We start from the raw sequence: 52,176 nt of genomic DNA, 5'->3' as shown, positions 1-52,176 counted from the left end.
TTGAAAAAGAAAACGAGTTGAATGCGCTACGCGTCGCCGCGTTCGGTATAACATCCGCCGCACCCGACCATCGCGAAGAAGGGATATCAGATGAGTTCGTCAAAGGTTCGGATCATGCCGGATAGCAACCCGCACCACCTCATTGCGTTCAATCATACCGTGTTGGATGGCGTTGGGATCAATTTGTCAGTTGGCTCGAAGGCTGATCCTAACCCTCTCCCTTAGCCAGTCCGTAACCCGCGGTCCGATGGTGCGCCCAACGCAATCGAGACCATTTTCATGAACACCTCTCTCATGCTGCTCGCGCAGTACGGCCAGCTCATCATCCCTGTGGACACGGTGGCGACCGACTTCTTCAGAATCACTAGGGAGAAGTTTTTGAGGAAGTGTCTCTACGGCGAAATCGCGCTGCCAATCGTGAGGATGGAGCGGTCACAGAAGGGCGCAAAAGGCGTGCATGTGAGCGACCTTGCCGATTTTATCGAGGCTCGAAGAGCCGCCGCAAAGCGCGAACTCGAGCCTTTTCTCCGATAAAGCAACAACATCACTTACAACATTACAGAGCGCTATATCCGTAAGTCACTGAAGATGCGCAGGTATCTCAGCTAAATCGTCCATTCCATCATCGGCGCCACGGAAAATTTATTCATCATATCAATTGCTTATTTCGACAAGAGGCCTCGCCGGACAGGTGCCGGCGGAGCATTTGGCGGGACCATATCAATGATCGCGCCGATGCCCAACTTTCCTCACGGCCGCCATTCACCGGAACCGCGATGGCCCGCCGCCGCGTAAGGCGCAAACAATGTCTGCTGCTCATCGATCACCAACGGCCGCCCTAGCGGCGGAAAAGCCCGCTGCGGGCAACTGCGGCGCTCGCAGACCTTGCAACCCATGCCGATCGGCGTGGCTGCCGCAGCGTCGATCACATTCATCCCTTGCGAATAGACGAGTTCCGACGCATGCCGAACATCGCAGCCGAGGGCCACGGCAAATGTCTTGGTCAAAGCGCCATAGCCGCCGCGCCGCTTGGTGACGCAGCGCGCGATCCACAGATAGGTGCGCTCATCGGGCATGCGCGCCAACTGGGTCAGGATCCGCTCCGGCTGCACGAAGGCTTCATAGACATTCCACAGCGGACAGGTGCCGCCGATGCGCGAGAAGTGAAAATCCGTCGCCGATTGCCGCTTGGAAATATTGCCGGCGCGATCAACACGAATGAAGAAGAACGGCACGCCACGCGATGACGGCCGCTGCAGCGTGCTGAGCCGATGGCAGATTGTCTCGAAACCGACACCGAATGCATCGCTCAGCAGATCGATATCGTAGCGCTTGCGCTTGGCGTCGGCGAGGAACCGCTCATAGGGCAGAATGAGCGCACCGGCAAAATAATTGGCGAGCCCGATCCGCGCCAGCGCCGATGACTCGCTGCTTGTAAGCTGCGCGCGGCCGACGATCCCGCCGATCGATGTGCCCTCCTCCAGCATGGCAATCTGCGTCGCCATCTGGAAGGCGCGCTGCCCAGGCTCCAGATTGCGCGAGATGTGTAGTGCCCCGCTCTGTGCATCGAAGCGGCGATGAGTCTCATTGGGCATATCCTCGATCGATACCGAGACCCGGTGTCGCTCGCGCAGGTAATCGACCAGCCGCTCCGATGTAACAGCGCCGCTCGGTGCGAGCCTCTGCGCCAGCGCCTCGGCGGCCTCATCGAGTTCGGCGATGTAGTTGTGCCGCGCATAGAAAAAGTCGCGCACTTCCTCATAGGGCGTCGATGGCAGCAGCGCCGTGTCGGCCTGCCGGTCTTCGCCGAGTTGGGCAGCGAGTGCTGCGGTCTGCTCGACGGCCTGGCGATGCTTGCGGTTGAGAGTGACCAGCGCACGGCCAACAGCCGGCATGTTGAGCGCGAGTTCGCGCAGCTCCGCCGTCGAGATCGTCTCGCCGATATGCGGATCGGACAGCGCCTCGCGCAGATCGGAGATCAGCCGCGCTTCGTCATCCTCGGAGAACAGTTGCACATCGACGCCGAAGGCCGCGTTGAGCTTGAGCAACACAGCCACCGTCAGCGGGCGCTGGTTGTTTTCGATCTGGTTGAGATAGCTCAGCGAAATGCCGATCGCGGATGCGACCGCCTGCTGTGTCAGCCGGCGCTCCTCGCGCAGACGCCGCAGCCGCACGCCCATGAAGGCCTTCTTCATCGTCGCCTCCGACTTTGCAAACTTTGCAAATTCACCAGATCTTCTTCACTTTACTACGCTTTTTCAGCCCTGTTCGCGCTAACGCTTTTGCAGATATTGCGAACTTGTCCGTCACATGCAAGCGCGAACACTCGCCCGACAGCCCGGTGCGGTTCGTGCCCTAATAGGCAGGTTCTCGTGAAATCCCACAGCGTCCGTAGCTACAAATCGTCCGAACAGCTCGCCCGCAACGACCAGCTCGCCTGGAAGATTGCCGAAGTCGCGTCTGATCCGGTCGCCGTCGAGCCTGCTGTGATCGAGATGATCGGCAACCGCATCATCGACAATGCCGCCGTCGCCGCCGCATCCATCGCGCGCCGCCCGGTAGCGAGTGCGCGTGCGCAGGCCGTGGCGCATCCATTGGCGCCCGGCGCCACCATTTTCGGCCTGCCGCATCGCCAGCGTGTCTCGCCGGAATGGGCTGCATGGGCCAACGGCGTCGCCGTGCGCGAACTGGATTTTCACGACACATTTCTCGCCGCTGATTACTCGCATCCCGGCGACAACATCCCGCCGATCCTTGCCGTCGCACAACATTGCGGCCTCGACGGCGCCGCGCTGCTGCGCGGCCTCGCCACCGGCTATGAAGTGCAAGTCGATCTCGTCAAAGGCATCTGCCTGCACGAGCACAAGATCGACCACATCGCCCATCTCGGCCCATCGGCTGCGGCAGGCATCGGCACCGCGCTCGGCCTGCCGACCGAGACGATCTATCAGGCCGTGCAGCAGGCGCTGCATGTGACGACGACGACGCGGCAATCGCGCAAGGGCGAGATATCGAGCTGGAAAGCCTATGCCCCCGCTTTCGCCGGCAAGATGGCGATCGAGGCCGTGGACCGCGTGATGCGCGGCGAAGGCGCGCCCTCGCCGGCATGGGAAGGCGAAGACGGTTTTATCGCCTATCTCCTGTCCGGTCCGAACGCGGAATACACCGTGCCGCTGCCAGAGCGCGGCGAGCCCAAGCGCGCCATTCTCGATACCTATACCAAGGAACACTCCGCCGAATATCAGAGCCAGGCCTTGATCGATCTCGCCCGCCGCATGGGGCCCAAGATCGGCGATCTCTCGAAGATCGAGAGCATCGTGATTCACACCAGCCATCACACCCATTATGTGATCGGCACCGGCGCCAATGATCCGCAGAAGATGGATCCGACCGCGAGCCGCGAAACCCTCGATCACTCGATCATGTACATCTTCGCCGTCGCCCTCGAAGACGGCGGCTGGCATCACCAGCACTCCTATGCGCCAGACCGCGCCCGTCGCACCGATACCATCGCCCTGTGGCACAAGATCTCCACGGTCGAAGATCCCGCCTGGACCGCGCGCTACCACACCCATGACCCCAGGCAGAAAGCCTTCGGCGGCCGCGTCGTCGTCACGCTGAAAGGTGGCTCGACCATCAGCGACGAACTCGCACTGGCCGATGCACATCCGCTCGGCGCCCGACCCTTCGTCCGCGCGAACTATGTCCGCAAATTCGAGCAGCTCGCTGAGGGCGTCGTCCATGCCGCGGAGCAGAAGCGCTTCCTCGACCTCGTGGAGCGCCTGCCCGAATTGTCCGCGCAGGATATCGCCAACCTCAATTTCTTCGTCGATCCCGACAGGCTCAACGACAACACGGCACGCGGCATCTTCGACTGGTCGGCGAAATGATCCGCTCAGAAAACACGCAAGGAGGATTCCATGGTTGACGAGGTTTTGCAGGCCCGCCCGGCCCCGAAGAAATCCGTGGCCCTCTCCGGCATCGTCGCCGGCAACACCGCGCTGTGCACGGTGGGCCGCACCGGCAATGATCTGCATTATCGCGGCTATGACATCCTCGATGTCGCCGAGAGCTGCGAATTCGAGGAGATCGCCTATCTTCTCGTCCACGGCACGCTGCCAACGCCGGCCGAGCTCGCCGCCTACAAGACAAAACTGAAAAGCCTGCGCGGCCTGCCAAGCGCCGTGCGCATCGCACTGGAAACCCTGCCTGCCGCTGCCCATCCGATGGATGTCATGCGATCGGGCGTCTCCACACTCGGCTGCGTGCTGCCGGAAGCGTCCGACCACAACCATCCCGGCGCGCGCGACATCGCCGACCGGCTGATGGCCTCGCTCGGCTCGATGCTCTTGTACTGGCATCACTTCTCGCAGAACGGCCGCCGCATCGAGTTGGAAACCGATGACGACACCATCGGCGGCCACTTCCTGCATCTCTTGCATGGCAAGGCGCCGAAACCGGCGGAGGTGCGCGCGATGCACACCTCGCTCATTCTCTATGCCGAGCATGAGTTCAATGCCTCGACCTTCACCGCGCGCTCCATCGCCGGCACCGGCGCCGATATCTATTCGGCCGTCACCGGCGCGATTGGCGCGCTGCGCGGGCCCAAGCATGGCGGCGCCAACGAAGTCGCATTCGAAATCCAGAAGCGCTACGTCAATGCCGATGAGGCCGAGGCCGACATCCGCCGTCGTGTCGCCAACAAGGAAGTCGTGATCGGCTTTGGACATCCCGTCTATACGATCGCCGATCCCCGCAACAAGGTGATCAAGGACGTCGCGCACCGTCTCTCGCAGGACGCTGGATCGCTCAAAATGTTCGAGATCGCCGACCGCATCGAAGCGGTCATGGCGGATTCCAAGAAGATGTTCGCCAATCTCGATTGGTTCAGCGCCGTGTCCTATCACATGCTCGGCGTGCCCACGGCGATGTTCACGCCGCTTTTTGTGATCGCCCGCACCTCCGGCTGGACTGCCCACATCATCGAGCAACGCATTGACAACAAGATCATCCGGCCTTCTGCGAATTATATCGGCCCGGAGAACCTGGCCTTCGTGCCGATCGATCAACGCGGCATCACGCCCGCGCCACGCGCAGCTTGAGGACAATGGAATGCCCTATCTCGTCGCCTCGGATCTGCCCACTGAAACCGCCGGCCGTCGCTTTCGCCAATTGCTGAAAGCACCCGGCATTCTCCAACTCCCGGGCGCGCACAACGGCATGGCAGCCCTGCAGGCCAAATCCATTGGCTTTCAAGGTCTTTATCTGTCCGGCGCAGCGATGACGGCCTCCATGGGCCTGCCAGATCTCGGGATCATCACCGTCGATGAGGTGTCTTTCTTCATCCGCCAGATCGTCCGCGCGGCACAACTGCCGCTGCTGGTCGATGCCGATACCGGTTATGGCGAAGCGCTGAATGTGATGCATGCTGTTCGCACCTTCGAGGAGGCCGGTGCTGGCGCGCTGCATCTCGAAGACCAGATCCTGCCGAAGAAATGCGGTCATCTCAACGACAAGAAGATCGCCGATGCCCGCGACATGGCCGCGAAGGTCGCGGCCGCCGCCAAAGCGCGTCGCGATCTCGTGATCATCGCGCGCACCGATGCCGCAGCCAGCGAAGGCCTCGACGGCGCGGTGGCACGCGCAAAGCTCTATATGGACGCGGGCGCCGATGCGATCTTCCCGGAAGCGCTCAACACCGCCGAGATGTTTCGTGCCTTCGCGGAGCGGATGCCCGGCGTGCCCCTGCTCGCCAATATGACCGAGTTTGGCAAGACGCCGTTTTTCTCCGCATCGGAATTCGAAGCGATGGGCTATGCGATGGTGATCTGGCCGGTCTCATCATTGCGTGTCGCCAACAAGGCGCAGGCCGATCTCTATGCCGCCATCGCGCGCGACGGCGGCACCCACAACATGGTCGATCGCATGCAGACTCGCGCCGAGCTTTACGACACCATCGGCCTGCATGATTACGAAGCCTTGGATTCGTCGATCATCCAGACCATCGTTCCGGAAGCCATGCCGCAATGACGACGGGCCTCTGCCCACTGTCGGGATCGCCACATGCAATGCGCGGCCTGCCCACACGGCAGCCCACGGATTGACGAACCGATCCCGGCCTACTTAAGTCTCTGCGTCGAGGTCTCCGGGTCATGTTCGATCCGGAGCTAAGAGGGAAGCCGGTGCGCGACGAACGTCATGAGTTCGTCGCAAGGCCGGCGCTGCCCCCGCAACTGTAAGCGGTGAGCGAGCGTCCATCAGTGTCACTGAAGCCAGAAGCTTCGGGAAGGCCGGACGTCAGCCACGACCCGCGAGCCAGGAGACCTGCCTCGACAAACTGTACGTCCACGGGCGGGGTGTCCCGGTGGTGCGCTAAGCAGCCTGCCGCATGTGCGGCAGATCATGCCTGCGTCCGCCTTCCCTTTGCCCCCAATCATGGGGTTAAAGCTATGTCGATCTCTTCACTTCCTGTTGCAACGCTCGGTACGCCGCGGATCGGTCCGCGGCGCGAATTGAAATTCGCTCTCGAAAGTTTCTGGGCCGGAAAATCCACCGAACAAGAGCTGCTGAAGACCGCAGCCGATCTGCGCGCCGCCAATTGGGCGCAACAGAAATCACTCGGCGTGACGATCATCCCGTCCAACGACTTTTCACTCTATGATCAGGTGCTCGACACCAGTGTGATGGTCGGTGCCATTCCCAGGGCCTATGGCTGGACATCTGGCAGCGTATCGCTCGCCACCTATTTCGCCATGGCGCGCGGCGCCCAGGGCGATGCACATGATGTAAGCTGTGGTCATGCCCATCACGGCCACGGCGTTGTCGCACAGGAAATGACGAAGTGGTTCGACACCAACTATCACTACATGGTGCCGGAATTCTCCAGCGATCAGACATTCGCCTTGTCCTCGCGCAAGCCGATCGAGGAGTTCGAGGAAGCCAAGGCGCTCGGCCATCACACGCGCCCCGTGCTGGTTGGCCCTGTCACCTTCCTGAAGCTCGGCAAGAGCCACGATGCAGGCTTCAATCCGCTCTCGCTGCTCGACAGGCTCCTGCCCGTCTATGTCGAGCTGCTGCGTGAGCTGGCGAAACGCGGTGCCGACTGGGTGCAGATCGACGAGCCATGTCTCGTGCTCGATCTCGACAGTCCCACCCGCGATGCGCTGAAGCACGCTTATGCAGGCATCTGCGCCAATGTGCCGGGCTTGAAGATCATGCTCGCCACCTATTTCGGCGAGATCGGCGACAATCTCGACACCGCACTAGCCCTCCCCGTGGCCGGCCTGCATATCGACCTCAAGCGCGGCACCGATCAGCTCGTACAGGTGGCATCGCGCATACGGCCGGATCAGGTGCTGTCGCTCGGCGTCGTCGATGGACGCAATGTCTGGCGCACGGATCTCTCCGGCACGCTCGATCGCATCACGCCTACGGTGAAGCAGCTCGGCGCGGAGCGTGTACAGATCGCGACATCCTGCTCGCTGTTGCATGTGCCCATCGATCTCGCGCTCGAAACCGATCTCGATCCCGATGTGAAAAGCTGGCTCGCTTTCTCGCTGCAGAAGATGGGCGAACTCTCGACCCTCGGCAGAGCACTGGCGCAGGGACGCGCCAGCGTCGGCGATGCGCTCGCCGCCTCCGACAGTGCCGTGATCGCACGCGATTCATCGCCGAAGATTCACAATGACGCCGTCGCCAGGCGCATGGCGGGCCTGGACGGCCAGAGCCACAGCCGCAAATCGCCTTTCGCAAACCGGGCGGATATCCAGCGCAAGGCCTTCGACCTGCCCCGCTTCCCGACCACCACCATCGGCTCGTTCCCGCAAACGGCCGTCGTGCGCAATGCCCGCGCGTCCTTCACCCGTGGCGACATCACGCGCGACAAGTATGAGCAGTTCCTCCGCGAAGAGACGGCCGAGGCCGTGCGCTGGCAGGAGGAGATCGGTCTCGACGTGCTCGTGCACGGCGAATTCGAGCGCAACGACATGGTGCAGTATTTTGGCGAGCAGCTCACCGGCTTCACCTTTACCAAATTCGGTTGGGTGCAGTCCTATGGCTCGCGCTATGTGCGCCCGCCGATCCTGTTCGGCGACGTCTCGCGTCCGAAGGAAATGACCGTGGGCTGGTGGCGCTATTCGCAGTCACTGACCAAAAAGCCGATGAAGGCGATGCTCACCGGGCCCGTCACGATCCTGAACTGGTCGTTCGTCCGTGACGATATCCCGCGCAGCGTCGCCTGCCAGCAGATCGCCTTCGCCATCCGCGACGAGGTCATCGATCTCGAAGAGGCCGGCGCCAGGATGATCCAGATCGACGAGGCCGCCTTGCGCGAAGGCCTGCCGCTACGCAAGTCGCAGTGGACAACCTATCTCGATTGGGCTGTGGGCAGCTTCCGCATCACCGCATCAGGCGTGGACGACAAGACCCAGATCCACACCCATATGTGCTATTCCGAGTTCAACGATATCATCGACGCCATCGGCGCCATGGATGCCGACGTCATCTCCATCGAGACGTCGCGCTCCAAGATGGAGTTGCTCGACGCCTTCAAGAGCTACAAATATCCCAACGAGATCGGACCCGGCGTCTACGACATCCACTCGCCGCGCGTGCCGGATATCGCCGAGATGACCGAGCTTCTGGCGCTCGCACGCCAGCGGCTCACCGATGCGCAGCTCTGGATCAATCCGGATTGCGGCTTGAAGACGCGCAAATGGGATGAGGTGAAGCCCGCGCTCGTCAACATGGTCGCCGCCGCCCGCGAGCTGCGAACGGCCTCCTGACCGAATCCGATGACAGCGCATCCCTTGATGCGCTGTCATCCCTCTGGTTGCGCCCCGCCGCAATTAACCGCGCGATAACCATAAATCGGCATGATGGGTGCATCGAATGGAGCGCCATATGGCTAGACAATTCGAATTCATCTGCGCCGTGATCTACGGAGCCGTGCTTATTGTCGGCGTGACAGCCGAAGCAATGCCCTGGTTTGCCGGCTAGGCGTCACATTCCCAAAAGCTAACGCATCGCTCGTCACGTCGAGCGGGCCTCATCGTCACCGGCCTGCCGATGCGCCTGCACCGCGGTGGCGCTCACTCAATCCTTGTATTCGTAGAGCAATCGCGCGCGGATCGTGCCGTCAAGCCCCCGGATGTCTTCCAGCACGCGCTGGCTGTCGGCGGCCGATGCATCCGCATCGAGCACGACATAACCGACATCGTTGTTGGTCTCGTAATATTGCGCGGCAATGTTCACGGAGTGGCGGGCCAGCACTTCGTTGAGGCGGCCGAGCATACCCGGCACGTTGCGCTGGACCTGGATGAAGCGCGTGCCTTGTGGGCGCGGCGGGAGCTGGACCTGCGGGAAGTTGACAGCGCCCACGGTCGAACCGGTGTCGCTGTAGTCGATCAGCTTTCGCGCGACTTCGGCGCCAATGCGCTCCTGTGCTTCTTCCGTGGAGCCGCCCACATGCGGGGTCAGCAACACATTGGGAAGGCCCTGCAGCGGGGTGACGAATTTCTCCTGGTTGGAGCTCGGCTCCACCGGGAAGACGTCCACCGCGGCGCCGCGTAGCTTGCCGCTGCGGAGCGCTTCGGCCAGCGCGTCGAGATCGACCACCGTGCCGCGGCTGTTATTGATGAAAAACGCGCCGTCCTTCATCCAGGAGAATTCGGTCTTGCCGATCATGCCCTGAGTGGCCGGGGTTTCCGGTACATGCATGCTGACCACGTCGCTTTGCGCCATCAGCTCCTGCAGCGTCGCCACCGGCTCGGTATTGCCGTGACGGAGACGATCGGTGTGATCGTAATAGATCACCTTCATGCCAAACGCTTCGGCAAGGTTGGAGAGCTGCGAGCCGATATTGCCGTAGCCGACGATGCCCAGCGTCTTGCCGCGGACTTCGTGGCTGTTGGTGGCCGACTTGTCCCATTTGCCGTCATGGGCTGCGACCGAGCGATCGACGATGCGGCGGAACAGCATCACGATCTCACCGACCACGAGTTCGGCCACCGAGCGGGTGTTGGAGAACGGCGCGTTGAAGACGGGCACGCCGCTGCGGCGGGCCGCATCGATATCGACCTGATTGGTGCCGACGCTGAAGCAGCCGATGGCGATCAGGCGATCGGCGGCGTCCAGCACATCCTGGGTGATCTGGGTGCGCGAGCGGATGCCTAGCAGATGCACGCCCTTGAGGGCTTCCTTCAGCTCGCTGCCGCCCAGCGCCTTGGTCAGGCGCGTCACATTGGTGTAGCCGGCCACATCGATCAGCTCGACGGCGCTGTCATTGACGCCCTCGAGCAGAAGGATCTTGATCTTGTCCTTCGGAAGCGAAAGCTGCGGGGCGGGCATGGCGGTCTTCGACACGGGCGGTGTCCTTTGCAGGGCAGTTGAAAACGACGAAGCAACGGTGGCCCTTTGGGGGCTCCGGCGGGGTCGGACGCCAGACGCTGGTTCGATTTGGCCGCATCTTTAATCCGGCCATCGCCGCCATGCCAAGAGGGCATGCAACAAATTGAAAAATAAGAATTTTTGACTGCCGTCCAGTGGCATGCCGGAGGCCTTGTGGTCGCCCGGAGAGTCGCAGGCCCGTCGCGGAACCGGAACACGCTCCCCGGCATTGTCAGCCGCTCTCTCTGACCATCACACCCCAACCCGCGGTGCCATCATTTCCGACCTCGATCCCGATACCACCGACCAGGACGACCTGCATGGCGGACGCTCGCCCTGGTTCGCCAAACTCCCCCGCCCCGCCCGGCATCCTCTCACCGAAAACACAAGCTGCGACGCACTGATCGTCGGCTGCGGCATCACCGGTGCGCTGATGGCCGAACGGCTGACGCGGCAAGGGCTCGACGTGGTTCTGCTGGACCGCGAATTGCCGGGCTATGGCAGCACCGCGGCAAGCACGGCGATGCTGCTGTGGGAAATCGATCGCTCGCTGAGTGAATTGACCGAGCTTTATGGTTTCGAGCGCGCCGCGCGCGCCTATCGCGCCAGTTTCAATGCCGTCGGCGGATTGCAATCGCTGATGCGCGATCTCGATCTGCCCTGCGATATGCGGACAAAGTCGTCGCTCTATCTTGCCGCCGGTGAGGACGCGAGCAGTCTCATCACCGAGCAGATGTTGCGCGCGCGTGCGGGGCTGCCCGGCACGTTTCTCGATCACCGCGCCCTGTTCGGTGCCTATGAGATCACGCGCGCCGGAGCGATCGTGTCGCCGAACTCCGCTGATTGCGATCCGATGCAGATGGCCATCGGCTTGCTGAACATCGCCCATAGCCGTGGTGGGCGGTTCTATGAAGCGGAGGCGTTGCGCTACGAGTCCGCGCCCCACAGCGTCGGTGTCACGACAAGCGACGGTCGCGTGATCGAGGCTCGTCACGTCATCCTCGCTACCGGTTATGTGATGCCCGACATCGTGGCGACGAAAGTGCAATCACCCTCGTCGAGCTGGGCGATTGCGACTTCGCCACAACCGGACCGGCTCTGGCGCGACGGCGTACTGATCTGGGAGGACAGCAAGGACTATCTCTATGCGCGCACCACGCGGTCGGGCCGCATCATCATCGGCGGCGAGGACAGCGACGAGATCATCGCGCCGGATGCGCGCGATGCGCTGATTGCGGATAAAGCTGACAAACTGCGTCAGCGGCTAGCAGCGCTCTGGCCCCGCGCCGAGCTCAACGTCACGCATCGCTGGGCCGGCACATTCGATACGACGCGTGACGGGCTGCCGCTGATCGGCCCGGTGCCGAAGCATCAAAACCTGTATGCTGCATACGGCTATGGCGGCAACGGCATCACCTTCAGCTACATGGCCGCGCAATTGCTCGGCGATCTTATCACCGGCGAACACTCGCAACTCCTCGACGATTTTGCCCTCGACCGTGACGTTCCCGCCTGAGCTGGAGCTGTTTTGGACTGAGCAGACCCACAAGTCGTCATTGCGAGGTCAGGAAAGGCTTCGGCTTTCCCTTGGCGAAGCGACGCGGCAATCCAGAGTCACGAACTGGATTGCGTCGTCGCAATGACGGCCGGAGCCGCCATGATCTATCTCAATCCGAAACAGCTCTAATCGCAGCGCAGCATCGCTGACATCATTGAGCACTACGCATTCGCAGGCGATAATCGCCGCGGTTTCCAGCATCCGCGCTGATTGACAAGGAAGAGACGATTGTTAGCATACAAGTGATCTCTTGACGCTCCTTATGGGGTTGGTCGGATGAAACCGGCGTCGTTTACTCGCCACGTTCCCCGCACGATGGACGAAGTCGTGAGCGCCCTGGCCGAATATGCACCGCAGGACGGTCGTATTCTCGCCGGCGGGCAGAGCCTTGTGCCAATCATGGCCTTTCGCATGGCACGGCCGGCACATTTGATCGATATCAATGAAGTCGAAGGGATCGATCGTCTCATTGTGCACGGCGATCATCTCTCGATCGGCGCGCGGGTGCGCCACGGCGCCTTCCACAAGCCGGTGATCGACGGCCCGCTCGGGCTGTTGCTGGCTTATGTCGCCCGCCATATCGCGCATTACCCGATCCGCATGCGCGGCACCTTTTGCGGCAGCCTGGCGCATGCCGATCCATCATCGGAATGGTGCCTGGTATCGGCGACGCTCGGTGCAGAGCTGGTGGTGAAAAGCGTGCGTGGTGAACGCATCGTGCCAATCGATGACTTCCTCGAAGGCATCATGACGACAGCGCTACAGGAAGACGAGTTTCTCGCCGAAGCGCGGCTACCGCTGCTGGCACCTGATACAAAATTCGGCTTCTATGAGTTCAGCCGTCGCGCAGGCGATTTTGCCATGGCGGCGGCGCTGGTCACCTATCGCGTAGTGGATGGCAAGATCCGTGATGCCCGCGTCGGCCTCGGCGGCGCCGAAGATCGCGCGCGGCGGATCGCCGAAGCCGAAGAGGTGTTGAACGGACAGGCGCCCTCGCCCGACCTGTTCGTTGCAGCTGGCGAAGCGGCCGCGCGGGCCGTCGATCCCGTGGAGGATATCCAGACCACCGCCGACTATCGCCGCGACCTCGTCCGCGCCGTCACCCGGCGTGCTCTCGAACACGCGCAGCAATGACCATGCAAGGAAAGACCGACCATACCAAGGGATCGGTACCGACCGATCCGTCCGCAACTGCGGGAAACTGCCATGACCGAGAAGAGCGACATCACCCTCACCATCAATGGCAAGGCGCATGCGATCCGCGTCGAGGCCCGGCGCACGCTGGCCGATGCGATCCGCGAGGAGTGCGGCCAGACCGGCACCCATATCGGCTGCGAGCACGGCGTCTGTGGCGCCTGCACGGTGCTGGTGGATGGCGAGCCGGTGCGCTCCTGCCTGATGTTCGCGCAACAGGCGGATAGCCGGCAGATCCGCACCGTGGAAGGGCTCGCCAAAGGCGACGAAATGCATGCGATGCAGCGCGCCTTCATGGACAATCACGGCCTGCAATGCGGCTTCTGCACGCCGGGCTTCCTGATGCTCGCTGTCGGCGTGCTGGAGCGCGAGCCGGATATTTCCGACCACGATCTCGTCGATGTGCTGTCATCGAATCTATGCCGTTGCACCGGCTATCAGAACATCATCAAGGCGGTGCGCGCTGCAGCCATCGAGATGCGGCAATCGTGAGCGCATCAGCCAAGCCGGCGCTGATCGGCCAATCCGTCACCCGCAAGGAAGACGGGCCATTGCTGCGCGGGCAAGGCAGGTTCGCCGCCGACATCAATTTCCCAAACCAGCTCTATATGCGCGTGGTCCGTTCGACCTATGCGCATGGCCGCATCGTCTCCGTCGATCTCGCCCCTGCCCTCGCGATCGCCGGCGTTGTCGCCGCATGGAGCTTCCAGGACGTCGCCGACATTCCGCCGATCGACTTCCGCCTCACCCGTCTCGAACAACTCGCCGCCTATCGACAGACCATCCTGGCGAAAGACAAGGTCCGCTATGTCGGCGATCCCGTCGCCGTTGTGTTCGCCGAAGATCCTTACCTGGCCGAGGATGCTGCCGAGCATGTGGCAGTCGAGATCGAGGAACTGCCGGTCATCCTGCAGGCGGATGGCGACATCGGCGAATTCCGCGACGGCCTGCACACCGAGACGGCGCTGATCGAGAAGAGTTACGGCGATCTCGATTCAGCTTTTGCCAGTGCCGATGCCGTCATCGATCTCGCGCTGTCCATCGGACGCCATTCCGGCGTACCGATGGAAACGCGCGGCGCGATCGGGCGTTACATCGTCGAGACCGACATGCTGGAAATGTATGGCGCCGCCAAGGTGCCGCACTGGAATCGCGACCAGCTGGCAAAGATGTTCGGCCGCACGGCGGCTAACACCAATCTCTTCGAAGGCCATGTTGGCGGCGGTTTTGGCATTCGCGGCGAGATGTATCCCGAAGACGTGCTGGTCTGCCTCGCCGCACTTCGTCTCGGCCGCCCGGTGAAATGGATCGAGGACCGCCGCGAGCACCTGATCGCCGCCAATCATTCGCGCCAGCAGACCCATTACATCCGGGCCGCCATCGACAGAGACGGCAACATCCTCGCCATCGATGACGAATTCTTCCATGATCAGGGCGGCTATATGCGGACGCATGCCGCCACGGTACCGGACCTTACCGCAGCGATGCTGCCCGGCCCTTATCGCATTCCCGCCTATCGTGCCCGCGGCCATATCCGGCTGACCAACAAGACTCCCGGTGGCACCTATCGCGCCCCCGGCCGCTATGAAAGCACCTTTGTGCGCGAGCGCCTGCTCGATGCCGTTGCCGCGAAGGTCGGTATCGATGGCGTCGAGGTGCGCCGCCGCAACCTGATCCCGACCGGCGAGATGCCGTTCACGCGCGCGCTGGAGACGCTCGGCACCGATATCGTGCTGGACTCCGGCGACTATGCAAAACTGCTCGACACGGCGCTGGACGGCATTGGCTGGGCCCCCTTGCAGGCGCAGATCGCCGAACGACGAAAGGCTGGCGAACTGGTCGGCGCGGGCATCGGCATGTTCGTGGAGAAAAGTGGCCTCGGCCCGTTTGACGACGTGTGCATCACGGTCGGTATCGACGGCAAGGTGGAGGTCGTCACTGGCACCGCCTCGGTTGGCCAGGGTGTCGAGACCGTCATCGCGCAGATCTGCGCGGAGAAGCTGGGCGTCAGCTATGACACCGTCAGTGTCATCCACGGCCAGACCGATCGCATCGCCCGCGGCCTCGGCGCTTTCGCTTCGCGCGTTTCGGTCATGACCGGCGAAGCCACGCGGCAGGCGGCACTGAAACTGCGCGACAAGGCCCTTGCCGCCGCAGCGGAGCTGATGCAGCTCCCTGCCGATCAGCTCGACATCGTCGATGGCGAGATCATCCGCCTCGATGGCAGCACCGGCCCGTCAATGTCACTGGCAGAGATCGCCAAGGCGCTCGCGCCCGGCAGCAATCACGTGGGCGACAACGTACCCGGCTTGTTCGCCGAAGCATCGTTCGAATCGAAGCACATGACCTACCCTTACGGCGTCCACGTCGCCGTGGTCTCGCTGGCCCGCGACACCGGGGGCGTGCTGGTCGAGCGTTATCTCGTCGCCTATGATATCGGAAAGGCGATCAATCCGATGCTGGTGGAAGGCCAGATCGTTGGCGGTGTCGCACAGGGTCTCGGCGGCGCGCTGTATGAGGAGTTCAGCTATGATGACCGCGGCGAACCGCTCGCGGTGACGTTTGCAGACTATCTCATGCCGACGGCGCGCGAGGTGCCTGATGTCGAGGTCATCATCACCGAAGATGCGCCGAGCCCGCTCAATCCGATGGGGTTGAAGGGTGCTGGCGAAGGCGGAGCGAATGCGGTCGGTGCCGCGATCGCTGCAGCTATTGACGACGCGCTTGGCCTGCCCGGCGCGATCACGAAGCTGCCGGTGTCGCCGCAGCGGGTGAAGGAACTGATCAATAGTCTTATGGCGAATGAACCGAAGCTGTAATCCGCCGGCCGAGTGCGTGTGGCGAAGAACGGCGGATTACGCTGCGCTCATCCGCCCTACGTGATCTTCTTCAGCAACCTTGTCAGCGTCCGCTGCTCATCGACCGTCAGTGGCCGCAGCGTCTTGGCGGTGACATCCGCCGCAACGCCAATCGCGGCTTCCACCACACGGCTGCCCTTCTCCGTCAGCGATACCGCGCGGCGACGGCGATCATTGGGATCGGCTCCGGTGGCAACGAGATCGCGCAATCCGAGACGATCCACCACGCCCTTGATGGTGGCGGCATCGAGATAGACCAGACGGCCAAGATGATTTTGCGAGCACGGCCCGACTTCATTCAGCTTCGCCATGACGGCAAACTGCGTCTGCGTGAGTTCATCCACCATGTTGGACATGAAGATCGAGGTGTGGCGCTGCATGGCGACACGGAGCAGAAAGCCAACCTGCGCGTCAAGCTCATAGCCGCCCGGGACCTCGGCGCTGGCTGGCGGCTTCACTTTGCCCGATTTCTGCATCACAACGGTCCCGACCTCAGACGCCAACTATGAATGATCCGCGTCAGCAGGAACAGACCAAGTTTTGATCGCTAGACGGTCAAGTAAGCGCGTTGGATATCAACGTTCTCCGCCAGCTCCGCCATGGTCCCATTCCATCGAATTTGACCTTTTTCGAGCACATAGGCGCGATCCGACACCAGTTCGGCGAAATGGACGTTCTGCTCCGAAAGCAGGATCGAAACGCCGGCCTTTTTCAGTTCGAGAATGGTGTTGGCCATCATCTCGACGATCACGGGCGCCACGCCTTCCGATGGCTCGTCAAGCAGGATCAGCAGCGGATTGCCCATCAGCGTCCGCGCCACGGTGAGCATCTGCTGCTCGCCGCCGCTCATGCGCCCGCCCGGCCGGTTCGGCATCTCGCCGAGATTCGGAAACAATGCGAGCAGCTTTTGCTCGGTCCATAGGGGCGCATCAATGCCATCGCTGAATTTGCGCGGCGGCTGGCGGCCGATGTCGAGATTTTCCAGAACCGTGAGATCCGAAAAGATGCGGCGATCTTCGGGGACGAAGCCGAGGCCCAGTCGCGCGATCTCATAGGGCTGCCGGCCGGAGATGTCGTGCCCGTCGAACGCGATCTTGCCGGCGGATTGCGCCATCAGGCCCATGACAGCTTTCATGGTGGTGGTCTTGCCGGCGCCGTTGCGGCCCATCAAGGCCACAACTTCCCCGCGGCCGACCTCGAAACCGAGGTCGTAGAGGATCTGCGCGGCGCCATAGGAGGCGCGGAGGTTCTCGACTGTCAGCATCGGCGTGCTCATGCCCGCGCCTCCGCCTTGAAGGTTTTGCCGGTGCCGAAATAGACTTCCTGCACCTGCGGATTGTCGCGGATCGATCTGGCATCGCCGTCGGCAATCAGTTTGCCGCGCGCCAGCACGATGATGCGATCGGCAAAGGCGAAGACGACGTCCATGGAATGCTCGGTGAACAGCACCGAGATGCCGCGCTCGATCACCAGCCGCTTCACCAGCGCAATCAGATCGTTGCGCTCCTTCGGGGCCATGCCGGCGGTGGGCTCGTCCATCAGCAGCAGGCGCGGATCATTGGCGAGCGCAATGGCGAGTTCGACGCGTTTGACGTCGCCATAGGCGAGTTCGCGGCTCGGGCGATCGGCGGCATCCTGCATGCCGACCTGGGCCAGCAGTTCCAGCGCCTGCTCACGATGCAGCGCGCCGGCCGGCCGCCACAGCCGATAGATCTTGTTCGTATGCGAGAGCAACGCCATCTGCACGTTTTCGATGACAGTCATGGAGTTGAACGTCGCCGCCACCTGGAATGTGCGGCCGATGCCGAGCCGCCAGATGTCGCGCGGCTTGCGGCCGTTGAGTTGGTTGCCCTCGAACCAGATCTCACCAGAATCCGGTGGCAACTGGCCATTGATCATGTTGAAGCAGGTGGATTTGCCGGCACCGTTTGGCCCGATCAGCGCGAGGAATTCTCCACGCTTGATCTCGAAGGACACATCGTTGACGGCGCGCACGCCGCCGAAGGATTTTGACAGCTGCCGAATGCTGAGATCGCTCATGGCGCAGACCTCCGACGCGTAAATAGCTTGGAGAGGCCACCAACGATACCGGCCGGGAATGCCAGCACAAGCAGAAGAATGACGCCGCCGAGCAGCGCGCGCCAGTATTCGGTCGAGCGCATGACGCTGTCCTGAAGCACGGCAAAGACCGAGGCGCCGACGATCGGGCCAGTCAATGTCTGCAGCCCACCGAGCAGCACCATCACCAAGCCGTCAATGGACCGGCTGACGGCAATCGTCTCTGGCGAGATCGATCCCTTGGCAAAGGCGAACAGTCCACCGGCAACGCCGCAGATACAGCCGGCGATGGCAAAGGCCAGCCAATGGATGCGTTTGACGTCGAGCCCGATCGCCTCAGCGCGCAACGGCGAGTCACGCCCTGCCCGCATGGCATAGCCGAACGGCGAGAACAGAAAACGCCGGATCAGGAACACGCCGATAACCGCGAGCGCCAGCGTGAGATAATAGAACATCGGACGGCTCTCGAATGGTGCCGATGGCCACACGCCAAGCACGCCATTGGAGCCGCCGGTGAGCGTTTCCCACTGAAACACGGCCGCCCACACGATCTGCGCAAAAGCCAGCGTCAGCATTGCGAGATAGACGCCAGACAGGCGCACTGCAAACCAGCCAAACAGCAGCGCACCGACAAGTGCCACCAACGGTGCCGACAACAAAGCGAGCCCCATAGGCGCCGCGAACCACTTTACCAGCAAAGCCGCACCATAGGCACCGAGACCGAAATAGGCGGCATGGCCGAATGAATGCATGCCGCCCGGCCCCATGATGAAATGCAGGCTGGTGGCAAACAGAACCGCGATCAACACGTCGATGCCGAGCACCAGCGTATAAGGCGAGCTCTTGGCGATCAGCGGCATGCAGATCAGCACGACCAGCGCGATGAGGCCGCCGATCTTCACCGCGGTCGTCGCCGGGCGCATCGGCTCCTCAGGCTCGGCGACGCTGCGCACGACGCCCTGCTCGCGACCGAGCAAGCCGTAAGGTCGCGCGATCAGCACGATGGCCATCACCAGGAATTCGGCAACCAGCGTCATCTTGGAGAAGTTGACGGTGAACAGGCCAAAATCGACAATGCCGAGCGCGATGCACAGCGCCTTCACTTCGGCGATCAACACGGCGGCCACATAGGCGCCGGTGATCGAGCCCATGCCGCCGACCACCACCACCACAAAGGCGTCGCCGATGACATTCATGTCCGTCGTCAATGTCGCTGGCTCGCGGGCGATCTGCAGCGCGCCACCGAGACCGGCGAGCATCGCGCCGAGCGCAAACACGCCGGTGAACAACATCGCCTGATTGACGCCGAGCGCGCCGACCATTTCGCGATCCTGCGTCGCCGCCCGCATCAAGCGGCCAAAGCGGGTCTTCGACAGGGCCATGTGAAGCAACAACAGGACAACGGGGCCGACGACGATCAGGAAGATGTCGTAAGTGGGTAGCCGTCGCCCCAAGATTTCGATCGATCCCTTCAGCCCCGGCGCGCGCGGGCCGAGCAGATCTTCCGGCCCCCAGAGCCATAGCGCTGCGTCATTGAAGACAAGCACCAACGCAAATGTCGCGAGCAACTGGAACAACTCGGGCGCGCGATAGATGCGCCGGAGCAGCAGGACTTCGATGATGGCACCGAGAATGCCGACCAGAATAGCGGTCAGCACGATTCCGCCCCAGAAGCCGAGCGCGCCACCGATCTTGGTGGCGAGGCTGTAGGCGATATAGGTCCCCAGCATATAGAGGGAGCCGTGGGCGATATTGACGATCCGGGTGACACCAAAAATCAGCGACAGGCCGACGGCGACCAGGAACAGGCCTGATGCCGCCGACAGACCGTTGATCGCCTGGAAAACGAACGCGTTCAGATTCATTGCAGACTCTCTCGCCGCATGGCGGGAGGAACGACGTCGGCGATTAACACACCGCTGTCGTCCCCGCGAAAGCGGGGACCCATAGCCACCGTCGCAGCCGGCGGCGCGGCGCGGGCTACCCCTGTCTCGTCCCGACCACGGCGTCGGAGGGTATGGGTCCCCGCTTTCGCGGGGACGACAGCGGAGCAAGCGACCATCGGCTCGGTGCCTTACTCAGCAGCCGGACGAAGCTTCTTCACTTCGTCGTCGCTCGGCAGCACGCTGGCACCATCGACATATTTGATGTCGCTCATGGTCCCTTTGCCGTTCTCCAGCGCGATCTTGCCGACAAAGGCGCCGGCCGTCGCCTGATGATCACTGGCGCGATAGGTGAACGGACCGAACGGACCATCGACAGCGAGACCGCGGAAGGCCGTGATGAGCTTTTCAGTGTCCGTCGAGCCAGCCTTGGCGATACCGGCGGCAAGCGACTTCATGGTGGCATAGCCGACAATCGATCCCAGGCGCGGATAGTCGTTGTACTTCTTCTGATAGGCGGCCAGGAATGTCGCGTGCTCAGGGATCTTGATCTTGTCCCAGGGATAGCCAGTGACGATCCAGCCAACCGGTGCTTCCTCCTTCACCGGATCGAGATATTCAGGCTCGCCGGACAGCACGCTCACGACCGTGCGATCCTTGAACACGCCGCGCGTGCCGCCTTCGCGCACCAGCTTGGAAAAGTCCGCACCGAACAACACGTTGAAGATCGCATCGGGTTTGGCGTCGTCGATCGCCTGCACGACCGCACCGGCATCGACCTTGCCGAGCGGGGGCGCCTGCTCGCTGACGAATTCGATATCGGGCTGCTTGGCCTTCATCATCTCCTTGAAGGTCGCGGCTGCGGCTTGGCCGTATTCATAATTCGGATAGACCAGCGCCCAGCGCTTCTTCTTCGCCGCCAGCGCCTCGGGCACCAGCATGGCGACCTGCATATAGGTCGTGGCACGCAGGCGGAACGTGTAGCGGTTGCCGTTCTGCCAGGTGATCTTGTCGGTCAGCGGCTCGGCGGCGAGGAAGAACACTTTCTTCTTGCCGGCGAATTCCGTCACCGCGAGACCGGTATTCGACAGAAAAGTACCGGCGAGAATGTTGACCCCTTCGCGCGTCACCAGTTCCTCGGCGACACGCACCGCATCGCCGGGCGAAGAACCGTCATCGCGCGAAATGACTTCCAGCTTCTTGCCAAGCACGCCGCCCTTCGCATTGATCTCTTCGATCGCGAGCTCCCATCCCTTCTTGTAAGGGTCAAGGAAAGCGGTCTGCGTCTTGTAGCTGTTGAGTTCGCCGATCTTGATCGTGTCCTGCGCCGAGGCAGTCCGACCGCATGCGAGCGCCATGGCGCCGGCAATGGCGAGAGAACCGAGTGTACGAGCCGTAATCATGATCGAACTCCCGTTATGATCCACATATGTGTGATCAGCGATTGCGACAGATGAAGTCTGTGAAGATCAGGTGTTGGTGGTGTCGTCGACTGACGCGCGAATTAGTTTGTACGCAAATAGTCCGGCCCACCCATTTTCTTGTCAAGGCTGCACTTACAGCAACATGCCGTGCATGTCGCTGAAGTTTTGATCACGCGCAGCATGCGGCGCGTGACTCGAAGGCGTAGACAAAGCAGCACGCGGCGGCGAAATCAACGTCGCCGCGTATGTGCCGCGACTAGCGGTCGCGGAAGCGATCCATCAGCGCCTTGTCCTGGCCACCGTCGATCTCGATCATGGTGCCATTGGCCATCTGCACCAGCGGCGACGCCAGCATCACCACGAGATTGGCGACCTCCTCGACCTCGGCGATACGGCCGAGCGGGATCGAGGCCGGCGCCAGCTTGTCGGCCTCCTCATAGGAAATCTTCATGTCGCGCGACATGGCGTTGACCAGTCCCGCCCAACGCTCGGTGCGCACCGGGCCGGGGTTCACGGCGCAGAACGAGATGTTGTGGCGGCCATATTGTCCGGCGAGCGACAGGGTCATGTTCTGTCCAGCGGCATTGGCCGCACCCGGCGCGATTTCCCAATAGGATGGCTTGACGCCATCATTGCCGATCAGATTGACCACGCGGCCGCCGCCCTGCTTGACCATGATCGGCAGCGCGTAGCGCAGGCAGCGCACATAACCCATGAATTTGAGCTGCAGTGCCTGCTCCCAATCGGCCTCGGTCAGCGTCTCGATGACGCCGCCCGGCGCCGAGCCGGCATTGTTGATCATCAGGTCGATGGCGCCGAGTTTTTTGTGGGCGGTCTCGACGAAATTCTTGGCATCCGCATCCTTGGTCAGATCGGCAGCGATCGCGACGACCGTCACGCCGGTCGCGCTTCGGATTTCCTCGGCGGTCTTTTCCAGCGGCTCGATGCGCCGGGCGCAGATGGCGACATTGACGCCCTCTTTCGCCAGCGTCATGGCGATGCCCTTGCCGATACCCTCGCTGCCACCGGTGATGAGAGCGCATTTGCCTTTGAGCTGGAGGTCCATGAGATCGTCCTTCTGGGTTGGAAGAGAGGAAATCGAGCGGTCGGTGGTGTCAGCTCCCGGTAAAACGCGGGAGCCGCTTCTCGGCGAAGGCGAGCCGGCCTTCGACGTAGTCGGCGCTGGCATCGGCATCGGCGTAGAAGCGCCAGGCCTCAGCCATGAGATCGGCATTGCTGGTGGTCAACGCACGGATCGCGGCCTTGGCGGCCTTGATCGTCAGCGGCGCGTTAACGGCAATCTTTTGCGCAAGTCCTGCGGCGAGCGCCGACACCTCGTCCTTCGCGGCCAGGATGTGCACGGCGCCGAGCTCATAGGCCCGCGATGCCGGCAACCGATCCGCAGTGAACAGCACCTGACGCGTCGCACCTGCACCAAAGACGCGAATAAATCTTGTGATCCCTCGCGGATCATAACCGAGGCCAAGTTTCGCGGCCGGGACAGCGAAGAACGCATCCGACGCAGCGATCCGCATGTCGCAGCTTGCGGCAACCGACGAGCCGGCACCCATGCAGCCACCGAAGATCACACCGATGGTCGGCTGCGGGATTGCCTCGATGGCCAAGCAGGTGTTTTCGACGAGATCGTCATAAGCGCGCGCATTGCCTTCCCCTGATCGCGCCGTCGCGAAATCGGAGATATCGGCGCCCGCCGAGAACATCTCCTCACCCTCGCCGCGGATGATGACGACGCGGACATCCTTGCGCGTCGCGACCTGCTGGGCGAAGGCGCCGATCTTGTTCCACATCACCGTGGAGATCGCATTGCGGCGCGCCGGATTGGCAAGCCGCAGCGTCGCGATGCCGTCTGCAATATCGATGGTGATATCGCCGGGCGCTGCCATCGGATCAGACCGCCGGCCGGTGCGACATCCAGCGACCGGACTCGGCCGCCGGGAAGAGTTCAGCAAGCGCAGCGTTAAAAGCCGCCGGCTCCTCGCTCGTGATCGTGTGACCGGCACGCGGCAGCACAAGCAGGCCCGCTGTCGGCACCGTCCGCTTCAGGAAGATACTGGGATCAAGGCACCAGTCGTCTTCGTCGCCGACGATGATCAGCAGCGGCAGCGTGAATGTCTCGAGCTGCGGCCTCATCTCCCACAGCATCGGGCGCTTGGCCTGCAACTCGCGCATGGTGAGCGCGTGACCGACCGGCGAATGATCCGCTAGCATCTTTGCGAATTCCGCAAAACCGCGCGGGTCCTTGTTCTTATGGGTCTGCCGCGTCGCACCGTCGGCATAACGCGCTGCCGCCTCTGGCCAATCCACCGTCTCGAACATCTTTGCGGTTTCGCGCGAGGCCGCCCGACCCTGCTCGACAAAGGCCGGATCGGGGCTTGAGCCATAGCCGCAGCTCGCGGCCGTTACCGACAGGCAACGATCGGGATAATGAATACCGACATGGAGCGCCGTCGATGCCCCCATCGAATGGCCGACAATATGCGCCTTCTCGATGCCAAGGCCGTCCATCAGCGCGATCACATCGTTACGCGCGATATCCTGTCCGTATTTTATTGGATCCGTCGGCACATCTGATGGCGGATAGCCGCGCTGACTATAGGTCACGCAGCGATAGGAGCGCGCGAAGTAACGCAGCTGCGGCTCCCAGGTGCGGTAATCGCCCGCATATTCGTGCACGAAAATCACAGGACTCCCGGTGCCGACCTCCTCATAATAGAGCTTCGTCCCGTCCGGCGTCGTGAGGTGCGGCATGTTCGCCTCCTGCAAGCTAAGAGCAGATTTCATTTGCGCACATACAAAATGCTAGTAGCGTTATTCCAACTGAGCAAGAGGATTTAGTGAATGTAATTTTGGCATATCGTTTGCTTACAAATGAATGCCGCACTGCCGCATGACGAGATCGAAAAGCTACGCGCCAACAACGTTTGCCACCACGTTTTCGGGGAGATGTTCATGACCGGACTTTCGCGACGCGCCTTTACCTTGAGCACCGCTGCTACACTGCTAGGCACGACATCGATCAGAATTTCATCGGCGCAGGCACTTCCAAAAATCCGCGTCGGCAGCCTGACGCTTCCGGTCTTTGCGCCGATCATCGTCAACATCATGAAGGCGCAGAAATTCGATACCAAGCATGGATTTGAAGCCGAGGTGCAGACCTATCCATCCTTCTCCGCTTACTATGCAGGCCTCGCCACCGGCGAAATCGACACGCTGATCGGCGGCCCCACCTACTTCCAGAAGCTCCGCCTCGAAGGCGTCCCGCTGCGCATCGTCGCCACCGGCGCGACGCTGGCGGACCTAGTGATCATCGCCAAGGATCCCGCCATCAAGTCGATCGCCGACCTCAAGGGCAAGCAGCTCGCCGCCGACATGGGCAGCGGACAATTCCAGATCCTGTCGATCTACGCGAAATCCAAAGGCATCGACCTCAGTAAGGACATGACCCTGGTCAGCGCAAATTTCGCCGTTGCCCGCGCACAGCTGGCAGCGGCGCGCGTCGATGCGGCGATGATCATCGAGCCGATTGCCACCATGATGATGAAGGAAGATCCGAGCCTGAAGATCATCTTCAACGCCAATGACGCGTGGAAGGAGATGGCCGGTGTGACGGGCTGGGAGCTCGTCTATGCCATGCGCGAGGACACCATCAAGAAGAACGCCAATGCGCCGAAGCAATTCGTCGCAGCGCTCGCGGATGTCACCAAATATCTGCATACCGATCCCGATGGCGCCGACAAGATCGCCGTCGAGACCGTAAAACTTCCGCCAGGCATCTTGAAAGAGGCGGTCCACGCCAAGCGTTGGGTCTTCGACGCGCGGCCGGCATGGGACGCAGCGGAGAAGAAGAGCATCTGGGATACGTTCGAGCGCGCGGTCGCCGCGGGCTTCCATCCAAAACTGCCTGACGACGCGATCATCTATGCCCCCTGACGAGGCACGCACCGCAACGCCGTTCGAAGAGCCGCGTCGCCCACCGATGATGCCAAGCCTGCCGCGCGAGACGATCATCTCGATCGTGCTGTTCGCGGCGGTCTGGCAGATCATGTCCTATCTGGCGCCGTCGCTTGGCATTCCCGCTTTCGCGATCCCCGGCCTCGGCCGGATCGCCGAAAGCCTCATGAAGATCACGCCGATCGATGTCGCCGTGACGCTGGGCCGCGTGCTGCTGGCGCTGTTTGTCTCCTTCATCATCGGCATCTTCGTTGCCATGCTGATGTATCTGTCCGACAGCGTCGAGCGCTATCTCCGGCCGATGGTGCGCATCCTGATGGCGGTGCCCGTCGTGTCCTGGATCCTGTTCGCCGTGCTCTGGTTCAAGGGCGTCGAATTCCGTATCGTCTTCGTGCTGGTCGTGGTCTGCGCGCCGGTCTTCACCGTGGATGCGCTCGACAATATGCGTGAGGTCTCGCGCGACCTGAAACAGATGATCCGCTCCTTCCGCCCCACCCAATTCCAGTTCTTCACCAAGCTGATACTGCCGGCGATCACGCCGGGCATCCTCACCAGCTGGAAAATCACGCTCAGCCTTGCCATCCGCGTCGTCACGATTGCCGAACTCGTTGGCGCCGTCACCGGGATCGGGCATCGCCTGTCGGTGGCGCAGGAGCTGTTCTCTGTGGCCGATGTCTTCGCCTGGACATTTGTGCTCGTCGTCCTGCTGTTCCTGCTCGAAGCCCTGATCGTGCAGCTCGAAACCCGTGTGCTGAGGTGGCGCGCATGACCGGCGCATCCGCCCCTATCGAAATCGCAGGACTGCAAAAGGTGTTTCGGCAGACGACGACGGGCGAATCCATCGTCGCCATCGATCAGCTCACGCTCCACATCGCGCCCGGTGAACTCGTTGCCATTGTCGGCAAGACCGGTTGCGGCAAGTCGACCTTGTTCGATCTACTGATTGGCCTGGAGCATCCAACTGCCGGGAGCATCACCATCGGCAGCAAGACGCCCTATGACGACTTCAATGACTTTCGCGGCAAGATCGCGACGATCTTCCAACAGGACCGGCTGTTTCCGTGGCGCTCGGCGCTCGACAACGTCAAGCTTCCGCTCGAACTGATCGGCATTGCCGATGACGTGCAGCAGGAGCGCGCGATGTTCTGGCTCAAGCGGCTGGGCCTTGAGAACTTTGCCAATGCCTATCCGCGCGAACTCTCGGGTGGCATGCGGCAGCGCGTGGCCATCGCGCGGGCTTTCGCGGTGCAGCCGGAGATCCTGCTGGCCGATGAATCCTTCAGTGCGCTCGATGAGGTGACGGCCAATGACCTGCGCCAAACCTTCGTCGATCTCGCCCGCGAATTCCGCTCCACAGCGATCCTGATCACGCATCAGCTCGAGGAAGCCATGTCGGTCGGCGACCGTATCGTGGTGTTCGGCAAGTCGGCGGCGCTGCTGGCGGATATCCGGATGAAGGACTGGGACCGCAGCGACCACCTCCTGCTGCGTTCCGCGATCCAGAGCACATTGCAGGGCAATGCTCCGGACGAGCGATTGAAACGCCGATCGTAGGGGTGGTTGAGCGGAGCGAAAACCCACCAAGTCCTGCGCGTGGTGTTGATGGGTTTTCGCTCCGCTCAACCCATCCTACATCCTCATCCGCAACCACCGCTTGCGGATTCCGGATTCAGCCATTCCGTTGACATCCTTTCGACCCGCAGATACGCAAATTTACGTAATCTGCGTCGTAGCTGCGGCCAGGCCGCGCAAGGATAAATGCCGTGACAGGCATGTTTTGGGGAGTGGCGTTGCCATGATGGATTTCGCCACCCGGGTCCATAACCACAATTATCGGCTCGATCCGATCATCCGGTCGCTGCTGGACACGGATTTCTATAAATTCCTGATGCACCAGTTCGTCTGGATGCTCTTTCCGAAGGTGCCCGTCACCTTCAGCCTGATCAACCGCACCAAGAGCGTGCGCCTCGCGGAGATCATTCCTGAGGCCGTTCTGCGCGCGCAGCTTGATCACGCCCGCACCCTCACCTTCCGCGAGAACGAGTTGATCTGGCTCGCCGGCAACCGCTTCTATGGCCGCCGCGACATTTTTCGCCCGGAATATATCGAATATCTCCGCACGTTCCGCCTGCCGGACTATCACCTCGAAATCGTGGATGGCCAGTATGTCCTCACTTTCGAGGGCGATTGGGCTGCGGTGACCATGTGGGAGATCTATGCGCTCGCCATTGTCAGCGAGCTGCGCTCGCGCATCGCCATGGCGTCGCTGGACAAGTTCGAACTCGACATTCTCTACGCCCAGACCAAGACCAAGATCTGGAACAAGATCAAAAAGCTGAAATCCTATCCGGACATGCGGCTCGCCGAGTTCGGCACCCGCCGGCGCCACGGTTTTCTGTGGCAGGAATGGGTGACCGATGCGATGGCCAATGAGCTCGGTCGCAGCTTTGTCGGCACCTCGAACGCCCTGCTCGCCTTCAAGCATTCGTTCGAGGCCATCGGCACCAATTCGCACGAACTGCCCATGGTGTTCGGCTGCCTCGCCGACAGCGACGAGGCGCTGAAGACTGCCCAATATGACGTCCTGGCGAAATGGCAGGAAGTCTATGATGGCGAATTGCTGATCATCCTGCCCGACACCTTTGGGATGACCCAGTTCCTGCGCGATGCCCCAGCCTGGGCGTCGAAATGGACGGGCATGCGCATGGACAGCAAGGAGCCTGTTGCTGCCGGCGAGGAAGTCATCGCCTGGTACGCCATGCGCGGCGAGGATCCGCGCAAGAAGCGCGCGATGTTCTCGGACGGGCTCGAGGTCGACCTGATGATCGACCTTCATCAGCGTTTCCGCGGCCGTATCCGCGAGAGCTTTGGCTGGGGCACCATGGCCACCAATGATTTCCGCGGCGCGCATCCGCGCGGGCTGGATACGCTCGATCCGATCAGCCTGGTGTGCAAGATCACCGCGGCCAATGGACGGCCCGCGGTGAAGCTGTCGGATAATCCGGCGAAGACGACCGGCGGCAGCCAGGAAGAGATCGATCGCTACCTGCGCATCTTTGGCCGCGAGGGCGTGGCTGAGCAGAAGGTGATTGTGTAGCTCCCTCCCCTTCTCCGCTGTCATCGCCCGGCTTGACCGGGCGATCCAGTAAACTCAATAGCGGCGGTGTGTACTGGATCACCCGCTTTCGCGGGTGATGACAGACTGAGTTGCAGTCGAAATAAAAAACGCCGCCCGGTTTCCCGAGCGGCGTTTCTTTTTTATTGCTACAGATCGTGCCTTACAGCAGCCCCGCCCCGCGCGCCCACTTGTACTTCGCGCCCAGCACTTCCACCGGAAGCTCCGTCGAATAGGCATAGGCCGGAATGCCGTTCTGGTAGAGATATTCCGCGGCCTCCTCGACCTCGATATCGCCCGCCAGCGACGCCACGATCGGCTTGTCGATGCCCTTGGCCTTCATCGCATTCTTGATCTCGACCATGTTCTTCGCAAACACCATCGGCGGCGTCACGATCGTGTGCCAGTAACCGAGGATCAGCGAATGGATGCGCTCATCCTCGAGACCGAGTTTCACCGTATTCACATAGGTGATCGGCGGCTCGCCACCCGTGATGTCGACGGGATTGCCGGCGGCACCGAAGGGCGGGATGAACTTGCGGAAGGCCGCATCGAGATCCGGCGGCATGGTCATCAGCGACAGGCCGTTATCCACCACTGCGTCCGACAGCAACACGCCCGAACCACCGGCGCCGGTGATGATCAGCACGTTCTCGCCCTTGGGCGTCGGCAGCACGGGAATGCCGCGGGCGAATTCGAGCAGCTGGCGCAGCGAGCGGGCGCGGATGACGCCCGACTGCTTCAGCACGTCCTCGTAGATCTTGTCATTGCCGGCCAGCGCGCCGGTATGCGACGAGGCGGCCTTGGCGCCGGCCGAGGTGCGGCCTGCTTTCAGCACGACAACAGGCTTCTTCTTGGAGACACGCTTGGCGGCTTCCGCAAAGGCGCGGCCGTCCTTCAGATCCTCGCAATGCTGCGCGATGATGTTGGTGTTCGGATCCTGTTCGAAGAAGGCGAGCAGATCGTCCTCGTCGATATCCGACTTGTTGCCGAGACCGACGATGGCCGAGACGCCCATCTTGGCCGAGCGCGAGAAACCGATGATCGCCATGCCGATGCCGCCGGACTGCGACGACAGCGCTGCCGAGCCCTTCACATCGTAAGCGGTACAGAAGGTCGCGCAGAGATTGGCTGGCGTGTAATAGAAGCCATAGATGTTCGGGCCCATCAGGCGAACATCGTATTTCTTGCCGATCTCGACGATCTCTTCCTGCAAGGCAGGCTCATTGGCTTCGGCAAATCCCGACGGGATCAGCACCGCACCCGGGATCTTCTTCTCGCCGCACTCGATCAGCGCGCCGGCGACGAATTTCGCAGGGATCGCGAACACCGCGGTGTCGATCACACCCGGCACATCCTTGACGCTCTTATAGGCCTTGCGGCCCATGATCTCGTCGGCCTTCGGATGGATCGGATAGATCTCGCCTTTGTAGCCGCCGTTGATGAGGTTCTTCATCACCGAATTGCCGATCTTGCCGTCTTCGGCAGAGGCACCGATCACGGCAACGGCTTTCGGCATCATGATGCGGTTCATCGCCGCAACGATCTCTTCCTTCGCACGTGGCGCCGGACGCGGCTTGTAATCGAAATCGACGACGATGCGGACGTCGGCGGCAATCGCATCCTTCTTGGTGGCGAAGACCGGGTTAAGATCGAGCTCAACCATTTCCGGGAAATCCGAGACGAGCTGCGACACCTTGACGATGATATCGGCCAGCGCCTCGCGATTGGCGGGATCACCACCGCGCACGCCGTGCAGCATCTCGGCGGCCTGGATGCCGTCGAGCATCGACAGCGCGTCATCATTGGTGGCGGGCGCAAGACGGAAGGTGACGTCCTTGAGCACTTCCACGAGTACGCCACCGAGGCCGAAGGCCACGAGCTTGCCGAACGAGCCGTCGGTGATCGAACCGATGATCACTTCGGTGCCGCCCATCAGCATCTGCTGAACCTGGACACCTTCTATCTTGGCATCGGCCTTGTACTTCTTGGCATTGGCCAGGATCGTGTCGTAAGCCTTCTGCGCATCTTCGGCGGTCTTGACGCCGACGATGACGCCACCCGCTTCCGTCTTGTGGAGAATGTCCGGCGAAACGATCTTCATCACCACCGGGAAGCCCATGCCGCTGGCCAGCTTCGCCGCATCGGCCGCGGAGGTCGCAACGCCCTCGCCCGGCACAGGAATGCCATAGGCGTCGCAGACCAGCTTGCCTTCCGGCGCGGTCAGGCTGGTGCGCTTGTCCGCCTTGACGGCGTCGAGCACTTTTCGCACGGCGTCTTTCGCCGAGGCGGGTGCTTCTTTGATGGCGAGATTCGATTGAGACATGGCCTTCTCCCATTGCGTTTCTTGACGCGGACGAATTGATGGCATTTGGTATGCCAGAAAATCGAAAGTCAAGGCGCGGTGCAGCGCAAAATTGCTGAAATCGCGGTCAGCTTGACATGCTGGCATCTGGCATGCCAAAAATTCTGGACGTTGTTTCTGTGGTACGACATCTCCGACCGGAGATGATTCATGCCCACGCGAAAACCAACCAAGGCGCCGTCCATTATGTCTGAGGCCGACCTTGCGATCGTTCGGATCGCACCCGAGACCAGCTTCAAGACCAAGGCCTATGAAGCCTTGAAAGAAGCCATTCTCAAGATGGACATCTACACGACGCCGGATCCGGTGATGCTCGACGAGCGCGCCCTTTCCGAACGCCTTGGCGTCAGCCGTACACCGATCCGCGAAGCCATCGCGATGCTGGAACAGGACGGCTTCGTCAAGACCGTTCCGCGTCGCGGGATCGTAGTGGTGCGGAAGACCAAGACCGAGATCGTCGACATGATCCGCGCCTGGGCAGCGCTGGAAAGCATGGCCGCGCGGCTGATCACCACGACCGCGCGCAAGAAGGACATCTCGGCGCTGCGCGACTTCTTCAAGGATTTCGGCAAGGACCGCCTGCCGCAGGATCATGTCGAGGAATATTCGAAGGCGAATATCGCCTTCCATCAGGCCGTGCTTGCGCTCAGCGAAAGCCCCGTGCTGATCGACATGACCAACGACATCCTGCTGCATGTGCGCGGCTATCGCCAGCTCACCATCGGCCGGGTTGATCGCACCGCGACCTCCCTGCCCGAACATCTCGCCATCATCGAGGCCCTCGAGGAGCGCGACACCGAACTGGCCGAGAAGCGCGCGCGCGACCACACGCTGGGTCTTGCGTCCTATGTCGAGGCCCACGGCCAAGAGCTTTTTACTTGAGGCAATCGTCTACGTAACGCCGTCGCGCAGACCATCGCGCGGCATCGACCAACAACCATACGCGTCCAGAAACGTCAGGGAGAGCGGAATGTCCGCAGTTCACAGCATCGACACCTCAGCCGAACAGGACCTGACAGATGGCTTCCATCTGATCATCGATGCCCTCAAGCTGAACGGGCTGAACACGATCTACGGCGTCCCCGGCATTCCGATCACCGATTTCGGCCGCATGGCGCAGGCTGAAGGCATTCGCGTGCTCTCCTTCCGCCACGAACAGGCCGCAGGCTATGCCGCGTCCATCGCCGGCTATCTCACCAAGAAGCCGGGCGTGTGTCTCACCGTGTCGGCGCCGGGCTTCCTCAACGGCCTCACGGCCCTCGCGCACGCCACCACCAACTGCTTCCCGATGATCCTGATCTCGGGCTCGTCCGAGCGCGAGATCGTCGACCTGCAGCAGGGCGACTATGAGGAAATGGATCAGCTCGCGATCGCCAAGCCACTGTGCAAGGCCGCGTTCCGCGTGCTGCATGCGCAGGACATCGGCATCGGCCTGGCCCGCGCCATCCGCGCGGCCGTGTCGGGCCGTCCCGGCGGCGTCTATCTCGATCTGCCCGCAAAACTGTTCGGCCAGGTGATGAATGCCGAGGCCGGCAAGAAGTCGCTGGTCAAGGTGATCGACGCTGCCCCCGCGCAGCTCCCGGCTCCGGACTCCATCAAGCGCGCACTCGATGTGCTGAAGTCGGCGAAGAAGCCGCTGATCATTCTCGGCAAGGGCGCTGCTTACGCGCAGGCCGACGACGCCGTGAAGGCGCTGGTCGAGACCTCGGGCATTCCGTTCCTGCCCATGAGCATGGCCAAGGGCCTCCTGCCCGACACCCATCCGCAATGCGCCGGCGCTGCGCGCTCCACCGTGCTGAAGGACTCCGACGTCGTCCTGCTGATCGGCGCCCGCCTCAACTGGCTGTTGTCGCATGGCAAGGGCAAGGCCTGGGGCGACGCACCGAAGAAATTCATCCAGATCGACATCGAGCCGAAGGAAATGGATTCCAACGTCGAGATCGTCGCCCCCGTGGTCGGCGATATCGGCTCCTGCGTGACCGCCCTGCTCGATGGCATGGGCAAGAGCTGGACGAAGGCGTCGAGCGACTGGATGTCAGCCGTCACCACCAAGCGCGATGACAACATCGCAAAAATGGCGCCGAAGCTGCGCAACAACAACTCGCCGATGGACTATCACGGCGCGCTGGGCGTTCTCCGCACCATCATTGCCGAGCGTCCGGATGCGATGCTCGTCAACGAAGGCGCCAACACGCTCGATCTCGCCCGCGGCATTGTCGACATGTACAAGCCGCGCAAGCGCATCGATGTCGGCACCTGGGGCATTATGGGCATCGGCATGGGTTATTGCATCGCCGCCGCCGTCGAGACCGGCAAGCCGGTGCTGGCCATCGAAGGCGACAGCGCCTTCGGCTTCAGCGGCATGGAGGTCGAGACGATCTGCCGTTACAATCTCCCGGTCTGCATCGTCGTCTTCAACAATGACGGCATCTATCGCGGCACCGACGTCAATCCGTCGGGCGGCAGCGATGTCGCGCCCACCGTCTTCGTCAAGGGCTCGCGCTATGACAAGATGATGGAAGCCTTCGGCGGCGTCGGCGTGAACGCCACCTCGCCCGACGAGCTCAAGCGCGCCGTCAACGAGGCGATGGATTCCGGCAAGCCGACGCTCATCAATGCGGTGATCGATCCCGCCGCCGGCAGCGAGAGCGGCCGCATCGGCAACCTCAATCCGCAGAGCGTTCTCAGCAAGAAGAAGTAATTCTGAACATGCGGGGTCGTGAGACCCCGCTCATTTTCTCCAAGTGCCGAGCCGGCAAAAAATAGTACGGGAGCATAGCAATGACACAGGCGCTCAAAGGCGTTCGCATTCTCGACTTCACCCATGTGCAATCGGGCCCGACCTGCACGCAGCTTCTCGCCTGGTTCGGCGCCGACGTGATCAAGGTCGAGCGCCCCGGCGTCGGCGACATCACCCGCGGCCAGCTGCAGGACATCCCGAATGTGGACAGCCTGTATTTCACCATGCTGAACCACAACAAGCGCTCCATCACGCTGGACACCAAGAACCCGAAGGGCAAGGAAGTCCTCACCGCGCTGATGAAAGAGTGCGACGTCCTCGTCGAAAACTTCGGCCCCGGCGTGCTCGACCGCATGGGCTTCTCGTTCGAGAAGATCCAGGCCATCAACCCGAAGATGATCGTTGCCTCGATCAAGGGCTTTGGTCCCGGTCCCTTCGAGGACTGCAAGGTCTATGAGAACGTCGCGCAGTGCACCGGCGGCGCCGCGTCCACCACCGGCTTCCGCGATGGCCTGCCGCTGGTCACCGGCGCGCAGATCGGCGACAGCGGCACCGGCCTGCATCTGGCATTGGGCATCGTCACGGCGCTGTATCAGCGCACGGTCACCGGCAAGGGCCAGAAGGTCACCGCAGCCATGCAGGACGGCGTGCTCAATCTCTCCCGCGTCAAGCTGCGCGACCAGCAGCGTCTCGCCCACGGCCCGCTCAAGGAATACAGCCAGTTCGGCGAAGGCATCCCGTTCGGCGATGCAGTGCCGCGCGCCGGCAATGACTCCGGCGGTGGCCAGCCGGGCCGCATCCTGAAGTGCAAGGGCTGGGAGACCGACGGCAACGCCTATATCTACTTCATCACCCAGGCGCCGGTGTGGGAGAAGATCTGCGACGTCATCGGCGAGCCCGGTTGGAAGACCGATCCGAACTACAACAAGCCGGCCGTCCGCCTGTCGCGCCTGAACGAAATCTTCGCCCGCATCGAACAGTGGACGATGACCAAGACCAAGTTCGAGGCGATGGAAATCCTCAACCAGGACGACATCCCCTGCGGTCCGATCCTGTCCATGAAGGAAATCGCCGCGGACGAGTCGCTCTACGCCACCGGCACCATGGTCAAGGTCGATCATCCCGAGCGCGGCGAGTATCTGTCGGTGGGCAATCCGATCAAGCTGTCGGACTCGCCGACCAAGGTCGAGCGGTCGCCGCTGCTCGGCGAGCATACCGACGAGATCCTCAAGCAGGTGCTCGGCTTCAGCGATCACCAGGTCGCCGAAATCCACGACTCGGGCGCGCTGGATCCGCCGCGCAAGGTCGCTGCTGAGTAAGCGGCGCGAACATCAGACATGAGAAAGGCCGCCCAAATGGGCGGCCTTTTTGCGTTCAGCGTGTCGTCGCCATCCTTCGAGACGCGGTCGAAGGCGACCGCTCCTCAGGATGAGGACAGAAAAGATTCAGGCCACTTTCCAAGAAACTCCGCCCTCATGGTGAGGAGCGCGCTTGCGCGCGTCTCGAACCATGATGGCTTGGCAGGGTCTTTCGCAGCACACCAACGCGGAACTTTAATAAGAAAATCCAATCGTTCAATTTTGCGTTGCAAAAACTTCTTGCTGCCATGCAAACAAATAACTGGTCGGTGGCATCTGGTATACGTAAATTAGCTCCAGATCAGAACACGGCGCCTCGCGCCATCTGGAAGGGAATACCGATGTCCAAGACTGCGTCGCTCGGCGTGACCGCCAATTCCGGCCTGTTCGGCCGCCTCCTCGCATCGATCGATCGCGCCTTGATGGCCAGCGCCCGCATCGCGATCCGCAATGGCGACCAGCCGCGCGTCGGCCTCTAAAATTCAAGCTTTGCGGGCTTTGGCCCGCACTGTTCTCTGCGTTCCTCCCGAACTGGCCCCGGATTTCCGGGGCCTCTTTTTTGCCTTCAAGGTTGCATCGCAGCGAGACTTCCCGCTCCCTGCGACATATTGGCCTGCGCACCTTGAAACGGCTCTAATCGCTTGCCGTCTGGCATATCGCATACCAAACTGCGTCAACGGTAATGCTTCAGCTTTGAATAGAAAGCATACCGGGGGAGGACAAAGGCCGAGCTGCCCGCAGGAGCGCGACGCCGTATGCGCTATGACACAGCGATCCAAACCCACCCACCCAATCTGCAGGCGAGCCATTCCGGCTCAACACTCTGACGCGCGCATGTGGCGCGTGCAAGAGCATGTTGGCCTGCCAGTTGGAAACTCGAAGGACGATTGACCACGCACGAACGATGACAAGTCGGCGAACGACCGACGCATCAAAACGAATGGGAGAGAAACAATGAAACGTTCTGCTTCATGTCTCGCGCTGGCCGCCGCGGCGTCCATTCTTGCTTTGGGGACGAGCCTCCCCGCATCCGCCGCCTGGGAGCCGGTGCGGCCTGTCGAATTCATCGTCCCGGCCGGCACCGGCGGCGGCGCCGACCAGATGGCGCGCACCATTCAGGGCATCATCACCAAGCACAGCCTGATGAAGCAACCTCTCGTCGTCATCAACAAGTCAGGCGGCGCCGGCGGCGAAGGTTTTCTCGATGTGAAGACCGCCAATAACAATCCGCACAAGATCATCATCACGCTGTCGAACCTGTTCACCACACCGCTCGCCACCGGCATCCCCTTCAACTGGAAGGACATGACCCCGGTCGCGATGCTGGCGCTCGACGAGTTCGTGCTGTGGGTGAATGCAGACAAACCCTACAAGACCGTCAAGGAATATATCGAGGCTGTGAAGGCGGCCCCTCCCGGGTCGATGAAGATGGGTGGCACCGGCTCCAAGCAGGAAGACCAGATCATCACCGTCGCCATGGAAAAGGCGATCGGCAGCAAGTTCACCTACATCCCCTACAAGGGCGGCGGCGAAGTCGCGGTGCAGCTCGTCGGCCAGCATGTCGACTCCACCGTCAACAATCCCATCGAAGCGGTCGCGCAGTGGCGCGGCGGCAAGGTGCGCCCGCTTTGCGTCTTTGATAGCAAGCCGATGGCCTATGACGAGCCGGTCGCCGACGGCAAGGCGTGGAAAGACATTCCGACCTGTAAATCCCAGGGCCTCGACATCGAATATGTGATGCTGCGCGGCATCTTCATGTCACCCAAGGCCACCAAGGATCAGATCGAATATTATGTCGAGCTGTTCAAGAAGGTGCGCGCCACGCCTGAATGGCAGGACCTCATGAAGAGCGGCGCTTTCAACACCACCTTCATGACCGGCGGCGACTATGCCGGCTGGGTCGGCACCGAAGAGAAACGCCACGAGACGCTGATGAAGGAAGCCGGTTTCCTCGCGAGCAACTAGCCACGCGACTGAACCGAAGACGCGCACGTCGCGCCGGCTCACGTCACTGAGTCGGCGGCTCCCAGCCCGATCCGCAAGTTCGAAATGGACGTCTCATGACCACGCAACCATCCCACACCACAGGTCCGACTCATAAAGCGGTCGAGGCCGGCGTAACCACCGTCATCGGCCTGTTCGGCGCCCTCGTCGTCTATGGCAGCATCAAAGCCGGCATCAACTGGGGCGCCGAGGGCCCGAAGGCCGGCTTCTTCCCGTTCTATATCGGCCTGTTCATCATCATCTCCAGCCTGATCAATCTCTGGAATACGTTGCGCGAGGAAGACGGCCCGCTCTTCGCCGAATGGGGGCAGCTCCGCCAGGTGTTCAGCGTGATCATCCCCACCGGCATCTATGTGGCCGCGCTTCCCTTCATCGGCCTCTATCTCGCGTCGATGATCTTCATCGCCTGGTTCATGCGCTGGCTCGGCAAATACAACTGGCCGATCATCGCCGCGATTTCCCTCGGCATGCCCGTGGTCACCTATCTCATTTTCGAACGCTGGTTCCTCGTTCCGCTCCCGAAGGGGCCGATCGAAGAATGGCTTGGTCTGTAACGAACATCTCCTCCGTCATTGCGAGGAGCGAAGCGACGAAGCAATCCAGTTCTTTCTTTGCGTGACGCTGGATTGCTTCGTCGCAAGTGCTCCTCGCAATGACGAATTGGACACCCGTATCTGTCAGTTGTCTTCAAGGACTTTTCGACATGGAAGAACTCGTCAATCTATTCCACGGCTTTGCGGTCGCGCTGCAGCCCTTCAACATTGCGGTGATGGTGCTCGGCATCGTGCTCGGCGTGATCATCGGCGTGCTGCCGGGCCTCGGCGGTGCCAATGGCGTCGCGATCCTGTTGCCCCTCACCTTCAGCATGCCGCCGACCTCGGCGATCATCATGCTGTCCTGCATCTATTGGGGCGCATTGTTCGGAGGTGCGATCACCTCGATCCTGTTCAACATCCCCGGAGAGCCATGGTCGGTCGCGACCACCTTCGACGGCTATCCGATGGCCCAGCAGGGCAAGGCCGCGGAATCCCTCACCGCCGCCTTCACTTCCTCTTTCGTCGGCGCGCTGTTCGCCGTCATCATGATCACGCTGGTCGCGCCGCTGGTCGCCGGCTTCGCCTTACGATTCGGGCCCGCGGAGAAATTCGCGGTCTATTTCCTCGCATTCTGCAGTTTCGTAGGCCTCAGTAAGGAGCCGCCATTCAAGACCATCGCGGCCATGATGATCGGCTTTGCGCTCGCCGCCGTCGGCCTCGATTCCATCACCGGTCAGCTCCGCCTCACCTTCGGCTCCACCGAACTGCTGAACGGCTTCGACTTCCTGATCGCGGTCATCGGCCTGTTCGGCCTCGGCGAGATCTTCCTCACCATGGAAGAAGGCCTCAACTTCCGCGGCGGCAAGGCGAAGATCGATCTGCGTGTCGTGCTCCGCACCTGGATGAGCCTGCCGCAATACTGGATGACGTCGCTGCGCTCCTGCATCATCGGCTGCTGGATGGGCGTGACACCGGCGGGCGCGACGCCGGCGTCCTTCATGAGCTACGGCATCGCCAAGCGCGTGTCGAAGAACGGCAAGAACTTTGGCAAGGGCGAGATCGAAGGCGTCATTGCGCCGGAGACCGCAGCCCACGCTGCCGGCACCGCGGCGCTGCTGCCGATGCTCTCGCTCGGTGTGCCCGGTTCGCCCACCGCAGCCGTGCTGCTCGGTGGCCTCCTGATCTGGGGCCTGCAGCCCGGCCCGATGCTGTTCGTCGAGCAGAAAGAGTTCGTCTGGGGCCTGATCGCCTCGATGTATCTCGGCAATCTCGTCGGCCTGATCATCGTGCTGACCTGCGTGCCCATCTTCGCCGCGATCCTGCGCGTGCCCTTCAGCATCATCGCGCCGCTGATCCTGGTGCTGTGTGCGATCGGCGCCTATTCCGTGCACAACTCCACCTTCGACGTGGTGATGATGCTGGTGTTTGGCGTGATCGGCTATGCGCTGAAGAAGTGCAACTATCCGCTCGCGCCGCTGGTGCTCGCCATCGTGCTCGGTGACAAGGCCGAAGAAGCCTTCCGGCAATCCCTGCTCGGCTCGCAGGGATCGCTCGGTGTCTTCTTCTCCAACTCGCTGGTGAGCACGATCATGATCCTCGGCCTAATCGCCTTGTTCTGGTCTGTGATCTCCAACGGCCTGACGCGGATGCGTGCTCGCACTGCAACAGCCTAACTACACTCCAAATACCTGTTCAAAAACAAAAGCCGGCGGTCCAACCGCCGGCTTTTTAGTGTCCATTCATCTCGCAGCACAGCATTCAGTCATGCGAAACTAGCTGCGACAAACTGACAAGATTTCGCTTGTGAGTTGGCATATCATATACCAAACTCCCGGTTGCAGCTGTCGGACACGCAATAGAACAGCGCATTAGGAGGAACTATGACTGATGCAGTTCACGGAGCGGCGCCATCGGCCGCGCGCGTCAGCGATGCCTATCGCTGGACGCAATTGGCCATCGGCGTCGGCGCCATGGTGATGATCGCCAACTATCAATATGGCTGGACGTTCTTCGTCCCCGACATCCAGAAAAAATTCGGCTGGGACCGCGCCTCGATCCAGTGGGCCTTCACGCTGTTCGTGCTGTTCGAGACCTGGCTGGTGCCGGTGGAAGGATGGTTCGTCGATAAATACGGCCCGAAGCTTGTGGTGTTGGTCGGCGGCATTCTCTGCGGCGTCGGCTGGGCCATCAATGCGCAGGCGGAGACGCTGAACGGGTTCTATCTCGGCATGATCATCGCAGGCATCGGCGCCGGCGGCGTCTACGGCACCTGCGTCGGCAATGCGCTGAAGTGGTTTCCCGACAAGCGCGGCCTTGCCGCGGGCATCACCGCAGCGGGATTCGGTGCAGGCTCCGCGCTCACCGTGGCGCCCATTCAGGCGATGATCAAGGATTCCGGCTTCCAGACCACCTTCCTGTATTTCGGTCTCGGCCAGGGCATCATCATCGTGATCCTCGCCTTCTTCCTGTTCGCGCCGAAAGCCGGTCAGGTACCGAGCGTGGTGGCGAACGCCAACATCATCCAGACCCGCCGCAACTACGCGCCGACCGAAGTCATCCGCCATCCCATCTTCTGGCTGATGTATTTCATGTTCGTCATCGTCGGCGCCGGTGGCCTGATGGTCACGGCGAACCTCAAGCCCATCGCAGCGGACTGGAAGATCGACAACGTGCCGGTGACGCTGATGGCGATGACCATGACGGCCGTCACTTTTGCGGCCACCATCGACCGCGTGCTGAACGGCCTGACACGTCCCTTCTTCGGCTGGATCTCCGACATGATCGGCCGCGAGAACACGATGTTCATCGCCTTCGGCATGGAAGGGCTGGGCATCTGGGCGCTGTATATGTGGGGCCAGGATCCGTTCTGGTTCGTGCTGCTGTCGGGCTTCGTGTTCTTCGCCTGGGGTGAGATCTATTCGCTCTTCCCGTCGACCTGCACCGACACGTTCGGCTCCAAATTCGCAACCACCAATGCCGGCCTGCTCTATACCGCCAAGGGCACGGCAGCGCTTCTGGTGCCGGTCGCGAACTATATGCAGCAGTCGTCAGGGACTTGGGACAGCGTGTTCCTGATCGCGGCAGGCGCGAACATCCTTGCCTCGCTTCTTGCCATCGCGGTGCTGAAACCGTGGCGCAAGATCGTGGTGGCCAAGGCACAGGCCTGACCTTCACAAGCCGCTTCCAACAGTATCGAAATGCGCTCATTCGCAAGGATGAGCGCATTTTTCTTGCGGCATCCTTGCGGCAAGCCGGCGGCCTCACAGAGGCACGGACAAGCGGCCTGGCATGCCAGAAACCATTCTACGAAATCTCGTAATGCCGAAATCGCAGGGCTAAAATCATCAGAAATGGCAGCATTGCTGCCCTTTCTCGATTCTGGTTGCATGTTCTGATATCACGCGTTGACAACTGGCATACCGTATACCAAACTTGTTTCTGCAAGATCGATCCTAAGCCGATCAGCCAAGGGAAACTCGAGGAGGTTGCCATGCAAGTCGGAGACGTACTGCGTCGTAAGAGCACCCGTATTGCCACGGTCCGGATGAATGAGACCGTCGCCATTGCCGCCCAGCTGCTGCGCACCGGAAATATCAGCGCGCTCGTCGTCAAGGACGTGTGCCGTACCGAAGGCAACACCGCCGTCGGCATGTTCTCCGAGCGCGACGTGGTGCGCGCCATCGCCGAACACGGCGCCGCCGGGGTCAATCGGAAAGTGTCGGACATGATCTCGGTGCAGCAGCTGATCTCCTGCACATCCACCGACACGCTCGACCATGTGGGCCGCCTGATGAACCGGCATCACATCCGCCACGTGCCGGTCATCGACGACTACACGCTGGTCGGCGTGATCAGCATCCGCGACATCAGCCGCGCGCTCGATCAGGATGACGCGCCGCAACTGCATGCCGCGGTGGCTTGACGCGATCTCGTCATTGCGAGCAAAGCGGAGCAATCCGGAAAACTAGGAACCGGATTGCTTCATCGCTTTACCAAGAAGAACGCCACAGGCTTTCCCCGACCTCGCAAAGACGGCTACGGCCTGCTAGCTCTTCACCATTGCGATCGATACCTGGCGAATGTCGCCCTGCGACGTGATCGACACGGACTGTTTGTTGCCGGTCGTCGTCAGCGTGATATTGGCCGAGAACATCGGCGAATCCGCTGCGACCGCGATCCGGCCACTACTGGCGCGGCCCTGCAGGCTGCCGCTGATGCCGCGCGAGGTTTCGCTCCACGTGCCTGACACCCGGCCTCCCTCGCTCACCACATCGCTGCTGAGTTCGAATTTGTAGCTGTCGCTGGCGCAGCGCAGCGACTGCTGCAGGGTGCTGTCGCCCGCCGACACGCGATAGCTGGCGCGGCAGCGCAGCCGTTCCTTCGATCCGTCAGAGAGAGCGATTGTCCCCGAGCCCGACCAGGCGCCGTGCATTCCCGAGAACGGCGCCGATTGTGCGGAAGCCGGTGTCGCCGCAAGGATGCACACCGCCAGACCGGCGATGGCCACGAAAGCTTTCTGCGAAGTCATCATGAGATACTCCCTTTGGACCGACGCCGGTCGCGTCGCCTCATATGTCCCGGCACCATGCCGGATGGTTCATTTGGCAATCAGGATGGGTCAGTCGCCGAGCAGCTTGTCCGGCGTGATCGGCAGGTCGCGAACCCGTTGTCCGGTCGCGTTGAACACCGCATTGGCGATGGCTGCGGCCACACCGGCAATGCCGATCTCGCCGATGCCGCGCCCCCCCATCGGCGTGCGGGGGTCGGGAATGTCCGTCCACAACACATCGATCTCCGGCACGTCGAGGTGCACGGGCACGTGATAGTCCGCCATGGATGCGCTCATGATGCGCCCGCTGCGTTTGTCGAGCAGGGTTTCTTCGGTCAGCGCCATGCCGAGGCCCATGATCATGCCGCCACGAAACTGGCTGGCCGCGGTCTTGGGGTTGAGGATACGGCCGCAATCGAACGCGCCGACGAGACGGGTGACGCGGACTTCGCCGGTCACCTCGCTGACGCGGAGCTCACAGAAGACGGCGGACCGGCTATGCATGGAGAATTTCAGCAATTCGAGCGGCGCACTGCTCTCGCCGATCACGCTGATCTCGCTGCGTGCCGCGCGCTTGAGGATGGACACGAAGCTCTCGTAGCGCGATGGCTCGCCGATCTTGCGCAGCCCGTGATTGGCGAATTCGACCTCGTTCGCCCGCAGCCCCGCAAGCGGCGTGTCGTTGCCTGCAAGGCGCAACAGATCCCCGGCCAGTTTCACGCTGGCGGCGTTGATCGCCGCGCCGAGCGAGGCCGTCTGCGAGGAGCCGCCGGCAAAGCTGCCGAATGGCAGGTCAGTGTCGCCGATCCGCACGGTGACGTCTTCCAGCGGCAGGCCAAGCCGATCCGCCGCGTGCTGCCGCTGCACCGTCGCCGTGCCCATGCCCATCTCATGCGCGGCGCTCGACACCGTCGCACGGCCTTCGCCGTCGATGGTGATCCGCGCCGACATTCCGGGCATCCGCACATACGGAAATGAACCGGTTGCGCAGCCCATGCCGACCAGCCATTCGCCGTCCTGCTGCGACCTTGGCATTGCGGTGCGGCGCTCCCAGCCGAACTTTTTCGCACCGAGCTCATAGGCCAGGGGCAAGTCGCTCTGCGAATGCGGCGCGCCGCTGACCGGATCGGCGTCGCCGATATTGCGCAGCCTCAACGCTATCGGATCGATGCCGAGCTTGTGCGCCAGTTCGTCCATCGCGCTCTCGATGGCGAAGGTGCCGACCGCCTCGCCGGGCGCGCGCATGAACGTATTGGCCAGCAGATCGAGATCGAGCGTGTGCTGCACGATATCGTAGCTGTCCGCGTCGTAGAGCGAGCGACCTGACAGCGTGAAGGTCTCTTCGCAGACGCTGTGCGGTGGCTTTACGGAATATCCTTGATGCACCATGGCAGTCAGTCGGCCGCTCGGATCCGCCGCCAGCGCCACGCGCTGCTCGGTCTGGCTGCGACCGCCGATCAGCCGGTGCATGCTGGCACGCGACAGAGCGATCCGCACCGGCCGGCCTGCAAGCCGCGACGCCGCCGCACCCAGGATCTGGTGATCCCACAGCGCCTTGCCACCGAACGCGCCGCCCACGAAGGGCGAGCTGACGAAGACCTGCGATTCCTTGATGCCGAACACCTTGGCGAGCGACCCCGCGGTGCCGTTCAGCATCTGCGTCGCGTCATGCACGATCAGCCGTTCGCCTTGCCAGGCGATGGTTGCGGCATTGGGCTCGATTGGATTGTGGTTGTGCCAGGGCGTGCGATAGATCGCATCGACGCGTCCCGCGGACTCTCGCAATGCTGCGTCCGCATCGCCGCGCTTCAGCCGGTTCCGCTCCATCATCAGCGAGTCGGGGGTGGTGGCATCCGCCTTGGCGTCTTCAAAACGCGTGCGCGCCGACGCTTGCGCATAACGCACCGAGATCAGCGAGGCCGCGTGGTTCGCCTGTTCCTGGGTTTCGGCCAGCACCAGCGCGACGGTCTGCCCGTTCCAGCGAATCTCGGCATCCTGCATGATCGGCAGGATGTTGTTGCCGGCGGCCTTGAGATTGGTCATGCCGATGGGCGGCGGCAGCGCCAGCTTCGGCGCATTGCCATGGGTCATCACCAGCACGACACCCGGTGCTGCTTCCGCGGCGGCGACGTCGAGCTCCGTGATCTTTCCGCGCGCGATGGTCGAATGCACGAAAGCCGCATAGGTCAGGCGCTCCATCGGCACTTCGGCCGCGAAGCGTGCGGCGCCCCGCACCTTGTCGGGACCATCGACGCGCGATTGCTGCGTCCCAAGCGTGACGCGCTTGTCGATCAGCGGATCAGGCGTGCCACCCGGCAGCCAGCTCGACGGCACATAGCCCATCGCCGTGCGCACACCGCCGACAATCGCATTCTGCAATTTGCTCATGTGGATGCTCCTGTCAGTTCGCCAAGGACGGCGGCCATGGTTCGCTTTGCGAGCTCGATCTTGAAGGCATTGGCTTCGGTGGGTTTTGCTGCGGCAAGTTCGGCATCGGCTGCGCGCAGGAAGTTCTCCCGGGTGGGAGCCTCGCCGCGCAAGATGCTCTCGGCCTGCAAGGCGCGCCACGGCTTGGCGGCAACACCGCCGAACGCGATCCTGATATCCCTGATCCGGCCATCGGCGAGATCCAGCCCGGCCGCGACCGAGACGAGCGCGAAAGCGTAGCTCGAACGGTCGCGGACCTTGCGATAGCGCGAATGCGCAGCCGCCGCATTCGGCGCGATCGAGATGGCGGTGATCAGCTCAGCCGGGCGCAGCACCGTCTCGATGTGGGGATCATTCGCTGGCAACCGATGGAAATCCAGCAGCGGAACGTGCCGTGTGCCGTCGGGACCGCAGAGATGCACGGTCGCATCCAGCGCCGCGAGCGCAATGCACATGTCGGACGGATGCGTTGCGATACAGTTCGGCGACGTGCCGAGGATCGCATGATTGCGACTGAAACCGTCGATGGCGTCGCAGCCCGCACCGGGCACGCGCTTGTTGCAGCGGGAGCCGGCGGGGTCATAGAAGTAGGCGCAACGCGTCCGCTGCAACAGATTGCCGCCGACCGTCGCCATGTTGCGTATCTGCGCCGAGGCGCCTGCAAGCAAGGCGCGGGACAGCACGGGATAGCGCGCCCGCACCACGGGATGCGCCGCAAGGACACTGTTGCGGACCGCGGCACCGATAACCAGACCACCATCGCCCTCTTGCTCGATGGACGCCGGCATGCGGCTCACATCCACCAATGCAGCAGGCGTCTCGATATTCTGGCGCATCAGATCGACGAGATTGGTGCCGCCGCCGAGGAAACGGCATTGGCCGGCACCGGCAAGCGCCAGGGCGTCGGCGGCGTCCGTCGCGCGCTGATATTGGAACGGCGTCATGCGGCGTCTCCCACCAGCTGTTCTTCAATCGCTTCGACGATGCCGTGATGCGCGCCGCAGCGGCACAGGTTGCCGCTCATGCGCTCGCGGATTTCCTCGCGCGTGGTGCTGCTTTGGCCGGCGGCAAGGTCGGATGTGACGTAACTGGGATCACCGCGGCGCATCTCGCCGAGCATCGCGATCGCCGAGCAGATCTGCCCGGGCGTGCAGTAGCCGCACTGGAAGCCGTCATGCTCGATGAAGGCCTGCTGCAGCGGATGCAGGGCACCCTGCTCGCTCAGGCCTTCAATGGTGGTGACCGATCGCCCATCCGCCTGCACTGCCAGCGTCAGGCAGGACAGCACGCGCTCGCCATCGAGAATGACGGTGCAGGCCCCGCAGGCACCCTGGTTGCAGCCGAGTTTGGTGCCGGTCAGACCGGCCTGTTCGCGCAGGAGATCGAGGAGCGAGACCCGGGGGTCGTCGGGTAGCGAATAATCCGTACCATTGATGGCGATGGCCATGAGCGCCTCCGTCAGGAGCCAGCCTTACGGGCCGGCGGCACGCTCGAGATAATACGAACTTCGTAATGTTCAAGTTTCGTTGTCAGCTATTTTTTCTGTCAACCGGATCAACTCCTTACGCTCGACCGGGTCGAGCGCGCGCAGCATGATCAGGCAGGTCGAGCGATAACCGGCGATATGGTCTTCGACGACTCCCCGTCCGGCATCCGTCGTGCTCAGCGCCACGGACCGGCGATTGTCTTCGGGCCGGCGCCGCTCGACGAATGCCTTCTTCACCAGGCGATCGATTGAAGATGACATCGTGGTCATAGCGACATTGAGGAAGCGCGCGACGTCGCCCATCAGACAGCCTGGATGCTGATCGACATAGACCAGCGTCTGCGCATCCAGCGCATTGAGCGCGTTGTCGGCGGCAGCAGCCGCCTCGGCCACCTTGAAGCGCCGCGAGAACCGCTCGAACACGCGCGTCATCTGCTCAATCTCGTCCTGGGACGGCTCGGTGGTCGGCTTGGCAGTCGTCTTGCTCATGGCGGCAGAAAAGCATGTTCGCGCCGCGAGTTCCAGCGATGGGCACCGCAGCGTCGCACGCATCAGACCTGCATCTCCGGCGCATGGGGCCATGTTCCGTGGCGGTAGACATCGCCGCGCCCCACCGGCATCCTCCGGCCCCGAACAAGCAAGAACCAATCGGCGCCCAACGCGCCTCCGGGGAAACAAGAGGACCCATCATGATCAAGACACGCTTCACCGAACTCGTCGGCGTCGAACACCCGATCGTCCAGGGCGGCATGCAATGGGTCGGCCGCGCCGAGCTCGTCGCCGGCGTCGCCAATGCCGGCGCGCTCGGGCTCATCACCGCGCTGACCCAGCCGACACCGGAAGACCTGACCAAGGAAATCGCGCGCACCCGCGACCTCACCGACAAGCCGTTCGGCGTCAACCTCACCATCCTGCCGACCATCAAGCCGCCGCCTTATGCCGAATATCGCCAGGCCATCATCGAGGCCGGCATCAAGGTGGTGGAGACCGCCGGCAACAAGCCGCAGGAGCATGTGGACGAGTTCAAGAAGCACGGCATCAAGGTGATCCACAAATGCACCAGCGTGCGCCACGGCCTCTCCGCTGAGCGCATGGGCGTTGATGCGATCTCCATCGACGGCTTTGAATGCGCCGGCCATCCCGGCGAGGACGACACGCCCGGCCTGATCCTGATCCCGGCCGCTGCCGACAAGATCAAGATCCCGATGATCGCCTCCGGCGGTTTTGGCGATGGCCGGGGGCTTGTGGCGGCGCTCGCACTCGGTGCCGAGGGCATCAATATGGGCACGCGCTTCATGTGCACCAAGGAGAGCCCGATCCATCAGCTCGTAAAGGAGCGCATCGTCGCCAATGACGAGCGCGGCACCGACCTGATCTTCCGCACCATGCGCAATACCTCGCGGGTGGCCAAGAATGCGGTGAGCCAGCAGGTAGTGGCGATGGAGAAAGAAGGCGCGACCTTCGAGCAGATCAAGGATCTGGTCGCCGGCGCGCGCGGCAAGCTGGTCTATTCGACCGGCGACAGCGAGGACGGCATCTGGTCGGCCGGCCAGGTCCAGGGCCTGATCCACGACATCCCGTCGTGCCAGGAACTGGTGTCGCGCATCATCCACGACGCCGAGACGATCATTCGCGCGCGACTGGAAGCGATGCTCGGCGGCGGTCAGCGCCAGGCGGCGGAGTGATCGTGCGATGAAGGCTTACGTCTATACAGAGAGCGGCCCGGCGATCACCGACATCGCTGCGCCAAAGCCGACCGGCACGCAGGTGCTGGTCAAGGTGAAGGCCTGCGGCCTCAACCGCGCCGATCTCGGCATGACCAAGGGCCATGTCCATGGCGCAGCCGGCGGTGTCGGCACCGTGCTTGGCATGGAATGGGCCGGCGAGATCGCCGAACTCGGGCCCGATGCAAAAGGCTTCACGGTCGGCGAACGCGTGATGGGCTCGGGCGGTGCGGCCTTTGCGGAATATACGGTGACGGATCATGGCCGCCTGTTCCATATCCCGACGGGCATGGGCTTCGAGATCGCGAGCACCCTGCCCGTCGCGCTCTCGACCATGCACAATGCGCTTGTCACGGTCGGCGGATTGCAGACGGGACAATCGGTGCTGATCCAGGGCGCCAGCTCCGGCGTCGGCCTGATGGCCTTGCAGATCGCCAAGCTCAAGGGCGCGAAGCCGGTGATCGGCTCATCGACCCATGCGGCGCGTCGCGGCCGGCTCGGCGAGTTCGGTGCTGATCTCGCCATCGATTCGAAAGACGCCGGCTGGGTTGATGAGGTGCTCAAAGCCACCAATGGCGACGGTGTCGATCTGATCATCGACCAGATCTCCGGCCCGGTCGCCAACCAGAATCTGAAGGCGACAAAGGTGCTCGGCCGCATCGTCAATGTCGGGCGTCTCGGCGGCACCCATGGCGATTTCAATTTCGACCTGCATGCGGCGCGGCGCATCAGCTATGTCGGTGTCACCTTCCGCACCAGGTCCCTGCAAGAGATCCGCGATATCTTCAGTGCGGTGCGCGCCGACATCTGGCCGGCCGTGGAAGCCGGCAAGCTGAAGCTGCCGATCGACAAGGTGTATCCGTTCGCCGAGATCGGAACGGCGTTCGATCACATGGAAGCGAACAAGCATCTCGGCAAGATCGTGGTGACGCTGTAACGCGCGCACAACGAGTCATCGCAACGAAAAACGCCGCGCATCATCTGCGCGGCGTTCGCGTTTCGGACTCGTTTTTGAGTCCGAACACGCACTCAGTTTCCGTTGGATAGCATTTATTTCACGTTAACGTTTCGTTGACTCTCGACACTGTGGGGAAAGTGGATTCATATTGGACTTGTCGATTCGAAGCGGGGCGTTTGGGGTTCGATCGACACTGCAAATTTCCGAGGGGGCCAAGTATGTCGCGTGCGCATGCGGATAACGCATGCGTCCAATCCGATTCGATTAAAGGATTGGCGCAATCGATGGCGAAGCCGGCTTATCACCGGTTGCTCATCGCAGAACCCGCTCTTCGTCGCGCAGTCCCGACGCTGATCATCGCATTTCTCATCACGATTTTCTTCGGCGCCTTCGTACAGGTCGTCGATCACAGCCGCCAGAAGCAGGCTGCGCTGAAGCGCGACCTCGCCGCCGTCGGCGATCTCGCAGCCGAACGTCTCGATCGTAACGGCGCCGTACGGCAGGATCGCCCGGTCGCCATCGAACGCCTGCAGGCTTTGCTGCCGAGCCTGATCCCCGCCTGGGGCATCGCGCCCAGCCGTCATGTGATCGTGCTCGGTGCCGACCAGAGCATCATCGCGCGCATGCCCGCGGATGCGCCCGACCGCGACAGCAAGCGCGTGCTCGACATGCTCAGCGCCGTGCAGAACATGTCGGCACAAAGCCAGCGCACCGACGTGTTCGACGTCACGCTGGCCGACGGCAGCCAGGCTCTCGCCACGCGCCGCATCGTTCGCGCGCTGCCCGGCCAGATCATCGTGCTGCAGGAGAATAATGATTCCGTCTGGCGCTCGGAATCGGCGTTGTCGATCACCCTCTCCGCCACCACTGGCTTCGTGGTGCTGATCCTGGGCTTCGCCTTTCACTGGCAATCCACCCGCGCCCGCGAAGGCGACGCCATCAATGACGCCGTGCGCGGCCGCATCGACACCGCGCTCAATCGCGGCCGCTGCGGCTTGTGGGACTGGGACCTGTCACGCGGCCGCATCTTCTGGTCGCAATCCATGTTCACCATGCTCGGCCTCGACAGCCGCAGTGACCTCCTCACCTTCGGCGAAGTGAATGCGCTGGTGCGGCCGGAAGACATCAATCTGTTCGAGATCGCGGACCAGCTCGTCTCGCAGCAACTCGACCATATCGACCAGACATTCCGCATGCAGCATAGCGATGGTCACTGGATCTGGCTGCAGCTGCGCTGCGAACTGGTGGGCGGCCAGACCGATGGCAGCCAGCACCTGATCGGCATCGCCATCGACGTCACCGAACAGAAGAGCCTTGCGCAGAAGAGCGTGGAAGCCGATGTCCGCCTGCGCGACGCCATCGAAACGATTCCGGAAGCCTTTGTGCTGTGGGATGCCGAGGATCGCCTGGTGCTCTGTAATTCGCACTTCCAGCGCCTGCACAAGCTACCGGACTCTGCGGTGAAGCCAGGCACGCCCTATGAGACGGTGCTCGAAGTCGGCAGCATGCCCGAAGTTCGCTCGCGCCTCGCCGATTCCACCAGTGCTGCCCAGGGCGCGCGCACCTTCGAGGCCCAGCTCGAAAACGGCACCTGGCTGCATATCAGCGAGCGCCGCACCAAGGATGGCGGCTACGTGTCGGTGGGCACCGACATCACCCGCATCAAGGAGCACGAGCAGAAGCTGATCGACAATGACCTGCGCCTGCGTGCCACCGTCATCGATCTCAAGCATTCGCAGGCCGCACTCGAGAAACAGGCGCTCGAACTCGCCGATCTCGCGCAAAAATACTCGGACGAGAAGAACCGCGCCGAAGAGGCCAATGCCACGAAGTCGAAATTCCTGGCCAATATGAGCCACGAGCTGCGCACGCCGCTCAATGCCATCATTGGCTTTTCCGAGATCATGGGCAGCGGCATGTTCGGCCAGCTCGGCTCGGATAAATATGGCGAATACTGCCACGACATTCTCACCAGCGGCCACTATCTGCTCGAAGTGATCAACGACATCCTCGACATGTCGAAGATCGAGGCCGGCCGCATGAAGCTCGATCTTGAGCCACTCGATCTCGGCCAGATCCTGTCGGAATCCCTGCGCGTCGTCTCCGGCCGCGCCGAAGCCAAGAGCCTCACACTCAGCGCCGATCTCGCCACCGACGTCGCCGTCACCGCCGACCGCCGCGCCATCAAGCAGATCCTCGTGAATCTTCTTTCCAATGCCGTAAAATTCACGCCCGATGGTGGGCGCGTCACCGTGCGCAGCCGGGTGATGAAGAATTCGGTCGCGCTCATCATCGCCGATAGCGGCATCGGCATTGCACCCCATGCGCTGAAGCGGCTGGGGCGCCCGTTCGAGCAGGTGGAGAGCCAGCTCACCAAGACCTATCACGGCTCCGGTCTCGGCCTTGCCATCGCCAAATCCCTCACCGGCCTGCATGGCGGCGCCATGAAGCTGCGCTCGAAACCTGCGGTCGGCACCGTGGTGTGTATCTCGCTGCCACTGGAAGGCCGGTGCGCGGCACAGATCTCCAGGGCAGCCTGAGCTTCGACGCAGGCCCCCTTCGACGACAGCGCGTCGAATAGCCGCTTGGATGCGGCTTCCTATCCTTATACTCTAGATTGTGAACAGCGATCGTCTCCTCATTCTGGAGAACGATGGCCTGTGCCTATGCGACCACGAGCGACGCGCAGACGTCGCCGTCAATCAACATCATTCCAGGGAGAGAACGCGATGAAGCTGAGCCATTTCGCAGCCGCGCTGTTTGTGCTGACATTGCCGTCGGCTGCGCCTGCACAGGACTATCCTGCCAAATCCGTGACGGTGATCGTGCCGTTCACGCCCGGAGGCGCCAGCGACAACGTCGCGCGCATGACCACCCAAAAGATGCAGGAAAGCTTCGGGCAATCCTTCATCATCGAGAACAAGCCCGGCGCCAATGGATCGATAGGCGCCACGCAGCTCGCGCGCTCCAAGCCAGATGGCTACACGCTGATGGTGGGCTCGATCGGCGTCATCGCCATCAATCCGGTGCTGTACAAGGACCCCGGCTATCACCCGCTAAAAGATTTCGACCTGCTCTCCGTCGCGGTGCGCAATCCAAATGTGCTGATCACCCGGCCGGACTTCCCGGCCAATACGGTGAAGGAGTTCATAGACCATCTGAAGAAGAACCCGGACAAGGTCACCTTCGCGTCGTCAGGCGTCGGCTCATCGGATCATCTCTCCGCCGTGTTGTTCTGGCAGAAGACCGGCACCACGGGCATCCACACGCCCTATAAAGGCGGCTCGCAGGCGCATACGGACCTGATCGGCAGCCATGTGGATGTCTCGTTCCAGAATCTCGGCGCTGTCGCCAACTATATTCGCGGCGGCAAGGTGAAGCTGCTGGCCGTGACCAGCGACACGCGCTCCGACTCCTTTCCGGACACGCCGACCTTGAAGGAGCTCGGCATCAGCGATCTCAACATCTATTCATGGCAGGCCTTCGTTGCACCGAAGGGGTTGCCGGCGGATGCGAAGACCAAGCTCGAAACATCCATCACCGGCGCCCTCACCTCGCCCGACCTGAAGAAGAAGCTGAAT

Annotated in this window: 42 protein-coding genes and 1 riboswitch; of the genes, 26 read left to right on the top strand and 16 right to left on the bottom strand. The window is 62.1% G+C overall.

Going from position 1 to position 52,176, the window contains the following annotated elements; all coding sequences use genetic code 11:
- The first annotated feature begins 279 nt into the window (after positions 1-279).
- Positions 280-534 (top strand): pyocin activator PrtN family protein, encoded by a 255-nt coding sequence (locus ACIQ2A_RS11260; RefSeq protein WP_398478963.1) that lies wholly within the window; start codon positions 280-282, stop codon positions 532-534.
- 215 nt (positions 535-749) lie between these two features.
- Here ACIQ2A_RS11260 and ACIQ2A_RS11255 read toward each other — a convergent pair whose 3' ends face one another.
- Positions 750-2,195, bottom strand: coding sequence for a short-chain fatty acyl-CoA regulator family protein (locus tag ACIQ2A_RS11255; RefSeq protein WP_398478960.1), 1,446 nt, complete (start codon positions 2,193-2,195; stop codon positions 750-752).
- A 177-nt stretch (positions 2,196-2,372) separates the two neighbouring features.
- On the opposite strand from ACIQ2A_RS11255, the gene ACIQ2A_RS11250 reads away from it, so the two are divergent.
- The 4 genes from ACIQ2A_RS11250 (at position 2,373) to metE (ending at position 8,783) form a co-directional block, all read left to right on the top strand.
- A complete protein-coding gene (locus ACIQ2A_RS11250; RefSeq protein ID WP_398478958.1) occupies positions 2,373-3,890 on the top strand; it encodes an MmgE/PrpD family protein in 1,518 nt (505 codons plus the stop codon).
- A gap of 30 nt (positions 3,891-3,920) precedes the next feature.
- Complete coding sequence (gene prpC, locus ACIQ2A_RS11245; RefSeq protein ID WP_398478956.1) at positions 3,921-5,102, top strand: 2-methylcitrate synthase; 1,182 nt, start codon at positions 3,921-3,923, stop codon at positions 5,100-5,102.
- Positions 5,103-5,112: 10 nt separating this feature from the next.
- The gene (gene prpB, locus ACIQ2A_RS11240; RefSeq protein WP_398478954.1) at positions 5,113-6,030 is read left to right on the top strand and encodes a methylisocitrate lyase; all 918 of its coding nucleotides are present in this window, start codon (positions 5,113-5,115) and stop codon (positions 6,028-6,030) included.
- A gap of 92 nt (positions 6,031-6,122) precedes the next feature.
- A riboswitch (cobalamin riboswitch) is annotated at positions 6,123-6,347 on the top strand.
- A 102-nt stretch (positions 6,348-6,449) separates the two neighbouring features.
- Positions 6,450-8,783 carry a 5-methyltetrahydropteroyltriglutamate--homocysteine S-methyltransferase gene (metE, locus tag ACIQ2A_RS11235; RefSeq protein WP_398478952.1) on the top strand — a complete coding sequence of 778 codons (2,334 nt, stop codon included), beginning with the start codon at positions 6,450-6,452 and terminating at the stop codon, positions 8,781-8,783.
- Between the two features lie 310 nt (positions 8,784-9,093).
- Here metE and serA read toward each other — a convergent pair whose 3' ends face one another.
- The gene (gene serA / locus ACIQ2A_RS11230; RefSeq protein WP_398478969.1) at positions 9,094-10,347 is read right to left on the bottom strand and encodes a phosphoglycerate dehydrogenase; all 1,254 of its coding nucleotides are present in this window, start codon (positions 10,345-10,347) and stop codon (positions 9,094-9,096) included.
- A 313-nt stretch (positions 10,348-10,660) separates the two neighbouring features.
- On the opposite strand from serA, the gene ACIQ2A_RS11225 reads away from it, so the two are divergent.
- The 4 genes from ACIQ2A_RS11225 (at position 10,661) to ACIQ2A_RS11210 (ending at position 15,957) form a co-directional block, all read left to right on the top strand.
- Positions 10,661-11,902, top strand: a complete 1,242-nt coding sequence (locus ACIQ2A_RS11225; protein ID WP_398478967.1) for an NAD(P)/FAD-dependent oxidoreductase — start codon at positions 10,661-10,663, stop codon at positions 11,900-11,902.
- Positions 11,903-12,220: 318 nt separating this feature from the next.
- The gene (locus tag ACIQ2A_RS11220) at positions 12,221-13,078 is read left to right on the top strand and encodes an FAD binding domain-containing protein (protein WP_398478950.1); all 858 of its coding nucleotides are present in this window, start codon (positions 12,221-12,223) and stop codon (positions 13,076-13,078) included.
- A 72-nt stretch (positions 13,079-13,150) separates the two neighbouring features.
- Entirely contained in the window at positions 13,151-13,630 is a 480-nt protein-coding gene (locus tag ACIQ2A_RS11215; protein WP_398478948.1) for a (2Fe-2S)-binding protein, read from the top strand.
- Entirely contained in the window at positions 13,627-15,957 is a 2,331-nt protein-coding gene (locus ACIQ2A_RS11210; RefSeq protein ID WP_398478945.1) for a xanthine dehydrogenase family protein molybdopterin-binding subunit, read from the top strand. Before ACIQ2A_RS11215 ends, ACIQ2A_RS11210 begins: the two co-directional genes overlap by 4 nt.
- Positions 15,958-16,013: 56 nt before the next feature.
- Here ACIQ2A_RS11210 and ACIQ2A_RS11205 read toward each other — a convergent pair whose 3' ends face one another.
- The 8 genes from ACIQ2A_RS11205 to ACIQ2A_RS11170 form a co-directional block, all read right to left on the bottom strand.
- Positions 16,014-16,472, bottom strand: coding sequence for a MarR family winged helix-turn-helix transcriptional regulator (locus ACIQ2A_RS11205; RefSeq protein ID WP_398478943.1), 459 nt, complete (start codon positions 16,470-16,472; stop codon positions 16,014-16,016).
- A 71-nt stretch (positions 16,473-16,543) separates the two neighbouring features.
- Entirely contained in the window at positions 16,544-17,272 is a 729-nt protein-coding gene (locus ACIQ2A_RS11200) for an ABC transporter ATP-binding protein (protein ID WP_398478941.1), read from the bottom strand.
- Positions 17,269-18,036 carry an ABC transporter ATP-binding protein gene (locus ACIQ2A_RS11195; RefSeq protein WP_398478938.1) on the bottom strand — a complete coding sequence of 256 codons (768 nt, stop codon included), beginning with the start codon at positions 18,034-18,036 and terminating at the stop codon, positions 17,269-17,271. The genes ACIQ2A_RS11200 and ACIQ2A_RS11195 overlap by 4 nt, the downstream gene beginning before the upstream one ends.
- Positions 18,033-19,919, bottom strand: a complete 1,887-nt coding sequence (locus ACIQ2A_RS11190) for an ABC transporter permease (protein ID WP_398478936.1) — start codon at positions 19,917-19,919, stop codon at positions 18,033-18,035. Before ACIQ2A_RS11190 ends, ACIQ2A_RS11195 begins: the two co-directional genes overlap by 4 nt.
- 209 nt (positions 19,920-20,128) lie before the next feature.
- Positions 20,129-21,340: an ABC transporter substrate-binding protein gene (locus ACIQ2A_RS11185; protein WP_398478934.1), complete on the bottom strand. Its 1,212-nt coding sequence runs from the start codon at positions 21,338-21,340 to the stop codon at positions 20,129-20,131.
- A 277-nt stretch (positions 21,341-21,617) separates the two neighbouring features.
- Positions 21,618-22,427 carry an SDR family NAD(P)-dependent oxidoreductase gene (locus tag ACIQ2A_RS11180; RefSeq protein WP_398478932.1) on the bottom strand — a complete coding sequence of 270 codons (810 nt, stop codon included), beginning with the start codon at positions 22,425-22,427 and terminating at the stop codon, positions 21,618-21,620.
- Between the two features lie 49 nt (positions 22,428-22,476).
- Positions 22,477-23,265 carry an enoyl-CoA hydratase-related protein gene (locus ACIQ2A_RS11175; protein WP_398478929.1) on the bottom strand — a complete coding sequence of 263 codons (789 nt, stop codon included), beginning with the start codon at positions 23,263-23,265 and terminating at the stop codon, positions 22,477-22,479.
- 4 nt (positions 23,266-23,269) lie between these two features.
- Positions 23,270-24,130 carry an alpha/beta fold hydrolase gene (locus ACIQ2A_RS11170; protein WP_398478927.1) on the bottom strand — a complete coding sequence of 287 codons (861 nt, stop codon included), beginning with the start codon at positions 24,128-24,130 and terminating at the stop codon, positions 23,270-23,272.
- A gap of 201 nt (positions 24,131-24,331) precedes the next feature.
- On the opposite strand from ACIQ2A_RS11170, the gene ACIQ2A_RS11165 reads away from it, so the two are divergent.
- The 4 genes from ACIQ2A_RS11165 (at position 24,332) to pncB (ending at position 28,430) form a co-directional block, all read left to right on the top strand.
- Entirely contained in the window at positions 24,332-25,312 is a 981-nt protein-coding gene (locus ACIQ2A_RS11165; RefSeq protein ID WP_398478925.1) for an ABC transporter substrate-binding protein, read from the top strand.
- On the top strand, positions 25,302-26,102 hold the full coding sequence (locus ACIQ2A_RS11160; protein WP_398478923.1) for an ABC transporter permease: 801 nt from the start codon (positions 25,302-25,304) through the stop codon (positions 26,100-26,102). The genes ACIQ2A_RS11165 and ACIQ2A_RS11160 overlap by 11 nt, the downstream gene beginning before the upstream one ends.
- Entirely contained in the window at positions 26,099-26,887 is a 789-nt protein-coding gene (locus tag ACIQ2A_RS11155; protein WP_398478920.1) for an ABC transporter ATP-binding protein, read from the top strand. Before ACIQ2A_RS11160 ends, ACIQ2A_RS11155 begins: the two co-directional genes overlap by 4 nt.
- Before the next feature lie 241 nt (positions 26,888-27,128).
- On the top strand, positions 27,129-28,430 hold the full coding sequence (pncB, locus tag ACIQ2A_RS11150) for a nicotinate phosphoribosyltransferase (RefSeq protein ID WP_398478918.1): 1,302 nt from the start codon (positions 27,129-27,131) through the stop codon (positions 28,428-28,430).
- A 181-nt stretch (positions 28,431-28,611) separates the two neighbouring features.
- Here the strand turns inward: pncB and ACIQ2A_RS11145 are convergent, their stop codons facing one another.
- Positions 28,612-30,774 (bottom strand): acetate--CoA ligase family protein, encoded by a 2,163-nt coding sequence (locus tag ACIQ2A_RS11145; RefSeq protein ID WP_398478916.1) that lies wholly within the window; start codon positions 30,772-30,774, stop codon positions 28,612-28,614.
- A gap of 189 nt (positions 30,775-30,963) precedes the next feature.
- Here ACIQ2A_RS11145 and ACIQ2A_RS11140 point away from each other — a divergent pair, with 189 nt between their 5' ends.
- From ACIQ2A_RS11140 to ACIQ2A_RS11100, 9 genes are all read left to right on the top strand, one after another.
- Positions 30,964-31,695 carry a GntR family transcriptional regulator gene (locus tag ACIQ2A_RS11140; protein WP_398478914.1) on the top strand — a complete coding sequence of 244 codons (732 nt, stop codon included), beginning with the start codon at positions 30,964-30,966 and terminating at the stop codon, positions 31,693-31,695.
- Between the two features lie 88 nt (positions 31,696-31,783).
- On the top strand, positions 31,784-33,514 hold the full coding sequence (gene oxc, locus ACIQ2A_RS11135; protein WP_398478912.1) for an oxalyl-CoA decarboxylase: 1,731 nt from the start codon (positions 31,784-31,786) through the stop codon (positions 33,512-33,514).
- A gap of 80 nt (positions 33,515-33,594) precedes the next feature.
- On the top strand, positions 33,595-34,872 hold the full coding sequence (frc, locus tag ACIQ2A_RS11130) for a formyl-CoA transferase (RefSeq protein ID WP_398478910.1): 1,278 nt from the start codon (positions 33,595-33,597) through the stop codon (positions 34,870-34,872).
- 380 nt (positions 34,873-35,252) lie between these two features.
- Positions 35,253-35,390, top strand: coding sequence for a hypothetical protein (locus ACIQ2A_RS11125; protein ID WP_398478908.1), 138 nt, complete (start codon positions 35,253-35,255; stop codon positions 35,388-35,390).
- Between the two features lie 475 nt (positions 35,391-35,865).
- Entirely contained in the window at positions 35,866-36,876 is a 1,011-nt protein-coding gene (locus ACIQ2A_RS11120; RefSeq protein WP_398478906.1) for a Bug family tripartite tricarboxylate transporter substrate binding protein, read from the top strand.
- A 95-nt stretch (positions 36,877-36,971) separates the two neighbouring features.
- Complete coding sequence (locus ACIQ2A_RS11115; protein WP_398478904.1) at positions 36,972-37,469, top strand: tripartite tricarboxylate transporter TctB family protein; 498 nt, start codon at positions 36,972-36,974, stop codon at positions 37,467-37,469.
- 149 nt (positions 37,470-37,618) lie between these two features.
- Entirely contained in the window at positions 37,619-39,124 is a 1,506-nt protein-coding gene (locus ACIQ2A_RS11110) for a tripartite tricarboxylate transporter permease (protein ID WP_398478902.1), read from the top strand.
- Positions 39,125-39,331: 207 nt separating this feature from the next.
- Positions 39,332-40,618 (top strand): oxalate/formate MFS antiporter, encoded by a 1,287-nt coding sequence (oxlT, locus tag ACIQ2A_RS11105; protein ID WP_398478900.1) that lies wholly within the window; start codon positions 39,332-39,334, stop codon positions 40,616-40,618.
- A gap of 323 nt (positions 40,619-40,941) precedes the next feature.
- A complete protein-coding gene (locus tag ACIQ2A_RS11100) occupies positions 40,942-41,373 on the top strand; it encodes a CBS domain-containing protein (protein ID WP_398478898.1) in 432 nt (143 codons plus the stop codon).
- Positions 41,374-41,496: 123 nt separating this feature from the next.
- Here ACIQ2A_RS11100 and ACIQ2A_RS11095 read toward each other — a convergent pair whose 3' ends face one another.
- The 5 genes from ACIQ2A_RS11095 to ACIQ2A_RS11075 form a co-directional block, all read right to left on the bottom strand.
- Positions 41,497-41,982, bottom strand: a complete 486-nt coding sequence (locus ACIQ2A_RS11095) for a hypothetical protein (protein WP_398478896.1) — start codon at positions 41,980-41,982, stop codon at positions 41,497-41,499.
- A gap of 87 nt (positions 41,983-42,069) precedes the next feature.
- Positions 42,070-44,343: a xanthine dehydrogenase family protein molybdopterin-binding subunit gene (locus tag ACIQ2A_RS11090; protein ID WP_398478965.1), complete on the bottom strand. Its 2,274-nt coding sequence runs from the start codon at positions 44,341-44,343 to the stop codon at positions 42,070-42,072.
- Positions 44,344-44,384: 41 nt separating this feature from the next.
- Positions 44,385-45,371, bottom strand: a complete 987-nt coding sequence (locus tag ACIQ2A_RS11085) for an FAD binding domain-containing protein (RefSeq protein WP_398478894.1) — start codon at positions 45,369-45,371, stop codon at positions 44,385-44,387.
- Positions 45,368-45,874, bottom strand: a complete 507-nt coding sequence (locus tag ACIQ2A_RS11080) for a (2Fe-2S)-binding protein (protein WP_398478892.1) — start codon at positions 45,872-45,874, stop codon at positions 45,368-45,370. The genes ACIQ2A_RS11085 and ACIQ2A_RS11080 overlap by 4 nt, the downstream gene beginning before the upstream one ends.
- 69 nt (positions 45,875-45,943) lie before the next feature.
- The gene (locus ACIQ2A_RS11075; RefSeq protein WP_398478890.1) at positions 45,944-46,465 is read right to left on the bottom strand and encodes a MarR family winged helix-turn-helix transcriptional regulator; all 522 of its coding nucleotides are present in this window, start codon (positions 46,463-46,465) and stop codon (positions 45,944-45,946) included.
- 137 nt (positions 46,466-46,602) lie between these two features.
- Here ACIQ2A_RS11075 and ACIQ2A_RS11070 point away from each other — a divergent pair, with 137 nt between their 5' ends.
- From ACIQ2A_RS11070 to ACIQ2A_RS11055, 4 genes are all read left to right on the top strand, one after another.
- Positions 46,603-47,598, top strand: coding sequence for an NAD(P)H-dependent flavin oxidoreductase (locus ACIQ2A_RS11070; RefSeq protein WP_398478888.1), 996 nt, complete (start codon positions 46,603-46,605; stop codon positions 47,596-47,598).
- Positions 47,599-47,605: 7 nt separating this feature from the next.
- Positions 47,606-48,574, top strand: coding sequence for a zinc-binding dehydrogenase (locus ACIQ2A_RS11065; protein WP_398478886.1), 969 nt, complete (start codon positions 47,606-47,608; stop codon positions 48,572-48,574).
- 239 nt (positions 48,575-48,813) lie between these two features.
- On the top strand, positions 48,814-51,135 hold the full coding sequence (locus ACIQ2A_RS11060; RefSeq protein ID WP_398478884.1) for a PAS domain-containing sensor histidine kinase: 2,322 nt from the start codon (positions 48,814-48,816) through the stop codon (positions 51,133-51,135).
- Between the two features lie 189 nt (positions 51,136-51,324).
- Positions 51,325-52,176 (top strand): Bug family tripartite tricarboxylate transporter substrate binding protein (locus ACIQ2A_RS11055; RefSeq protein WP_398478882.1); only part of this gene is annotated, 852 nt, incomplete at its 3' end.

It is taken from the genome of Tardiphaga sp. (genome assembly GCF_044336785.1).
Classification (GTDB): Bacteria; Pseudomonadota; Alphaproteobacteria; order Rhizobiales; family Xanthobacteraceae; genus Tardiphaga.
Note: the sequence above shows the minus strand (reverse complement) of the source record. Positions and strands in the feature narration are given on the sequence as shown.

What these genes read in the sequence shown, in the direction of transcription:
- ACIQ2A_RS11165 (WP_398478925.1), top strand. Translation starts at nt 24,332, where the DNA reads ATGACCGGACTTTCGCGACGCGCCTTTACCTTGAGCACCGCTGCTACA.
- ACIQ2A_RS11120 (WP_398478906.1), top strand. Translation starts at nt 35,866, where the DNA reads ATGAAACGTTCTGCTTCATGTCTCGCGCTGGCCGCCGCGGCGTCCATT.
- ACIQ2A_RS11095 (WP_398478896.1), bottom strand. Translation starts at nt 41,982, where the DNA reads ATGATGACTTCGCAGAAAGCTTTCGTGGCCATCGCCGGTCTGGCGGTG.
- ACIQ2A_RS11195 (WP_398478938.1), bottom strand. Translation starts at nt 18,036, where the DNA reads ATGAGCGATCTCAGCATTCGGCAGCTGTCAAAATCCTTCGGCGGCGTG.
- ACIQ2A_RS11060 (WP_398478884.1), top strand. Translation starts at nt 48,814, where the DNA reads ATGTCGCGTGCGCATGCGGATAACGCATGCGTCCAATCCGATTCGATT.
- ACIQ2A_RS11100 (WP_398478898.1), top strand. Translation starts at nt 40,942, where the DNA reads ATGCAAGTCGGAGACGTACTGCGTCGTAAGAGCACCCGTATTGCCACG.
- ACIQ2A_RS11070 (WP_398478888.1), top strand. Translation starts at nt 46,603, where the DNA reads ATGATCAAGACACGCTTCACCGAACTCGTCGGCGTCGAACACCCGATC.
- serA (WP_398478969.1), bottom strand. Translation starts at nt 10,347, where the DNA reads ATGCCCGCCCCGCAGCTTTCGCTTCCGAAGGACAAGATCAAGATCCTT.
- prpC (WP_398478956.1), top strand. Translation starts at nt 3,921, where the DNA reads ATGGTTGACGAGGTTTTGCAGGCCCGCCCGGCCCCGAAGAAATCCGTG.
- oxc (WP_398478912.1), top strand. Translation starts at nt 31,784, where the DNA reads ATGTCCGCAGTTCACAGCATCGACACCTCAGCCGAACAGGACCTGACA.
- ACIQ2A_RS11085 (WP_398478894.1), bottom strand. Translation starts at nt 45,371, where the DNA reads ATGACGCCGTTCCAATATCAGCGCGCGACGGACGCCGCCGACGCCCTG.
- pncB (WP_398478918.1), top strand. Translation starts at nt 27,129, where the DNA reads ATGATGGATTTCGCCACCCGGGTCCATAACCACAATTATCGGCTCGAT.
- ACIQ2A_RS11180 (WP_398478932.1), bottom strand. Translation starts at nt 22,427, where the DNA reads ATGGACCTCCAGCTCAAAGGCAAATGCGCTCTCATCACCGGTGGCAGC.
- ACIQ2A_RS11170 (WP_398478927.1), bottom strand. Translation starts at nt 24,130, where the DNA reads ATGCCGCACCTCACGACGCCGGACGGGACGAAGCTCTATTATGAGGAG.
- ACIQ2A_RS11190 (WP_398478936.1), bottom strand. Translation starts at nt 19,919, where the DNA reads ATGAATCTGAACGCGTTCGTTTTCCAGGCGATCAACGGTCTGTCGGCG.
- ACIQ2A_RS11220 (WP_398478950.1), top strand. Translation starts at nt 12,221, where the DNA reads ATGAAACCGGCGTCGTTTACTCGCCACGTTCCCCGCACGATGGACGAA.
- ACIQ2A_RS11125 (WP_398478908.1), top strand. Translation starts at nt 35,253, where the DNA reads ATGTCCAAGACTGCGTCGCTCGGCGTGACCGCCAATTCCGGCCTGTTC.
- ACIQ2A_RS11090 (WP_398478965.1), bottom strand. Translation starts at nt 44,343, where the DNA reads ATGGGCTATGTGCCGTCGAGCTGGCTGCCGGGTGGCACGCCTGATCCG.
- ACIQ2A_RS11215 (WP_398478948.1), top strand. Translation starts at nt 13,151, where the DNA reads ATGACCGAGAAGAGCGACATCACCCTCACCATCAATGGCAAGGCGCAT.
- ACIQ2A_RS11155 (WP_398478920.1), top strand. Translation starts at nt 26,099, where the DNA reads ATGACCGGCGCATCCGCCCCTATCGAAATCGCAGGACTGCAAAAGGTG.
- ACIQ2A_RS11160 (WP_398478923.1), top strand. Translation starts at nt 25,302, where the DNA reads ATGCCCCCTGACGAGGCACGCACCGCAACGCCGTTCGAAGAGCCGCGT.
- oxlT (WP_398478900.1), top strand. Translation starts at nt 39,332, where the DNA reads ATGACTGATGCAGTTCACGGAGCGGCGCCATCGGCCGCGCGCGTCAGC.
- ACIQ2A_RS11075 (WP_398478890.1), bottom strand. Translation starts at nt 46,465, where the DNA reads ATGCGTGCGACGCTGCGGTGCCCATCGCTGGAACTCGCGGCGCGAACA.
- ACIQ2A_RS11260 (WP_398478963.1), top strand. Translation starts at nt 280, where the DNA reads ATGAACACCTCTCTCATGCTGCTCGCGCAGTACGGCCAGCTCATCATC.
- ACIQ2A_RS11115 (WP_398478904.1), top strand. Translation starts at nt 36,972, where the DNA reads ATGACCACGCAACCATCCCACACCACAGGTCCGACTCATAAAGCGGTC.
- ACIQ2A_RS11065 (WP_398478886.1), top strand. Translation starts at nt 47,606, where the DNA reads ATGAAGGCTTACGTCTATACAGAGAGCGGCCCGGCGATCACCGACATC.
- ACIQ2A_RS11110 (WP_398478902.1), top strand. Translation starts at nt 37,619, where the DNA reads ATGGAAGAACTCGTCAATCTATTCCACGGCTTTGCGGTCGCGCTGCAG.
- ACIQ2A_RS11145 (WP_398478916.1), bottom strand. Translation starts at nt 30,774, where the DNA reads ATGTCTCAATCGAATCTCGCCATCAAAGAAGCACCCGCCTCGGCGAAA.
- ACIQ2A_RS11140 (WP_398478914.1), top strand. Translation starts at nt 30,964, where the DNA reads ATGCCCACGCGAAAACCAACCAAGGCGCCGTCCATTATGTCTGAGGCC.
- ACIQ2A_RS11255 (WP_398478960.1), bottom strand. Translation starts at nt 2,195, where the DNA reads ATGAAGAAGGCCTTCATGGGCGTGCGGCTGCGGCGTCTGCGCGAGGAG.
- frc (WP_398478910.1), top strand. Translation starts at nt 33,595, where the DNA reads ATGACACAGGCGCTCAAAGGCGTTCGCATTCTCGACTTCACCCATGTG.
- ACIQ2A_RS11185 (WP_398478934.1), bottom strand. Translation starts at nt 21,340, where the DNA reads ATGATTACGGCTCGTACACTCGGTTCTCTCGCCATTGCCGGCGCCATG.
- prpB (WP_398478954.1), top strand. Translation starts at nt 5,113, where the DNA reads ATGCCCTATCTCGTCGCCTCGGATCTGCCCACTGAAACCGCCGGCCGT.
- metE (WP_398478952.1), top strand. Translation starts at nt 6,450, where the DNA reads ATGTCGATCTCTTCACTTCCTGTTGCAACGCTCGGTACGCCGCGGATC.
- ACIQ2A_RS11175 (WP_398478929.1), bottom strand. Translation starts at nt 23,265, where the DNA reads ATGGCAGCGCCCGGCGATATCACCATCGATATTGCAGACGGCATCGCG.
- ACIQ2A_RS11205 (WP_398478943.1), bottom strand. Translation starts at nt 16,472, where the DNA reads ATGCAGAAATCGGGCAAAGTGAAGCCGCCAGCCAGCGCCGAGGTCCCG.
- ACIQ2A_RS11080 (WP_398478892.1), bottom strand. Translation starts at nt 45,874, where the DNA reads ATGGCCATCGCCATCAATGGTACGGATTATTCGCTACCCGACGACCCC.
- ACIQ2A_RS11200 (WP_398478941.1), bottom strand. Translation starts at nt 17,272, where the DNA reads ATGAGCACGCCGATGCTGACAGTCGAGAACCTCCGCGCCTCCTATGGC.